Source organism: Bradyrhizobium murdochi (assembly GCF_000472965.1).
Classification (GTDB): Bacteria; Pseudomonadota; Alphaproteobacteria; order Rhizobiales; family Xanthobacteraceae; genus Bradyrhizobium; species Bradyrhizobium murdochi.
In genome coordinates this window covers 1-57671 of sequence record NZ_AXAU01000025.1, presented here as the reverse complement: position 1 = coordinate 57671, position 57671 = coordinate 1, and the positions used below count along the sequence as shown (strand labels likewise).

Here is a 57671-nt window from a genome sequence, read left to right as displayed (position 1 = left end):
GAACCAGGAGCGCGGCGCAGGAGCGCCCCACAGCGTTTGCCGGCGCGGGTCCTTTAGCGACCAGCGCAGCGGCTCGTGGTCGTGGTCTCCCGTGAAGTAGTCGCTGGTGTAGAGTTCGAGCCGGTGGCCATCCGGGTCCCGGACATAGAGGAAGAATGCATTCGAGATGCCGTGGCGGCCCGGGCCGCGCTCGATGTTCTTCAGATATCCGCTTGAAGCCATCACGTCGCAGAGATGCAGGACGTTCATCGCCGTCGGCACCCAATAGGCAAAATGGTGCAGGCGAGGGCCGCGGCCGTTGGTGATGGCGAGGTCGTGGACATTGCCCTTGCGGTGCATCCAGGCCGCTGCGATCCGCCCGTTCTGGCCGTCTTCCTCGCCGTATTCGGTCAGCCGGAAGCCGAGCCGCGCATAGAAATCGATGGTGCCCTGAACCTCGGGCGCGAAGACGTTGAAATGATCGAGCCGCTGCGGATGGCAGCCTTTGTAGAGATCGTAGCGCCGCAGCAGATGCGGGCGCTTGTCCATCGACGCATAGAGCTCGAGTTGGAAGCCGGCGGGATCGGTGAACTGCAACGTGCGGCCCTGGAACGGCTGATCGGCGAAGGCGTAAGGGATGCCGTTCTCGGAAAAGAAGGTCGCGGCCTTGTCGAGGTCGCCGTCATTGCCGACCTTGAAGCCGAGCCGGTTGCAGGCCGCGGTAGGGGCCTTCCGCAGTACCAGCGAGTGATGCTGATGCTCCTCGCTGCCGCGCAAATAGACCGCCTTGTCGTCGCTATCCTCGACATGCAGGCCGACGGTGTTTTCGTAGAACGCGCGGCTCTTGCCGAGGTCGGTGACGTCGAGCACGGCGTGGCTGCTGCGGATGATGTTGAACGGTGGGGTGAATGTGTGTGTCGGAACAGGCATGTGGTTTCCAGTCCTCAATTGTTAATCCTCATGGTGAGGAGGCGCGAAGCGCCGTCTCGAACCATGTGGCCCGTGGCCCATCCTTCGAGACGCGGGCTGCGCCCGCTCCTCAGGATGAGGGCAGGCCGAGTCTCTGAATCTTGTGCGTCCCGCGGGCGAGCGAGACGTGCTTGGTTTCCATGTAGAACTCGAACGAGTAGTCACCGCCGTCGCGGCCGATCCCTGAAGCTTTCATGCCGCCGAACGGCGTCGGCAGATGGCGGACGTTTTCGGAATTGAGCCAGATCATGCCGGCCTCCAGCGCATCCGCCACGCGCAATGCGCGGCCCATGTCGCCGGTCCAGACATAGCCGGTGAGGCCGTATTGCACGCCATTGGCGATCTCGATGGCGTCGTTCTCATCCTTGAACGGGATCACGGTCAGGAACGGGCCGAACACTTCCTCCTGCGCCACCCGCATCTTTGAGTGTGCGCCGGTGACCAGCGTCGGCTGGACGTAATGCCCGCCGCCGGGGCCGTCGTGCGGCTTGCCGCCGACTGCGATGGTTGCGCCGTCCTTCCGCGCGACCTCGAAATAGCTGCAGACTTTTGCCAGATGCCGCTCATGGATCAGGGGGCCGATCTCGGTCGCCGGGTCGAGCGGGTGCCCGACCTTCAGGGCCTTCACCCTTGCGGTCAGCTTTTCGATGAATTGATCGGCGATACCTTGCTGGACCAGCAGCCGGCTCGACGAGGTGCAGCGCTCGCCGTTGAGCGAGTAGATCATGAAGACCACCGCATCCAGCGCCCGCTCGAGATCGGCGTCGTCGAACACGATCACCGGGTTCTTGCCGCCAAGCTCGAAGTGCACGCGCTTCAGGGTAGGGGCGCCCTGCGCCATGATCGCGGAACCGGTCGAACTCTCGCCGACAAAGCCGATCGCCTTGATGGCGGGATGCTCGGTCAGCGCCTTGCCCGCTTCCTCACCCATGCCATGGACCGTGTTGAGCACGCCGTCGGGAAGGCCAGCCTGCTTTGCGAGTTTTGCCAAGAGGTCCGCCGTAACCGGCGACCATTCGGCCGGCTTGTGCACGACGGTGCAGCCGGCAGCCAGCGCTGGCGCGATCTTCCAGGTCGACAGCATGAACGGCGTGTTCCACGGCGTGATCACGCCGACCGGGCCGATCGGCACCCGGGTCGAGATGTTCCAGTGCTCCTCGGAGGGCATGTTGAGGCCGTCCCGGGCCTCGCCGCACTTGTCGGCAAAGAAGCGGAAATTCTCCGCCGCCCGGATCGCGGCTTTGGCCATGAAGCGGTGGGCCTGCCCGGTGTCGACGCATTCCAGCACCGCGATATCGTCGGCGTGGTCCTCGATCGCGTCGGCCACGCGATGCAGCAATTTCTTCCGCGCGGCGGCGGACATGTCGCGCCATGATTTGAAGGCCGTTGCGGCGGCGGTTGCTGCGCGGTCGATGTCTTCGGCATTGCCGCGCGCGACCGATGCCAGTACTGCGCCATCAACCGGGGACTTCGTCTCAAATGTCTGGCCGGAGACCGACGGCACGGTCTTGCCGTCGATCATGTGGGCGATGCCTTCGCTCTTCAGCCTAGCGAGCAGGGGAGCCACACGGTCGCGGTTGGCCTGAAACCCGTCCTTGGGTGTCACCTTATCCATTGATAGCCTCCACCTTCAGAGCGTCGTGGATGTTGTTGCGCTTCCAGCTTGTTTCCTTGTCGTTGATCTGCATGTCGAACGACAGCGCGAACTTTTCGCGCGCAAACACCGGATCAAGGTGGGCCGACAACGCCTTGAATATATGTTCGCCGGCCTTCTTGCGCGTGGCGAGGTCGCGGCCCTCGCCAAGCCGCAACACCATGTCGAGAAAGCCGTAAGCCTGGCGGCCGTCCGCGATCGCATAGTTCTCGCATCTGATCGCGCGGACGCGGATACCCCCGAGCGGGAAGATGCCGGTTTCCACCGCCGCCTTCCGGACCAGTTCCACCACCGCGCCCATGTCGACGCGCCCATCGAGATTGGCTGAATATTCAATCGTGAAGTGCGGCATGTTCCGATGGCTCCTGTCGTCCTAAAGCGTCAGGCGAAGTAGCAACTCACCGAACCGTAAGGTCCATAATCCGCCTGGATCGTGTCGCCTTTGCGGGTTTCGATCGGGCGGATGAACGAGCCCGCCAGCACCACTTGGCCGGCTTCGAGCGCTAACCCATTCGGTGCGATCTTGTTGGCAAGCCACGCCACCGACGTGGCCGGATGATTGAGGACTCCGGCCGCAAGCCCGGTCTCTTCAAGCTGACCGTTGCGGAAACAGAGCGCGCCGATCCAGCGCAGGTCGGCGTCCATTGGCCGGATCGGGCGGCCGCCAAGCACGATGCCGGCATTCGCGGCGTTGTCGGCAACGGTGTCGAATATCTTCCGGGTCGCCTTGGTCTGCGGATCGATCCGCTCGACCCGTGTATCCAGAATCTCCAGCGCTGGCACCACGAAATCGGTGGCGTTGAGCACGTCGAACATCGTGCTATCAGGTCCGGACAGCCGCGACTTCATCACGAAGGCGAGTTCGGCCTCGACGCGGGTGGCGATGAAACGATCTGAAGGCACAAGCCCGCCGTCGGCAAAGAACATGTCATCGAGCAGGATGCCGGAGTCAGGCTCGTCAATATTGAGCGCGCTCTGCATTGCCTTCGAGGTCAGGCCGATCTTGTGGCCCTTCACGGTGCGCCCCTGCGCGACCTTCATCTCGACCCAAGCTTTTTGAATAGCGTAGGCATCCTCGATCGTTATGCCGGGATGTTCAAGCGAAAGCTGCCGGATCTGTTTGCGGGTCTTTTCCGCGGCATCGAGCCGCTCGGCGGCGCTTCGGATATCGTCTCTGGAAAGGGCCATGGGCGTCCGGCTCGATCAGCAAAAAAGCGGGTGCTGAAATTTGTTTAACATGTTAAGTTATCCGGCGCAAACTGATTTGATGCTTGTTGCGCCGCAAAACTCTATCCTTGGCTCGATCGAGGATTCTCGATGGGCGGGCCACTGAAGATGTCAGGCAAGAAATCGCCGAACGGATCGCGTTCGGACCAGGAGGGAACGGCGGAGGCACGCCGCGGGCCGATGCGCGAATTCTCGCGCTCGCTGCCGATGTCGCTCTTGCGCGCGCGCGAAGCCGTGATGCGCCAGTTCCGTCCGTCCCTGCGCAATCATGGACTGACCGAGCAGCAATGGCGAATCCTGCGTGCGCTGACGGCGGTGGATACCATCGAGGTGACGGAGCTGGCGCGCGTCGCGTTCCTGCTGGGGCCGAGCCTGTCGCGAATCCTGCGCGATCTCGAAGCGCGCGACCTGATCGAACGCCGCGCGGCCAAGGCTGATCTTCGCCGTGGCGAGGTGTCGATCTCCTCCAAGGGGCTGAAGCTGATCGAGGCCGTCGCGCCCACCTCGGAAGCGATCTACGCGGAGATCACGCACCGTTTTGGCGCGCGCAAGCTCGCCGAATTGCAGGACATGCTGGGCGAACTCGAGCGCAGCCTTGCCGCGATGGAGGTAGCGGGTGAGGGCGAGGCCGAAGCAGACGAGTAAGCGCAAATTTGCATGATGCTACTGGCCCGATGCATAGCGGCCGGACAAATGATTGCAATCATTTGCCAAATGCGACTGAGGCGGTAGACACGCACGCGATTTTTCGTTCAAAGTGCCGGCCAAGCCGGTCATCAAAACCGGTGCGGGAGTCGCGGGGCTAGCTGCTCAAACGCAGGATCTCCCGTGCAAGGACAGGGCTGAAATCCGGACATGGTCACAATAAAAGTCAACAATCTGATCGATTTCGTCACAGAGGTTTTTTCGCATTCGGAATCCTCGCCCGAGGAAGCAAGGCGCATCGCCACTTATCTCACGACAGCCAATCTCACCGGCCATGACAGCCACGGCGTGATCCGGGTTCCGGTCTACGTCCGCTGGAAGAAGACAGGCAACGTCGTTCCCAACCAGACCCCTGAGATCGTCGTCGACAGCCCGTCGCTCGCTGTGGTCGATGGCAAGTTTGGCTATGGCCAGACCGTAACGCCATTCGCGGTGCGGACCGGCATTGAGAAGTGCAAGAAGGCGGGACTGTCAGCCATCGCGCTGCGCAACGCCGGCCACATCGGCCGCGTCGGCGACTGGGCTGAGATGGCCGCGGCCGAAGGGCTGGTGTCGGTGCACTTCGTCAACGCAGCCGGCTCGCTGCTGGTTGCACCCTACGGCGGCGTCCAGAAACGGCTCTCGACCGCGCCTTACTGCGTCGGCATTCCGCGCCAGGGGCAAGATCCGATCGTGCTCGATTTTGCAACGTCCATCGTCGCCGAGGGCAAGGTGCTGGTCGCCAGCCGCGGTGGCAAGAAACTGCCGACCGGCGCACTGGTCGATGCCGACGGCACGCTGAGCGAAGAGCCGTCCGTGCTCTATGGTCCCTACACGCCGGACGGACCGCGCGACCACACCAAGGGCACTGGCGCGATCCGTGCGTTCGGCGAGCACAAGGGCTCGGGGCTTGCCTTCATCTGCGAACTGCTCGGCGGTGCGTTGACCGGCACCGGCGCTACCTCGGGCGGCCGGCAGTTCGCCAACGGCATGCTTGCCTTCTATGTCGATCCCAAGGTGATCGACACGACCAACTATTTCGACGCTGAAATCTCGCGCTATACCGACTTCATCCGCCAGACCAAGCCGATCGCCGGCGTCGAGTCCGTGCTGGTCCCGGGCGATCCGGAACGGAAGACTCGCGCCGAGCGCACCAGGAACGGTGTGCCGCTGCCTGATGATACCTGGGCTGCGATCGTCAACACCGCCCGCGAGGTCGGCGTCAGCGAAGCGAGCATTCAGCGCGCGACCAGCTAATCAAATCTGCGAACTCCAACAAATTGTAACGATCACAAAGGGAAAGCGATCAATGGCAACCAACAACGTCAAGAAAGTATGGGCCTCGGGCAAGGCCGTGGTGAACGCGTGGCTCGCGATCCCCTCCGGCTTTTCGGCCGAAGTGATCGCGCAATGCGGCTTCGACAGCGTCACCGTCGATATGCAGCACGGCGTGCAGGATTACCTCTCGATGGTCCAATGCTTTCAGGCGATGAACGGCCATCCAGTGACGCCGATGGTCCGCGTGCCCTGGAACGAGCCCGGCATCATCGGCAAGGTGCTCGACGGCGGCGCCTATGGCGTGATCTGCCCGATGATCAACACCAAGGAGGAGGCGAAGAACCTCGTCCAGTACTCCAAGTATCCGCCGAAGGGCACGCGCTCGAACGGCCCGATCCGCTCCGGCATGTATGGCTCGGCCGGCACCTACCAGCAGACGGCGAACGATGAGATTGTGCTGCTGCCGATGATGGAGACCAGGACGGCGGTCGAAAACATGGAGTCGATCCTCGACGTCGAAGGCATCGACGGCGTCTATATCGGCCCGTCCGATCTCGGTTTCTCCTATGGCCTGGTGCCGAAGCTCGACCGCGACGAACCTGAAATTCTCAAGATCTATGAGAAGATCGTCAAGGAATGCGGCAAGCGCGGGCTCAATCCCGGCATCCACTGCTCCGGCGCCGAGGGCGCGGTGCGCGCCATCAACATGGGCTTCAAGCTCGTGACGCTGTCGAACGAGAGCGGCCTGATGATGACCTACGCCAAGATGCAAGTGAATCAGACGAGGAAGGATTCGGGCGGAAAAGCCTGAGAGGCGAATAGCGAGTAGCGAATGGCGAATAGAGTGTGGAGAGTAGCGTAACAGTGTTTACTATTCGCTACTCGCCATTCGCTATTCGCCGACTTTAGGAGACGACCCCAATGACCACCCCGGCACCCGTGATCCGCCTGCATCCTGACGATGGCGTGCTGATCGCGCGCGCGAGTCTGCCGCCGGGGATAGTGGTGGCCGAGGGCGTCACCACCACCGAACGGATTGCTGCCGGCCATAAGGTTGCGATCAGGCCGATCGCCGCAGGCGAGCCGGTCCGCCGCTACGGCCAGATCATCGGCTTTGCCACTGCGCCGATCGCGCCGGGCCAGCATGTGCATACGCAAAACTGCGGTATGGGCGATTTTGCGAAGGACTATGCCTATGGCGTCGACGTCAAGCCGGTGCCGAATTTCGATCTGCCGGCCACCTTCGACGGCATTCGCCGGGCCGACGGCCGCGTGGCGACGCGCAACTATATCGGCATCCTCACCTCGGTGAATTGCAGCGCTCATGTCGCCGGCATCGTCGCCGACATGTTCAAGAAGAACCCGTTCACCGGCGATAACCCGCTGGCCGACTATCCGAACGTCGACGGCGTGGTGGCGCTGACCCACAAGACCGGCTGCGGCATGACGCAGAACGAACCACTGGCGCTGTTGCGGCGGACACTCGGCGGCTACGCGCGGCATGCGAATTTCTCCCATGTGGTCGTGCTGGGCCTTGGCTGCGAGGTCAACCAGATCGGCGGGCTGATGGAGGAGCAGAAGCTCGCGGGACGTTTGCGCGCGATGGACATCCAGGAAGTCGGCGGCACCCGCAAGACGGTGGAGGCCGGCATCGCCTTCGTGAAGGAGGCGCTGACCGACGCCAATAAAGTAAAGCGCGAGAAGGTCGCGGCCAGCGAATTGACGGTGGCGCTGCAATGCGGTGGCTCCGATGGTTACTCGGGCGTTTCGGCCAATCCGGCGCTGGGTGCTGCGAGCGATCTGCTGGTGCGCCACGGCGGCACTGTGATCCTCTCGGAGACGCCGGAGACCTATGGCGCCGAACATCTGCTGACGCGGCGGGCTGTCAGCCGCGAGGTTGGCGAGAAACTCGTCGGCCTGATGCGCTGGTGGGAAGAATACACCAGGCGCGAAGGCGCCGAGATGAACGCCAATCCGAGCCCCGGCAACAAAGCCGGCGGCCTCACCACGATTCTTGAGAAATCACTGGGCGCGATGGCCAAGGCCGGCAGCACCAATCTGGTCGACGTGCTCAACTATGCTGAGCCCATCACCAAGAAGGGTTTTGTCTTCATGGACACGCCCGGCTACGACCCGGTTGCGGCGACAGGCCAGGTCGCGGGCGGCGCCAACCTCGTCTGCTTCACCACGGGCCGCGGCAGCGTGTTCGGCTGCAAGCCTGCGCCCTCGATCAAGCTCGCCACCAACACGCCGATGTACAAGCGCATGGAAGATGACATGGACGTCAATTGCGGCACCATCCTCGACGGCGAGGAAACCGTGCAGCAATGCGGCCAGCGCATTTTCGAATTGATGCTGAAGACGGCGTCGGGTCAGCCGACGAAGAGCGAGAGTTTCGATTTCGGCAGCGCCGAGTTCGCGCCGTGGGTCCTTGGGGCGACGATGTAAGGGAAGGCGAATAGCGAGTAGCGAATGGCGAATAGGGTAGTTCGGCTTTCCATTCGCTACTCGCTATTCGCCTGCGTGCTAGGCACGCGCTGCCCGTTGTTAATGCTTGATCCCGCCCGGAACCGGTGTTCTGCTTAAAAAAGCCGCTGGAGTCTCCGGTCCGTGTCGATCTACGTCGCACTACACCACGTCACGCACTACAAGTACGACCGACCGATCGATCTCGGCCCTCAGACCGTTCGCCTGCGTCCGGCGCCGCATACGCGGACGCCGATCCTGAGCTATTCGCTCAAGGTGACGCCAGCCAATCATTTCGTGAACTGGCAGCAGGATCCGCAGGGCAATTGGCTGGCGCGCTTCGTCTTTCCGGAGAAGGCGTCGGAGCTCAGAATAGAAGTCGACTTCACCGCGCAGATGACGGTCGTCAATCCCTTCGATTTCTTCGTCGAGCCCTATGCCAATTCCTTTCCGTTTCAGTACAGCAACGATCTCAAGACTGAGCTCGCGCCCTATCTCGCGACCTCTGAGCAGGGGCCGTTGTTCGCGGCTTACTTGAAGGAGATTCCGCGAGAGGCCGACAGCACGGTCAATTTCCTGGTCGAGCTCAACGCTCAGCTTCAGAAGAAGATCAAGTATGTCATCCGGATGGAGCCGGGCATTCAGACGCCGGAGGAGACGCTGGCGCGCGGTTCCGGCTCGTGCCGCGATTCCGCGTGGCTATTGATCCAGGCATTGCGGCATCTCGGCCTCGCCGCGCGCTTCGTCTCGGGCTACCTCATGCAGTTGCGTCCCGATATCGATCCTATCGAAGGCCCGCGCGAGGTCGAAAGCGATTTCACTGATCTGCACGCATGGGCGGAGGTCTACCTTCCCGGCGCAGGCTGGATCGGGTTCGACGTCACCTCGGGCATGCTGACGGGCGAGGGGCATATCCCCGTCGCTGCCACGCCGCATTATCGCTCCGCGGCGCCGGTCTCGGGCAGCGCCGGCTTCGCCAACGTCGAATTCGGTTTCGAGATGAGCGTCAGGCGCATCCGCGAGGCGCCGCGGATCACGCGGCCGTTCTCCGATGAATCCTGGGCACGGCTCGATCGGCTCGGCGAGCAGGTCGATGCCGATCTCAGGCGCGGCGACGTACGGCTGACCATGGGCGGCGAGCCGACCTTCGTCTCGATCGACGACCTGGAATCGCCGGAATGGAACATCGCTGCCATCGGCCCGACCAAGCAGGCGCTGGCGGATGAGCTGATCCGAAAGCTGGGTGCGCGTTTCGCGCCGGGCGGGTTACTGCATTACGGGCAAGGTAAATGGTATCCGGGCGAAAGCCTGCCGCGCTGGGCGTTCGGTCTCTATTGGCGCAAGGACGGCGTTCCGATCTGGAAGAATGCCGACCTGATCGCAAAGATCGAGAACCCGCACAAAGCCAATGTCGCCGACGCCCGGCGACTGATGGAAGGCATCGCGAAGCGGCTCGGCCTCGACGCCAGCTACGTGATGCCGGCATACGAAGACCCCGTGCATTGGCTGCAAAAGGAAGCCGCACTTCCGGTCAATGTCGATCCCGGCGACTCCAAGCTGTCCGATCCCGAAGAACGATCACGCATGGCGCGTGTGTTCGATGAAAGGCTCGACAAGCCGAAAGGGTTCGTGCTGCCGATCCAGCATGCGGACGCCGATGGTCCTCGCTGGATCAGCGAGCGCTGGCAATTCCGGCGCAGGCATTTGCTCCTGATCCCGGGCGATTCCCCGCTCGGGCTCCGGCTGCCGATGGCGTCGCTGCCGCATGTTCCGCCTGAAGAATATCCCTATGTCGTCGAGCAGGATCCGATGGAAGCGCGGCTGGAACTGGCGGCCGAGGACAAGGAACCTGAAGCAGGGGACACGCAACGGCGAGCGCACGATCCGAAAGCAAAACGCAAAACCAAGCCGGTGCGCACTGCAACCGCAGTCGAAACCCGCAACGGCGTCTTGTGCGTCTTCATGCCGCCGGTCGAGAAGCTCGAACACTATCTTCATCTGATCGCGGCGGTCGAAGCGACTGCCGAAGAGTTGCAGATCCCGGTTCATGTCGAGGGCTACGGACCGCCTTACGATCCGCGCGTGGAGGTCATCAAGGTAACGCCCGATCCCGGCGTGATCGAAATCAATGTCCAGCCGGCGCAAAGCTGGCGCGAGGCGGTCGACATCACCTTCGGCCTCTACGAAGACGCCGCGAAAGTCCGGCTCGGCGCCAACCGCTTTCTCGTCGACGGCCGCCACACCGGCACCGGCGGCGGCAACCATGTCGTGGTCGGCGGCTCTACGCCGCAGGATTCGCCGTTCCTGCGCCGCCCGGATTTGCTGAAGAGCCTGGTGCTGTACTGGCAGCGTCATCCGTCGCTGTCCTATTTGTTCTCCGGCATGTTCATCGGCCCGACGAGCCAGGCGCCGCGGATCGACGAGGCCCGGCACGACGGACTCTATGAACTCGAGATTGCGCTCTCGCATGTGCCGCCGCCCGATGTCGAAGCCCCGCTATGGCTGGTCGATCGCCTGTTCCGGCACATCCTGGTCGACATAACAGGCAATACCCATCGCGCCGAAATCTGCATCGACAAGCTCTATTCGCCGGATGGCCCGACCGGCCGACTGGGGCTGGTCGAATTCCGCGCGCTCGAAATGCCGCCCGACCCGCGAATGTCGCTGGCGCAGCAATTGTTGATCCGCGCGCTGATCGCAAAGCTCTGGCGCGAGCCGCAGCAGGGCAGGTTCGTGCGCTGGGGAACTGCGCTGCACGATCGCTTCATGCTGCCGCATTTCCTCTGGGAGGATTTTTTGGGCGTGCTCGATGAGCTCAAGCTATCCGGTTACGATTTCTCGCCGGAATGGTATCAGGCGCAGCTCGAATTCCGCTTTCCGGTGTTCGGCCGTGTCCACCACGGCGGCGTCGCGCTGGAATTGCGTCAGGCGCTGGAGCCCTGGCATGTGCTGGGCGAGGAGGGCTCGGCCGGCGGCACCGTGCGCTATGTCGATTCCTCCGTGGAGCGCCTGCAGGTCAAGACGACCGGCTTTGTCGAGGGACGCCACGTTGTGACCTGTAACGGCAGGCGGATGCCGATGACACCTACCGGCCGCTCGGGCGAGGCCGTGGCCGCCGTCCGCTTCAAGGCCTGGCAGCCGGCCTCGGGGCTGCATCCGACCATCCCGGTCCATGCGCCCCTGACATTTGACTTGATCGATAGCTGGAACGGCCGTTCGCTCGGCGGCTGCGTCTACCACGTCGCCCATCCCGGCGGCCGCAGCTACGATACCAAGCCGGTCAATTCCTATGAGGCGGAGGCGCGGCGGCTGGCCCGGTTTCAGGATCACGGCCACACCCCGGGGCGGATCGAGCCGCCCCCCGAGGAACGCACAATTGAATTCCCTTTGACGCTCGACTTGAGGACGCCGCTCCTGATCTAATCGGAAGCGACGGTCTCGGGGAATCGGAATGTCAGGCCAAGGCAACAGTCAGGAGAGCAAGGCCCGCCCGGGTCAGCGCCGGATGGCGCAATGGACGCGCGACTATGCGCGGCTGCCCGGCACTCCCGACGAATATATCGGGCCTGACGGCGCACCGCGCGCGGCCTGGACCCGCTTTTTCGATGCCTTTGCGGCGCTTTCGCCGCCAGATATCGAACGCCGCTTTGCCTCCGCCGACCGGCATCTGCGCGAGGCCGGCGTCACCTACCGCGCGCCCGGCGAGACAGCCGACCGGCTGTGGCCGCTCAGCCATCTGCCGCTGATCATCGACGAGGCCGATTGGCAGCAACTGACCACCGGTATCGCGCAGCGAGCACAGTTGTTCGAAATGATCCTGCGCGATCTCTATGGCGATGCCCGGCTGGTCAGCGAAGGCGCGGTGCCCGCGGCCGCGATTGCCGGCAGCAATGAATATCTGCGCGCCATCTGCGGCGTCAAACCACCCGGCGGGCGTCATCTTCATTTCTATGCCGCCGATGTCGGCCGCGGCCCTGACGGGCGCTGGTGGGTGCTGAACGACCGCACGCAGGCGCCGTCAGGCGCCGGCTATGCGCTGGAAAATCGCCTGGTGCTGTCGCGCGCCTTTTCCAATCTCTACAAGTCGATGAACGTCGAGCGCGTGGCGCCCTTCTTCGAAGCGTTCCGCGACGCGCTTCGCGCCAGCGCCGACCGTGACGAGCCGCGCATCGGCTTGTTGACGCCGGGCGCCTTCAGCGAAACCTATTTCGAACACGCCACGCTGGCGCGCTATCTCGGCTTTCTCCTGGTCGAAGGCGACGATCTCGCCGTCAGCGGCGACCGCGTCCATATCCGCACCGTCGCGGGCCTGAAGCGGCTCGACGTGCTGTTGCGCCGTGTCGATTCCAATTTTCTCGATCCGCTGGAGCTCGATGCCTCGTCGCATCTCGGCGTGCCGGGCCTGATCGATGTGCTGCGCAAGGACGGCGTCGTCGTCGCCAATATGCCGGGTTCGGGCGTATTGGAAGCGAGGGCGCTGCTTGGATTCCTGCCGAGCCTGTGCCGCCGCTTGCTCGGCGAGACCTTGATCATGCCGCACATCGCGACCTGGTGGTGCGGCCAGAAATCCGCGCGTGAGGAAGTGCTGTCGCGGCTGGAGGATTTCGTCATCGAGGGTGCCTACGGCCGGGCCGTTCCCGGCTTTTCCAGCCATGCGCCCGTGCTCGCCGGCGAGTTGCCGCCAGCCGAGCGCGACCGGCTCTGGCAGGCGATCACCGACCGTGGCATCGATTATGTCGGCCAGGAACTGGTGCGCTTGTCGACGACGCCGGTGTGGGAAGAGGGGCGGATCACGCCGCGCCCGTTCGTGCTCCGGGTATTTGCCGCGGCTACTCCACAAGGCTGGAGCATCATGCCCGGCGGGTTCTGCCGGATTGCCGAAAAGGCGGATGCGCGTGCGGTGTCGATGGGCGACGGCGTGCGGTCGGCGGATGTCTGGGTGGTGTCCGACAAGGCCGTAGCGTCGGCGACGCTGTTGCCCGGCGCCGACACGGTGCGGATCAGGCGGATCGCCGGCGTGGTACCGAGCCGTGCCGCGGACAATCTGTTCTGGCTTGGCCGCTATCTCGAACGCGCCGAGGCGACGCTGCGGCTGATCCGTGCGCTCGGCACTTCGACGCGTGATCCTGCCAAGGGAGCGTCAACCGCGTTGCATTCGGTCGAGCGTATCCAGCGGATTCTCGTGACCTGGGGCGCTACCTCGCAGGCGACGCGGACCAATCCGGCGCGGGTCATTGCGGAAGCGCTGCAGAGCGAGGAGAAGTTCGGTTCGGCGCTTTCGCTGGTGCGATCGGTGCAGCGGACTGCGAGTTCGCTGCGCGAGCGGCTTTCGCCCGATGCCTGGCAGATCATCACCGAGATGGTGGAGCGCCTCGCGCTGCAGGTCGACGACGACGACAGCATTGTCAGCGCCGCTGAATTGACGCTGCAGGAGCTGGCGAGCCTTGCCGGCCTTGCGCAGGAAAACATGAACCGCGCCGCCGGCTGGCGCTTCCTCGACATGGGCCGCCGCGCCGAGCGCGCTATCAACACCGTGCGGTTCGCCCGGCAGTTCGCCTATGACGAGGCCAGCGACGAAGACCTCGACGTACTGCTCACATTGGTGGATTGCCAGATCACCTATAGGTCGCGCTACCTGGTAGGCCCGGCGCTGGCGCCGGTTCGCGACCTCGCCGTGCTCGATCCTTATAATCCGCGCTCGGTCGCCTTTCAGGTCGCAGCGCTCAACGACCACATTGCGGCGCTGCCAAGCCTGAAGGAACATGGTTTGATCGAGCGGCCACAGCGGCTGGCAGTGGCGTTGCAGGCGACGCTGACGACGGCGGAGGCCGAGACGCAGGATGTGAAAGCGCTGTTTGCACTCGAACAGGATCTGCTCAATCTGGCCGACGCCATCGGCCTGCATTACTTCCCGCACGGGCCCAATGCGAGCCGGCCGGAGAAGCTCACGGGCCTCGCGTGATCTACGACATCCGTCACGTCACGACCTACGCTTACGAGAGCCCGGTGAGTTTTGCGCGCTGCTCGCTGCGGCTGGAGCCGCGAACCGGCGACGGGCAGCAATTGATCTCGCACGCGGTCGAGATCCGGCCGCGGCCGGCCGAACGCACGGTGCGGCGGGACTTTTTCGGAGCGCACACCGAGAGCGTGCTGATCGAGACCGCGCATCGCAATTTGCGGATCGATTCCCGCTCACGGGTGTCGGTCGCGCGTCAAGCGCCTGGTCGCACGGCGCCCAGCCCGCCCTGGGAGAGAATCCGCGACGCGGCGTTTGAGGCTACCAGCCTCGGTCCCGCTTCGCCGGTCGGATACGTCTTTGCAAGCTCGCTGGTGCCGGTGCTGGCGCCGCTCACTGCCTATGCCGCGCCAAGCTTCGCGCCGGGCGGCGGCATCCTCACGGGCGCCGTCGACCTGATGCGCCGCATCCGCAGCGATTTTAGGTACGACTCCAAGGCCACCGTGATTTCGACGCCGCTTAAGGAAGTGTTCGAGAAGCGCCACGGCGTCTGCCAGGATTTTGCCCATGTGATGATTGCGGGCCTGCGCGGGCTCGGCCTGCCGGCGGCCTATGTCAGCGGCTATCTGCGCACCGTTCCGCCCGCCGGCCAGCCGCGCCTGCAGGGCGCCGACGCCAGCCACGCCTGGGTCTCGGTCTGGTGCGGCGCCGAGCTTGGCTGGGTCGGCTTCGATCCGACCAACGACCTCCTGGTCGAGAACGATCATATCGTCCTGTCGATCGGCAGGGACTTCTCCGACGTCTCGCCGGTCGACGGCATCATCGTCGGATCGCCCAAGCAGAAGCTCAACGTCGCCGTCGACGTGCTGCTGGTGGAATGAGGCTGGAATGCCTCAGTGCCGGACTTCTTAAGAATTGGTTGTCCTGCCGCAGCGGCTAAGCCGCGCTAATCTCCGCTGCACTACGGATAGGCACTTTAACGGATGGTTTGCACTTTTGTTGCCAGCATGACGTGCGCGGATCCGCGCCTGCAAGTTGCGTCCACCTAGCCAGGAGATAATCGTGAACAATTGGTCAACAAAGCCTTTCGTTTCCGCCGTGGCAGCCATGCTTGTTTTCGGCGGTAGCGCCGGCGCGGGCGGCGGCGCAAGCAAGGATGAAGCCGTTGCCATGGTCAAGCAGGCCGTTACCTTCATCAAGGAGCAGGGACCCGAAAAGGCGTATCCCGAGATCACCAACAAGGCCAGCAAGTTCCGCGACCGCGATCTCTATGTCGTGGTCTACCAGCTCGACGGCAAAGTGCTGGCTCACGGCTCGAACGAGAAGTTCGTCGGCAAGGATCTGATCGACGCCCAGGATGTCGACGGCAAACTCTACGTCAAGGAACGCGTCGAACTCGCCGCCAAGCAGCCTTCGTTCTGGCAGGATTACAAGTTCGTCAATCCGGTGAGCAAGAAGGTCGAGCCGAAGGAAATGTACTGCGAGAAGCTGGATAACACGGCCGTCTGTGCGGGCGTCTACAAGCTCTGACCCCGATCAAGCGTTTTCGTGGTTGTGCGGTGATCGCCGCACTGAAGGGGTGACATGCTCGGCTGGATCAAGAACATTGGCCTATCATGGAAAGTCCAGCTCGCTCCGGCGTTCCTGATCGCCGTCCTGATCGGGCTCGGCGCCTACGCGTTGCAAACGCTGCGGTCGAATCAGGCCGCCGTTGACGCGTTGGTGTCCGGTCCGGTCCGGCAATCGGAGCTGGCCAACGATCTCACCACAACGGTGTGGACGGCGCACGCCAAGCTCTATCGTCTTGCGGCCACGGCGGCCAATGAAAAGGACGAGAAGAAAGTAGCGGCGGTCGCCAAGGAGGCTTCGGCTGCGGCCGGCAAGATTTCCGAGGCGCTGAAGGCCGTCGAAGGCATCAAGGGCGGGCTCGGCCCGGAGACTTTCGACAAACTGAAAGCTGCGGTCGCGGGCTATCTCAAGCAATCGAAAAACGCGATCGAGATGGCCGACGGCGACGCCGGTTCGGCGCTGATATTCATCAAGGGTGCAGAGCGCAATTTTGCCGTCATTGAAAAGCTGGTCGATGACCTGATCGCCCATAGCAGCGATAGCAAGGATCGCGAGATTGCCCGTGCCGGGATCAAGCTCGAGCAACAGCAGATGACGCTGACGGTGGCCCTGCTGGTGGTTGCACTCGCCGGCATCCTGGTTTCGTTTTTGATCGGCCGAAGTACGTCCCGTCCCGTCGTGGCGATGTCGAGGGCGATGCGCGAACTTGCCGCCGGGCATTTCGAGGTCCAACTGCCCGGCCTCGAGCGCCGCGATGAAGTCGGCCAGATGGCGCACGCGATTCAGGAATTCAAGGTGCAGGCGATCGCCAAGGCGGAACGCGAGACGGCGGAGCGTGAGGAAAAGAACCGCGAACTGGCATCGGCACGCCGTGCCGAGCTCCATAACCTGGCCGAGAGTTTCGAGATCGCGGTCGGCAATATCGTCGAGAACGTTGGCTCGGCCTCGGCCGAATTGGAAAATTCCGCCGCGATCCTGACCAACAGCAGCGTGGCCACCCAGGAACTCTCCACCGTGGTCGCCGCGGCTTCCGAGGAGACCTCCAGCAACGTGCAGTCGGTGGCGTCCGCCACCGAGGAAATGGCCAGCTCCGTCAATGAAATCGGCAGGCAGGTTGCGAATTCCAACCGGATCGCCAACGAGGCCGTCGTTCAGGCGCAAAAGACCGACGCCCGGATCATCGAATTGTCGGAGGCGGCAAACCGCATCGGCGACGTAACCAAGTTGATCACCACGATCGCCGAGCAGACCAATCTACTGGCACTCAACGCGACCATTGAGGCCGCCCGCGCCGGTGACGCCGGCCGCGGCTTTGCGGTGGTTGCCCAGGAGGTCAAGGCGCTCGCCACCCAGACCGCCAAGGCAACCAGCGAAATCTCGACCCAGATCGCCGAGATGCAGTCGGCGACGCAGGAATCGGTGCACGCCATCAAGGAGATCAGCGGCACCATCGGCCGGGTTTCCGAAATCGCCGCGGCGATCGCTGCCGCCATCGAGGAGCAGGGCGCTGCCACCCAGGAGATCGCGCGCAACGTGCAGCAGGCGGCCGTGGGTTCGACCCAGGTCGCGACCAGCATCGCCGACGTCAACCGTGGTGCCGGTGAAATCGGCACGGCGTCGTCACAGGTGCTGGCGAATGCGCAACTGCTCTCCAACGAAAACAAGCGCCTCAAGGCCGAGGTCGGCAAGTTTCTCGCAACCGTGCGGTCGGCTTAGGCTGTTGGTGAACGTGGCTTGATCCACGTCCGCTTTGCAGCATTTTGCGGACTTAAGTCGGACATCGCCCAAGTGCCAAGAGCCGACACGCGCGTCAGCAGGGCCGCACTCTAAACTCCTGAGTCTGCTCGGGGCTGCGAGCGAGAAAATTTGCAATTTCAGTCAGTGTAGATGCGGCTCCTGCGCTCGTAAAGGCCGCCCAAAGCTCACCGGTTATGCTTGGCTCCAGCTTGACGGGACACGACGCTCACAAGAGCTTTGCGTGTGCAGAAGTGATCAGCAGCGATCGGATTCGGAAAGAGACTGGAGATGACCAAGCCTTGGAACGTGGACGTGTTGCAATGCAGAGGAAGCTCCTATGACGTAGGCATACTGTTGGCCGAAGGCTTTCTGAAAACCACACGCGGATTCACTTTTCATAGGCGCAAAGGGTATCGTCCATTCGGCTTCATTCTGAAAGACGCGCAGGCCGCTCTTTGCACCTACGCGCCGAATATTTGGGAAGAACTACACGGACTTGCAGACGGCCTGAAAATTCCACTAGAGCGGGCCGTCGCCGAATACTCGAACGCCCGTCTGCTCTTTCCGAAGCGTGGATGCTCCTCAGTAATGACGAAAGCGCTCTACGGTCGCAACTACGACTACAGTCCGCGTCGATATGATCGTATCCTGCTCGCCATCCAACCAAATGGTGTGCATGCCAGCCTGGGATTTTCGGATAGACTTACCGGTCGGGTGGATGGAATGAATGAACACGGCGTTTGCGTCGGGTTGCACTTCGTCAATTTCAAGCCGGTCCGGCCCGGGTTGGTCTGCATCCTTATTGTCCGCATGGTATTGGACCAATGTGCGACGACGCGGGAGGCCGTCAGATTACTCACGCGAATTCCCCATGGCCAACCGTTTAACTATTCGATTCTCGATGCAACCGGGGCCGCAGCGGTAGTTGAGGCTTCGCCTCTGGCAACATCCGTGCGCGATGGTCGGCAGCTCGCTTGCACCAATCATTTTCAGATCGCAGCGCTTGGACGTTACAACCGACGTAACGCGGGGTCACATCGGCGCCTTCCCCCTCTCGAAACTTGGTCCCGTGCCGAACTGTCCCCTGAAAAGCTATTCATCGCTCTCAACCACGCGGGATCGCCGGTATTCGATCATGCTTATCGGTCTGGATCGGGCACACTGCACACATTCGTGTGTGAACCGGCCGAAAGAACAATGCTTATCGGGGTAGGCGGCGACGCATCGCCTCAATCTATTTGCCTCGCGAATTGGACGCGGGGAACATCTCTTGGTTTGTCGAAACTAGAAGGGCAACTGGGGACGCTTGACAGACCCTTCGATCCCACGATCCGGATTCCGTCGAAGAAGACCCTCGCAAGAATTTCAAACAGCGCAGCTGGCAAATGAGCAGTCCGTGGGGCATTCAGTTCCGGGCAAGCCGGTAGCAGCGGAGAACCGAGGTGAAATTCTAGGGAGGGCGCGGGCGCGGCTTCCGGTTTGGGTCATTCGCGTCGATTTTGCCATATCAGCGATATGTCCGATATCCAGCTCATCTCGCACCTGGCGATTCGACGTTGCGAAAGTCGTGGGCTCCTCACACTTGGCGCGAACCGGAGATGCTGCCGGCTACGTGCCGGTCCGCCGCGGCTGTTCGGACGAATCGGCGCGCAGGTTGCGGAAGAATTTTTCGACCTCGCGCGACAGCGTTTCGGCCGTGGCCGTCAGTTCGCTGGATGCCGTAAGGACCGAAGTCGCCGCAGTGCTCGTCGTGCCGATCGCGTCGCTGAGCGACCCGATATTGACGACCAGCGTTCCGTTGCCCTGCGCCGCCAATTGCGCGTTCGCCGAGATTTCACGGGTTGCCGCATCCTGCTGCTCGATCGCGCTGGCAATGATGGACGTCACCTCGTTGATGTCGCGCACGGCGGCGCCGATCTCGCGGACCGCTTCGACGGAGGTTTTGGTCGACGTCTGGATCAGGCCGACGTTCTGGCCGATTTCGGCGGTCGCCTTGGCGGTCTGCTCGGCCAGCGCCTTGACCTCGTGGGCGACCACGGCGAAGCCGCGGCCGGCGTCGCCCGCGCGCGCGGCTTCGATCGTTGCGTTGAGCGCCAGGAGGTTGGTTTGCTCGGCGATCGCCTGGATCAGGTTCAGCACACCGTCGATGCGCTGGGTCGCAGCCGCAAGCCCCTCGATCTCGGAGACCGATTTCTCGGTGCGCTGGCCCGCCTGCTCGACGGCGCTGGCCGACTGACGCACCTGGCGGCCGATTTCCTCGACGGAAGCGGAAAGCTCTTCGGCAGCGCTCGCGACGGCGGAGACGTTGCTGGAGGCCTGTTCGGTCGCACCGTTGGCGGCCACCGCGCGTCCGCTTGCTTCCGATGAGACGCTGGCGATGGTCTGGGCGGTACCGCGCATCGCGGTGGCATTGTCAGTGACCGCGCGCAGTACGCCGCCGATCGCTTCCCGGAACGCATCGACCGAAGCTTCGATGTGGCGGGTGCGCTCGTCACGCGCCCTGGAATCTTCCAGCACCTGCGAATTGAGGTTGCGGTTGCGATCCATCGCTTCCTGGAAGATCTTGATGGCACGGGCGAGCGCTCCGATTTCATCGGCGCGTTCGGCATGCGGAACCTCGACGCCTTCGGCGCCGTCGGCCACCTGCTTGATGGTGGCGGTGATGACCGAGAGCGGGCGCGCGATCGAACGGGAAATGATCAGTACGCCGAGGACGACCACCACCAGCGCCAACACGCCGAGGCAAGTCAGGATAAATGCCATCGTATGGTTGGTGTCGGTCTGTTGGGCCAGCCTCCCGCTGCGTTCGGCATAGACCTTGGAGAGCGCCTCGAGATCCTTGTTGAGCGCGGTGCGCACTTGGCGGTTGGCGTCGTTGTCGCCCCATTCACGCCCCGCAGCCCCGTTGATCTCGACGCCGCGGCGAACCAGCTCCTTGCGGAAGTCGACGAACTGTTCGATGCGCTTCTTGAAGGTGGCGAACTGCTGGGCGTCGTCGGCCTGGACCAGCGTTTCCCAGTTCTTCACGACATCAAGGATGCGCTCGTTGAACTTGAGCAGTCCGTCGCCGTATTTCTTCACCACCGGCGGCTCGCTCGACATGTAGATGCCGCGCGATTCCATCACGACCGCATAGACCAGCGAATTGATGCGCTCGACATTGAGCGCGGCGCGGCTCGCGATCGAGACCGCTTCGGTGAGGGCCGCGTTCTGGCGGGTGTTGTAATCGGACAAGGCCGTGATGGCTGCGACGAGCAACGCGAACAGCGCGAAGATCGAATACAATTTAGCTGCAAGCGAAAGTCGGGATGCCATGGCGCCACCAAAATAAGTACGGGAGATTCAGCCGTATCGGCACGCCGGATGGGATCCAGTGAATGCCGTCAGCGTAGGCAATGTGCTGAATTTTGGTGGAGAATGTCTTAACGCGCGAAGTTCGTGGAGCTGCAACTAAAGGCAAATCATCGAGTAACTTCAAACGATTACTTGGATATCGTGCAATACCTCGCCGGGAAAATTCGGCAAGTTGGTGCGACTGCAACGGGCCTTGGTATATCAGCGCAATTGGAGGTGGCTGGTACGGCCGATGCGGGCAATACCACCACACGGAAGCATCCGCGTCTCCCGAAGGACGCTTCGCATTGGCAAGCATCCGCGGCCCTCACGGAAGTCCTCGATGTGATCGATAGCTGCATAGCCTTGGCCGGTCGCCCGGCATAGACTGGCCAGGCAACGGAGTGGGCACGGCGCAGGAAGGTCAGCATGGTTTATCGGCAGATCATCGGTGCCACCACCTATGCGTTCGACGGTTTGCGCGAGCTGCTCGCCAAGGCGACGCCGCCGCGATCCGGCGACCGTCTTGCCGGCGTCGCGGCCGATAGCGCGGAACAGATGATCGCAGCGCGAATGGCGCTCGCCGACGTACCGCTGAAGCAGTTCCTCAACGAGGCTGTCATTCCCTATGAGGATGACGAGGTCACCCGGCTGATCATCGACAGCCATGATGCCCCGGGCTTTGCCGCCATATCTTCGCTGACCGTCGGCGGCTTCCGCGACTGGCTGCTCTCCGATGCCGCAACAAGCGCGTCTTTGGCGAAGGTCTCGCGCGGGATCACGCCGGAAATGGCCGCCGGCGTCTCAAAACTGATGCGCAACCAGGACCTGATCCTGATCGCCAAGAAATGCGCGGTAACCTCGGCCTTTCGCAATACCATCGGCCTGAAGGGGCGGATGAGCGTGCGGCTGCAGCCTAACCATCCCTTCGATGACGCCAAGGGCATTACCGCTTCGATCCTCGACGGCATTCTCCTGGGGTCGGGCGATGCCTGCATCGGCATCAATCCGGCCAGCGACGATCCGGCCGTGATCGGCGAGTTGCTGCGGCTGCTCGACGGCATTATCACGCGGCTGCAAGTCCCGACGCAGGGCTGCGTGCTCACGCATGTCACCACGACGCTTGGCTTGATCGGGCAGGGTGCGCCCGTCGATCTGGTGTTTCAGTCGATCGCGGGAACGGAGGCTGCCAACCGCAGTTTTGGCGTCGATCTCGCGCTGCTGCGCGAGGCGCGTGAGGCGGGGCTGTCGCTTCGTCGCGGCACGGTCGGCGACAATTTGATGTATTTCGAAACGGGGCAGGGCTCGGCGCTGTCGGCCAACGCTCATCACAATGTCGACCAGCAGACATGCGAGGCGCGGGCTTACGCGGTAGCGCGCGCGTTCGATCCGTTGCTGGTCAACAGCGTGGTCGGTTTCATCGGTCCGGAGTATCTTTACGACGGCAAGGAAATCATACGCGCCGGCCTAGAGGACCATTTCTGCGGCAAGCTGCTCGGCCTGCCGCTCGGGGTCGACGTCTGCTACACCAACCATGCCGAAGCCGACCAGGACGACATGGACAATCTGCTGACGCTATTGGCCGCCGCCGGCGTCACCTTTATCATGGGCGTGCCGGGCGCCGACGACGTCATGCTGAACTATCAGTCGACCTCGTTTCATGACGCGCTCTACGTCCGGGACCTCTTCGGCTTGAAGCGGGCGCCCGAGTTCGACGATTGGCTGGTCCGCTCAGGCCTCGCGGACGGCAATTTCCGGCTTGTCGGCAACGCCGGCCTGCTGCCCGAATTTGCCTCGCGGCTGATCGCCTGAACTCCGGCCTGCAGATTTTCGTGCAACCAATTGAACCCAAAGCGAGTTAGAAGTCACAGCCACAATATTGAAGAATTTCTGGCCCAACTTTCAATGTCGTGCTTAAATTCATGTCAGCCTTGAGGAAATTTGATGAGAGCTGAAGGCATTGGAACGGTACGGCGTATCCTGTGCGTCTTCCCGCGCTATACGTCTTCTTTCGGCACGTTCGAATACGCCTATCCCCTGACCGCTGGCGTGAAGGCTTTCATGCCGCCACAGGGCCTCCTCCTGATCGCGGCCTATCTCCCGGCAAACTGGCAGGTGCGTTTCATCGACGAGAACATTCGCCCCGCCAGCAAGGAAGACTTCGAATGGGCGGAAGCGGTCTTCGTCAGCGGCATGCACATCCAGCGCCAGCAGATGAACGACATCTGCCGCCGCGCCCATGCGTTCGATCTTGCGGTCGCGATCGGCGGCCCGTCGGTGAGCGCGTGCCCGGATTACTATCCCTCGTTCGACTATCTCCATGTCGGCGAACTCGGCGACGCCACCAATGAACTGATCGCGCGGTTGGCGCGCGACCCTTCGCGTCCCGAGCAGCAGGTGGTGCTGACGACCAGCGAACGCCTGTCGATGACGGAGTTTCCGATTCCGGCCTACGAGCTGGCGGAAGTGAAGAAATACCTGCTCGGCAGCATCCAGTATTCGAGCGGCTGCCCCTATCAGTGCGAGTTCTGCGACATCCCCGGGCTCTATGGCCGCAATCCGCGCCTGAAGACGCCGCAGCAGATCGTTGCCGAACTCGACAGGATGCGCGAATGCGGCATCACCGATACGATCTATTTCGTCGACGACAATTTCATCGGCAATCGCAAGGCTACCCTCGACCTGCTGCCGCATCTCATCGAATGGCAGAAGCGGACGGGCTATGTCGTGCGGCTGGCCTGCGAGGCGACGCTGAACATCGCCAAGCGGCCCGAGATCCTGGAGAAGATGCGCGAGGCGAGGTTCGTCACTGTGTTCTGCGGCATCGAGACGCCCGATCCCGACGCGCTGCATGCAATGCACAAGGACCACAACATGATGGTCCCGATCCACGAAGGCATCCACACCATCAATTCCTATGGCATGGAGGTCGTCTCCGGCATCATCATGGGTCTCGACACCGACAAGCCGGGCACGGCGGACGCACTGCTCAACTTCGTCGATGAATCGCGGATTCCGCTGCTGACGATCAATCTGCTGCAGGCGCTGCCGAAGACGCCGCTGTGGGACCGGCTGGAGCGCGAGGGGCGCCTCAATGACGACGAGAGCCGCGATTCCAACGTCGAATTTCTGATGCCTTACGACCAGGTCATCAATTCCTGGAAGCGATGCATGGAGGTCGCCTTCCAGCCTGAAAAGCTCTATGCGCGCTACCAGTATCAATGCGACTACACCTACGCCAACCGGATCAAGGTGCCGGTCGCGCCCGAGATGAAGACCTGGCCCAACATCAGGCGCGCGCTGATCATGCTGCGCAACATCTTCTGGCAGGTCGGGGTGCTCAGCGATTACAGGCGCGTGTTTTGGAAGTTCGCGATCGGACGCCTCAGGTGCGGCGATATCGAAGGGCTGATCGGTTCGGCCACGATCGCGCATCATCTGATCAAGTTCGCGCGTGCGGCGTCCGGCGGCCAGCAGAACGCGTCGAACTATTCGATGCGGCTGCGCGAGGCTTCCGTCCCTGCCGAGTAAAGGCCCATGAAAACGCCGGCGCCGCCGACCCGCTCGCTCGAAGCTCTGCGGGAGCTGACGCCGGCGCGCGTCGGGCTCGGCCGCTCCGGCGCGAGCATGCCGACCGACGCGCTGCTTGCCTTCACCCTCGACCACGCACGCGCCCGCGATGCCGTGCATGCCACGTTCGATGTGGAGCATCTGGTTGCCGGATTGGCCGGCCTCGGCCTGGAGGTCAGTGAGGTTTCCAGTCAGGCGGGCAACCGGCGCGACTATCTGCGCCGCCCCGATCTCGGACGCATGCTCGACCCGGATTCACGACGCGCGCTGGAAAAGCAAGGCGGCGGTGCAAACGGAGTTGTGATCGTGATCGGCGACGGGCTGTCGCCGGCGGCCGTCAATGTCCACGCGGTCGAGCTGGTTCGCCATCTTGCTCCGCGCCTGACGGAGGCCGGGATCCGGTGCGACCATGTCGTGGTCGCTTCCGGCGCGCGCGTGGCGCTAGGCGACGAGATCGGCGCCGTGCTCGGCGCGCAGATGGTGGTGATGCTGATCGGCGAGCGGCCCGGCCTGTCGGCCCCCGACAGTCTCGGCGCCTATCTGACCTTTGCGCCGCGCAGCGGCCTCACCGACGAGAAGCGCAATTGCGTATCCAATATCCACGGCGCAGGTCTCAGCTACGATGAGGCCGCCTTCAAGATCGCGTGGTTGGTGCGTGAAGGCATCGCGCGCCAGGTCACCGGCGTGGCGCTGAAGGACGAAAGCGGAACCGCGCTGATCGCCGCCAGTGGTGCCGGCAGGTGTGGCAAATCAGAGACTTAACGCGCATTTTCGACATTTGCGTGCCGATTTGCCCTGCCGCGCGCGCTTGCCGGATCAGGTTCGGGCCTGTAAAACGGCGCCGAATTAATTTACCGCGTGATTTCAAGGGCTAGTGCCGATCGGATAGGGGTTGGCAAAGCCGTATTCGCGCCACCAAGCTGCACAAAAAACCAAGCGACGCAAACAGGCCGACGTGAGAACTGGACAGGGTATGCTCGACAAGAACTCGGAAAGTCGCGTCCACGTCGCAGCCATAGAGGAGCCGCCGCAGGGCAAGAGCATCGCCTTCGGGCTCGAGCGCATGGGGCTGATCGCGGTCAAGGCGCCGATCCTGTCCATGGTCATTCTCGCGGTGCTGATCGTGGCAGCGATCTTCGGCATCCAGCGCATCAAGATCGACGACTCGCTGAGCCAGTTGTTCCGCTCCGATTCCAAGGACTTCAAGCAATATGAGGCCGTGACCAAGCGCTTTCCGGCGACCGAATTCGACGTGCTGGTCGTGGTCGAGGGTAAGACGCTGCTGGCCCGCGAGAACCTCGAAAAGATCCGCGACATGGTCACCGACCTGCAACTGGTCGAGGGCGTGCGCGGCCTGGTCTCGCTGTTTTCGGCGCGTCAGGCGCCGGAGCCCGGCAAGTTGCCGGCCGCGCTGTTCCCGCCCGAACTGCCGCAGGGCGCCGCCTACGACAAGTTCGTCGAGACCGTCAAAACCAACGAGATCATTCGCGGCAAGCTGTTGTCCGAGGATGGCACGCTGGCGCTGATCGTGCTGTCGCTGGAGCCGAAGGTCGTTTCCTCGAACGATCTCGGCACGGTGGTCGGCGAAATGCGGAAGATCATGGCCGAGGATCTTTCCGGCAGCGGGCTCAACGCCCAGCTTTCCGGCGTTCCCGTCATGCAGCTCGAAATCCGCAACGCGGTCAAGCGCGACGGGCTGACCTACAATATTCTCGGTATCCTGGCCGGCTGCATCATCGCGATCATTTTCTTCCGCAAGATATCGTTCATGGTCGTTGCGGCCTTCCCGCCGATCATCGCGATCCTGCTCGCGCTCGGTGGCCTCGGGTGGGCCGGTTTCAATCTCAACATGTTCCTGAACGTGATGACGCCGCTCATCATGGTAATCAGCTTCTCGGACTCCATGCAGTTGACGTTCGCGGCGCGCGACCGCCTGATTGCCGGCCAGGACAAGCTGAAGGCCTTCACCAATGCCGTGCTGATAGTCGGCCCGGCCTGCGTGCTGACCCATGGCACCGCCGGCATATCCTTCATCGCGCTGCAATTCTCCGATTCCGAACTGATCCGCAAATTCGGCGAGGCCGGTCTTGCCGCCACCATCATCGCGCTGGTGGCCGTGCTGTCGCTGGTGCCGGTATTCGGCGTGCTGTTCGTCCGCAACGAGAAGATTTTTGCGGTGAAATTCCAGAGCGCCGACGCTGGCGTGCAGGCGCTGCGCAATTTCTGTTACTGGATTGCGGTGCGCATGGTCGGCCGCCCCGGCATGTTCAGCCTGATCGCGCTGATCTTCGTCGGTGCGCTGGGCTACATCTACGCCACGCTGGAGCCGCGCTACCGGCTCGCCGACCAGGTGCCGGACAAGCGGCAGGCGGTGGCGGCATCGGGCCGGCTCGACGCCAAGCTCACCGGTGCCAATCCGATCGACGTGCTGATCGAATTCCCCAAGGGCGCCTCGCTCTACGCGCCGGAAACCTTGAAGACGATCGCCGACGTCCACTCGATGGTCGAGAAGTCGGCCGGCGTCGGCAACGTCTGGTCGCTGGAAACGCTGCGCCGCTGGCTCGCCGAGAAGGCCGGCAGCACCGACGTCGCGACGCTGAAGGAATATGTCAGCGTCATTCCAGAACATCTGGTCCGTCGCTTCATCTCGGCCGAACAAGATGCGGTGGTGGTCTCAGGACGTGTGCCCGATCTCGATTCGAGCGAAATCCTTCCCGTGGTCGACAAGCTCGACAAGGCGCTGGACAAGGTGCGCGCCGAGCATCCAGGTTACGAGATTGCGGTCACCGGCCTGTCGGCGATTGCCGCCCGCAACAGCGCCAACATGATTTCGAAGCTGAATGCCGGCCTCACGGTCGAGTTCCTGCTGGTCGCGATCTTCATTGGCCTCGCATTCCGCTCGGTCGTGGTGATGTTCTCCTGCATCCTGCCCGGCATTTTTCCGGTCGTAGCATCGGGCACGGTGCTCTGGATAATGGGTGAGGGGCTGCAATTCGCCAGCGTCGTCGCGCTGACGGTATCGTTCGGCCTCGGCTTGAGCGCCACCATCCACTTCCTCAACCGCTTGCGGCTGGAGAGCAAGCCGGGCGTGACCGCGGGACTGGCGGTTGAGCGCGCCACCGTGCTGGTCGGTCCGGCGCTGATTCTGACCACGGTGGTGCTGGCCTGCGGCCTCGGCGTCACCGTGTTCTCCGACCTGCCGTCGCTACGCTTGTTCGGCTGGCTCAGCGCGTTCTCGATGATCGCAGCGCTGGTCGCGGACCTCTTTATCCTGCGGCCGACCTCGATGTTCCTGATCAGCCTGTCGGAAAAGATTCGCGGCGTCAGTCACGCCAAGCCGGCGGAGAACAAGGCTGCCGAATAACGAACGCTGCTGAACAACAGGGGTTGCCGGCCAACGGCAACCGCAGAGGGGCTGAGGAATGACGTCTGCAGGATTAGCCGCTCGCCCTGCGGCCGACGCTGCCGCCAACCGCGCGGTCGAACACATCTATCATTCCTATCTCACCGGGCTGATCCTGATGCTGGCGTCGCGGGCCGGCACGCCGCGCGCGGCCGAGGTGGTATTTCGCACCTTCCGGCGCCAACAACTGGCGCGCTTCCTTCCCGGATTGAAGAAGCTCGGCCTCGACCAGCTTCCGCATGCGGTCGCGTGCGCCCAATATCACTATCTGTCGAACCAGGTCGGCGGCGTGAAGGTCGAATATGTCTACGAGAGCGACAGCAAGGCCTGGGTGCGCTATCCGCCGCCGCGCTGGATCTGGTCCGGCACGGCCATTTGCGGAATCCCCTCGGACGTCTCGCGGGCGATGCTACGCGGATGGCACGCCAACAACGGCGTCGTGCTCGGCAATCCCAGGCTCGGCTTTGTCTGCACGGGGCAGACCGTCGACGGTCAGCCGGGGCTCGAAGGTTACTACAAGGAATGGGATCACGATCTCGCGCCCGAGGAGCGACTGCAGTTTTCGCCGGGCGAACGCTGTCCGCCGTTCCGCGCCGAGCTCGCGCCGCGCCTGCCGGAGAACACATGGCCGGAGGAACGGCTGCAGAAAGTGCTTCGCAATTATGCGATGGAGTACATCACCTCGATCGTTCCGGAGACGATTGCCGTGCTCGGACCGGACGAAGGCGGCCATCTCGCCGGCGCCGCGGCGCGACTCGTCGGGATGCACACCTTCGACGACGTCGCTGCGCTATTGGGTGGCGTGGAGGCGGGGGCAGTGGGTTTCGCCAAGGCCTTCGCCCGGCTTGCGCGGGGGCAGGACGACGATGCGGAACTAGAAGTCGAAGGCTGGGGCGCAACCGTGCGCCAGACTTCGTGGCGCCTGATGGCGGAACGTGAAGCGCTGTCGTCTCAAGTGTTCGATGCCTGGAACGAATTGTGGGTGGGGGCCGCGCTCGCGCATGATCGCTTCATGCGTGTCGAGGTGACGGAGCGCCGCGACCGCGGCGAGGCGTATTGGGCGTGGCAATTCTGCTAAGCTGCCGAAAATAAAAATGGCGGCACCTTGGGGGAGCCGCCATTGGCACGACTGCTTTGAAGAATCGAATCAGGTCCTGGTCATCGTGATCTTGACGCCGCGGATCTCGCCCTTGGAGTCGATCTGCACGCTCTGCTTGTTGCCGGTGGTGCGCAGATTCAGGTTGGCTGCAAATCCCGATGCTTCGACAAACACGTCGATCTGGCCGCCACCGGCGGTGCCCTGCAGATTGCCGAAGATGTTTCGGCTCTTTTCGCTCCAGTTGCCCGAAATGCGTTCACCCTGGCTGGTGACATCGCTCGAGAGATCGAACTTGTAGCTGTCGCTGGCGCAGTGCAGGTTTTGCTTCAGGCCAAGACCGTTGGCGTTGACCTTGTAGTCGGCCTTGCAGCGGATGTTCTCGGTGGTGCCGTTGGAGAGCGCGACCGTGCCTGTGCCGCTCCAGTTTCCGTCGAAGCCTGCAAACGGGCCGCCCGCCTGCGCATGGCTTTGGGCGACCGACAACATCAGTGCGGCGCCGACGCCGGCCGCTGCGAGAGCCTGACGGAGCAAGCTGGAACCAAGCAGTTTCATCGTGAGTTTTCCCCTTAAATAGACGTTCTTCGCAAAGATAGGTCTCGCCACATCGAAGATTTAGTGTTCCCGCAGTATGTTAGGTTCAAAATGACCGGATGCTGTTTCCGGCGGTCGCGGCAGAAAGAAGCGCCGCAAGCGACCGAGGGAATCAAAGCGTTGCCGGCGCAGCATCTAGCTTCGCTCAAGACCGTCTGCAAGAACCAATTTCCGAGAAAGTGTGGCAGAAATACACGTTAGATATCAGCCGGTTATTTACCGCGCTGAAATCGCCGTAAATTTAGCCGTATTTGCCATGCTTGTCCTGTACACGTTGCTGCGTTACGCGGCACCTATCATCCAAACAAATCCGCCCGGCGAAGCCGAAACGCAAATCGGGAACGGGATTTCATGCTGCCGAAATGAAGGAATACGATGCGTAAATCTCTCCTGGCCCTCACTTTGTTGTCGATCTCGGTTTCTACGAGCGTCTTCGCCCAGCAGCCGCAGCAGCGCAGCGGAACGGCGGAGGAGCAGAAGGCCTGCACCCGTGACGTGCAGAAGCACTGCCGTCCGGTCATCGACCAGGGCGACCTCACGATCCTGGCCTGTCTCAAGGAGAATCGCTCCAAGATCAGCGCGGCCTGCAACACGGTTCTCAAGAACAACGGCCAATAAGGCGCGCTGCGCCCGTTAATCCTCGCGGAAAAAGGCCATTTTCGGCTCTATGACGCGCGTCACGGGCGGGGTTAATAAGCCCATATAGCATTGGTTTTGGTAGCGTATTCCCCTATATGGGGCTCGCGATCTCGCATGCGCCGAGCGTCGGCGCATGCCGCCAATCCCGATTGATGTAGCCAGTTTTTGATGACCACCGCGAGCGACCTGCGATCTGGAAAGACCGACCGCGACGAGAATTTTCCTGTCGCGTCGTGGATCATTCATCCGCGTCACCGGGCGCTGATCCTCGCGTTCTACAATTTCGTCAGGACTGCCGACGACATCGCCGACCACGCGACCCTTAGCGCGGAGGAAAAGCTGCGCTATCTCGACCTGCTCGAGGCCGAGCTGCTCGGCAATGGCGACACGCAAGCGGAGGCCGTCAATCTGCGCCGTGCCTTGGCCGAGCGCGCGATGGCGCCACGCCATGCGCTCGACGTGCTGGTCGCGTTCCGGATGGACGTCACCAAGCTGCGCTACGAAAACTGGGACGACGTCATTCATTATTGCCGCTATTCGGCCATGCCGGTCGGCCGTTTCATGCTCGACGTTCATGGCGAGAGCGCCTCGACCTGGGCTGCTTCCGACGCACTGTGCGCGGGTCTGCAGATCAACAACCATTTGCAGGACTGCGGCAAGGACTACAAAAACCTCAACCGCGTCTACCTGCCGCGCGATGCGTTGGCGGCAAGCGGGGCCACCGTCGAGATGCTGGGTGAGGCGAAATCGCAGCCGGCGCTGTTGCAATGTCTCCATGCGCTCGCGGTGCGGACTGAAACTCTTCTCAATGAAAGCAAGCCGTTGAGTGCCGCGGTAAAGGATTTCCGGCTCGGGCTTGATATTGCCGTGATCCAGGCATTTGCCGACAAGATCGTCGGCATGCTGAAAGTGCGCGATCCGCTTAGCGAGCGCGTGCATTTGAGCAAGCTGGAGTTGCTCGGCCATACCATCGGCGGCATCGCCGGCGAGATCTCCCGCCGCGCGATCGGACGCCGTCCCCAGGCAAATTCGGCGGCCGGCGCATGACGTTGCATCCGGCGGCGGCCAACGCAGATTACGGTGCTACCGCGTCCGGCAGCTCGTTCTACGCCGCGATGCGCATCCTGCCGCGCGATCAGCGCGAGGCGATGTTCCAGATCTACAGCTTTTGCCGTCAGGTCGACGACATCGCCGATTCCGACGGCCCGCGGCCCGAGCGGCTGGCCGCGCTTCAGCAATGGCGCGACGATATCGATGCCCTGTATCAGGGGCACCCACCGCCGCGTCTGCAGGACTATGCCGCGTCGGTCAAAACCTTCGGTCTCAAGCGCGAGGATTTTCTCGCCGTCGTCGACGGCATGGAGATGGACGTGCCGCAAGACATCCGGGCGCCGGATCTTGCCACCCTCGATCTCTATTGCGACCGCGTCGCCAGCGCCGTCGGGCGACTGTCGGTGCGCGTGTTCGGCCTGCCTGAGGAAGACGGCATCCTGCTCGCCCACCACCTCGGGCGCGCGCTGCAATTGACCAATATCCTGCGCGACATCGATGAAGACGCCGGCCTCGGTCGCCTCTATCTGCCACGCGAGGGGCTGCTGCTTGCCGGTATCACGACCGACAATCCGCAGCGGGTGATCGTCGATCGCGCATTGCCGAAAGTATGCCTGCCGCTGGCCGAGCGCGCGAAAAAGCATTTCGAGAAAGCCGACGAAATCATGAAGCGCAATTCGCGGCGCGTAGTGCGCGCGCCGCGGATCATGTCGAAATATTACCGCGCGATCCTGGACTTGCTGCTGGCCCGGGGCTTTGCCGCTCCGCGCGAGCCGGTCCGCGTCCACAAATGGGCGAAGATCGCCATCCTTCTCCGATACGCGATCATCTGATGCAGAAAAATGTTCATATCATCGGCGCCGGCATTTCCGGCCTTTCGGCGGCCGTGCGGCTCGCCAACGCCAATTACCGGGTGCATGTCCACGAGGCCACGCAGCAGGCCGGCGGCCGTTGCCGGTCCTATTTCGATGCGGCCACCAACCTCACCATCGACAACGGCAATCATTTGCTGTTGTCCGGCAACCGTCATGCGCTGGCCTACGCCAAATCGATCGGCACCGAGACGGGGCTGGTCGGGCCAAAGCTTGCGCAGTTTCCTTTTGTCGACATCTCAACCGGCCAGCGCTGGCAACTCGACCTTGGCGAGGGCAAGTTGCCGTTGTGGGTGTTCGACCAGGCGCGCCGCGTCCCCGATACCAAGCTGTTCGATTACCTTGCATTGATGCCGCTGATCTGGGCAGGGACCGACAAACTGGTCGGCAATGCGATCCCCTGCAAGGGCACACTCTACCAGCGGCTGGTGCAGCCGCTGCTGTTGGCCGCGCTCAATGTCGATCCGCCGGAGGGTTCGGCGGGCCTGGCCGGCGCGATCGTGCGGGAAACGTTGCTGGCGGGCGGGCAGGCCTGCCGGCCGCTGATCGCACGCGATGGCCTCAGCGCTGTGCTGGTCGAGCCGGCGATCAAGCTTTTGCAGGACAAGGGCGCCTCGATCCAACTCGGCAATGAGTTGCGCGAACTCGTGATGAAGGGCAGCGATGTCGGCGAGCTGAAATTCGTTGGCGACACCATTGCGCTCGGCCCCGACGACGTCGTGGTACTCGCAGTGCCGCCGCGCCCTGCGGCGGCGCTGCTGCCGGGATTGAAGACGCCGTCGAAATTCCGCGCCATCGTCAACGCGCATTTCCGCTTCGATCCGCCCAAGGATGCGCCGCCGATTCTCGGCGTCGTTGGCGGTCTCGTGGAATGGCTGTTCGCATTCCCGCAGCGTCTGTCGGTCACCATCAGCAATGGCGACCGGCTCGTCGACATGCCGCGCGAAGAACTCGCGCTGGCGATTTGGCGGGATGTCTGCAAAGCCGCCGGCCTGTCGGGCGAAACTCCATTGCCGCCCTGGCAGATCGTGCGCGAGCGCCGCGCGACATTTGAGGCGACGCCGGAGCAGAATGCACTACGGCCGGGCGCGGTCACATCATTCAAAAATCTGTTTCTCGCCGGCGACTGGACTGATACCGGATTGCCGGCAACCATCGAGGGATCGGTGCGGTCAGGCGATCGCGCCGCCGATCTGGTCTTGGCGAGGCCTTAGGCCTGAGGACGAGTTGCGTGACCGGCTTCACAGAGCCCGTCGCGAATATAGGGATGTATAGCGAAATGCTTGCCATCGACAAAACAAACGCCGTCGACCCCGTCGCGCTGGAGAAGAGCATCGCTTCCGCGACCGAAGCGCTGCTCGGCTATCGCCAATCCGACGGACACTGGGTATTCGAGCTGGAAGCCGACAGCACCATCCCTGCCGAATACATCCTGCTGCGCCACTATCTCGCCGAGCCCATCGACAGTCAGCTCGAAGCCAAGATCGCGAACTATCTTCGTCGCGCCCAAGGCAGTCACGGCGGCTGGCCGCTGGTGCAGGATGGCCCGTTCGACATGAGCGCCAGCGTCAAATCCTATTTCGCGCTGAAGATGATCGGCGATTCCGTCGATGCGCCGCATATGGTGCGCGCGCGAGAGGCGATCCGCTCCCGCGGCGGTGCCGCCCGCGTCAACGTTTTCACACGGTTTCTGCTGGCGTTCTACGGTGTATTGACTTGGCGCGCCGTGCCGGTGCTGCCGGTCGAGATCATGCTGTTGCCTATGTGGTCGCCGTTCCATCTCAACAAGATTTCCTATTGGGCGCGCACCACGATCGTGCCGCTGATGGTGATGGCGGCGTTGAAGCCGCTGGCGAAGAATCCCAAGGGCGTCGGCATTGATGAGTTGTTCCTGCAGGATCCCAAATCGGTCGGCATGAGCGCGAAGGCGCCGCATCAAAGCTGGGGTTGGTTCACGCTGTTCAGCACGCTGGACAAGATCCTGCGCGTGGTCGAACCGTTGTTTCCGAAAGAGCTGCGCCAGCGCGCGATCGATGCCGCGCTCGCGTTCATCGAGGAGCGGCTTAACGGCGAAGACGGCATGGGTGCAATCTATCCGCCGATGGCCAACATCGTGATGATGTACGACGCGCTCGGCAAGGGGCCGGATTATCCGCCGCGTGCGGTCACCCGCAAGGGCATCGACAATCTGCTCGTGATCGGCGAGCACGAAGCCTATTGCCAGCCCTGCGTCTCCCCGGTGTGGGACACCGCGCTGACCTGCCACGCGCTGGCGGAGGCCGGCGGCGAGGACACGCTCAAGAAGATGAAGCAGGGCCTCGACTGGCTGAAGCCGCGGCAGGTGCTCGAGCTCAAGGGCGACTGGGCGGCGAAGGCGCCCGACGTTCGTCCGGGCGGCTGGGCGTTCCAGTACAACAACGACCATTATCCCGATCTCGACGACACCGCCGTGGTCGTGATGGCGATGGACCGGGCGCGCCGGCAGACCGGCAGCAAGGAATACGATCAGGCGATTGCGCGCGGCCGCGAGTGGATCGAGGGGCTGCAGAGCCGTGATGGCGGCTGGGCCGCTTTCGACGTCAACAACCTTGAATATTACCTCAACAACATCCCGTTCTCCGATCACGGCGCGCTGCTCGATCCGCCGACCGAGGACGTCACCGCGCGCTGCATTTCGATGCTGGCCCAGCTCGGCGAGACCGCGCAAACCAGCAAGGCGGTCGCGGACGGCATTGCCTATTTGCGCCGGACCCAGCTCGCGGAGGGCTCCTGGTACGGTCGCTGGGGGCTGAACTACATCTACGGAACCTGGTCGGTGCTGTGTGCGCTCAATGCCGCTGGCGTGGACCACCAGGACCCCATGATTCGGAAGGCGGCGGACTGGCTGGTTTCGATCCAGAACCGGGATGGCGGCTGGGGCGAGGATGCGGTCAGTTACCGACTCGATTACAAGGGGTATGAGCAGGCGCCATCAACCTCCTCGCAAACGGCATGGGCCTTGCTTGGTCTGATGGCGGCCGGCGAGGTGGAGCATCCGGTTGTCGTGCGGGGCGTGGAGTACCTAAAAGCCACACAGACCGAGAAAGGACTGTGGGATGAGGCACGTTACACGGCTACAGGCTTTCCGCGGGTGTTTTACTTGCGGTATCATGGCTACTCGAAGTTCTTTCCGCTCTGGGCGCTGGCGCGGTATCGGAATTTGAGAAGCACCAACAGCAGGGTGGTAGGGGTCGGGATGTGACTTTGGAGGCGGGGGCCGCCGCGATCGTGGGCAGTTCGGTTGATCGCAATTCGAATGATCCGCGACCGGTTTTGATCGTTACAGGATTGGTGCAGGAAGCCCGCATTGCGGCCGGGCCCGGCATGATCGTCATCTGCAGTTCCAGCGATCCGCAGCAATTGCGCGCACTGCTGGCAACGCTGGATTCTACCACTTTCAGGGGTGTGATCTCGTTCGGCGTCGCCGGCGGGCTCGATCCGTCGCTGAAGTCGGGCGATGTGGTGGTGGCGACCGAGGTTCTCGCCGGCGATACCCGGTTTCTGGCGGGTCTGGCGCTGAACGAGGAAATGATTGCCCGCGCCGCGCTACGCCGCCGGCGCGTGGTCCGTGGCATTCTTTCGGGTGTGGAACAGGTGATCGCGGCGACCGCTTGCAAGGCCGCGCTGCATTCGGAGACCGGGGCGGCGGCGGTCGATATGGAAAGCCATATCGCGGCGGCCTATGCGGCCGAAGCGGGACTTCCGTTCGCGGCGCTGCGGGTCATCTCCGATCCGGCCACCAGGGCGCTTCCGGCGCTCGCCAAGAGCGCCATCAAGCCGAATGGCGACATCGACCTCGGCAAGGTGCTGCGCGGAGTGGCGCGCAATCCCGCCACGCTGCGCGCGCTGGTCTCCACGGGGCTCGATTTTAACCGCGCGCTGCGCTCGCTGCGCGGCTGCCGCGGCTTCCTGCATGGCGAGAGCTTTGCCATGGCGGAGGCCTGAGGGCGGAGCGGCAGGCAGCTTCAGAATTTTCGAAAGCGTCAGACAAATAGAAAAGGGCTCCGATTCGCTGAGAATCGGAGCCCTTTAAACTTGTTCCCGTGCTCGCTCAGGCGGCGGTGGAGGCCTTCGCCTGCTGCTTGGCGGCGGCGGCAGCCGCCTCATCGCGGCGGATTTCCGACAGCTTCTTCTGAACCTGTTCGGAGAAGATGTACTGCGCCGGGCGCTGGTTGGAGAGGTCGATCTCGGGCGCCATCGGGCCCGAGGTGCGGACGCCCCGCAGCGCGACCCACATCGCCTTGAGGGGATTGGTCAGCGCGGCGTTGGCAGCGGTCGGCTCATAGCCGCAATGCGCCATGCAGTCGGCGCACTTCTCGTAACGGCCGGTGCCGTAGGAATCCCACTCCGTGGTCTCCATCAGCTCCTTGAAGGTCTTGGTATAGCCTTCGCCGAGCAGGTAGCAGGGCTTCTGCCAGCCGAAGATGTTGCGCGCCGGCATGCCCCAGGGCGTGCATTCGTAGGACTGGTTGCCGGCCAGGAAGTCGAGGAAGAGACCGGAATGCATAAAATTCCACTTCTTGCCCTTGCCGAGCGCAAAGACGTCGCGGAACAGTTTTTTGGTCTTGGTGCGGTTGAGGAAGTGCTCCTGGTCCGGGGCGCGCTCATAGGCGTAGCCCGGCGACATCGAGACGCCGACACCGAGTTCGGTGGTGAAGTCCAGGAACTTCGCGATGTCCTCGGCGGCATGGCCGTCGAAGATGGTCGCGTTGACGTTGACGGTGAAGCCGCGGGCCTTCGCGGCCTTGATGGCGGAAACCGCGCGATCGAACACGCCCTTCTGCGATACCGCCTTGTCGTGGTGATCCTTGAGGCCGTCGAGATGCACCGAGAAGAACAAATACGGCGAGGGCTCGAACAGATCGAGCTTCTTTTCCAGAAGCAGCGCGTTGGTGCAGAGCGAGACGAACTTCTTGCGCGCCACGAGGCCGCGCACGATCTCGCCGATCTCCTTGTGGATCAGCGGCTCGCCGCCGGGGATTGCCACCATCGGCGCGCCGCATTCGTCGGCCGCATCCCAGCATTCCTGCGCGGTCATGCGGCGATTGAGGATCGCATCGGGATAGTCGATCTTGCCGCAGCCGACGCAGGCGAGGTTGCAGCGGAACAACGGCTCCAGCATCAGCACGAGCGGATAGCGCTTTCGGCCAAGCAGCTTCTGCTTCATCAGATAGGCGCCGATACGCATTTCCTTGAAGAACGGTATTGCCATTTTGGAGATTTTCTTTCTGGACCTGTAAATCTTGAAGTGGATCAACCCGCAGTCAGTTCGGCCGGAAGCCGGAACTCGATGTTTTCCTCCCGGCCGGGCAGCACCGAAACCGTGACGGGTCCGATACGCCTCAAAGCCTCGATCACGTCGTCAACCAAAACTTCGGGCGCCGATGCGCCCGCCGTAATGCCGACAGCCTTTGCATCCTTCAACCAAGCAGGGTTCAGCTCGCTCCCGTCGGCAATGAGATAACTCGCGACGCCGACCTCGGTGCCGATTTCGCGAAGCCTGTTTGAGTTGGAACTATTGGCGGCCCCCACCACCAAGATGACGTCCACCAGCTTACTCAGGTCCCTTACCGCAGATTGGCGGTTCTGTGTCGCATAGCAGATATCCCGGATGTCGGGGCCTTGAATATCTGTAAATTTGGCCTGAAGGGCGGCGATTATGTCTTTTGTGTCGTCCACGCTGAGGGTGGTCTGGGTGATATAGGCCACCGGAGCATCGGTCGGCAGCGGCAGGGCCGCCACGTCGTCCACGTTCTGGACCAGGAGAACCGGGCCGGGAACCTGGCCCATAGTGCCCTCGACCTCGGGATGGCCGGCATGGCCGATCAGGACCAGGGTGCGGCCCTTGGACATATACCGTTTACCCTGATTATGGACCTTGGTGACCAGCGGGCAGGTGGCATTGAGGACCGGCAGGCCACGGGCGGCGGCCTCTTCCTCGACGCTGCGGGCGACGCCATGGGCGCTGAACACGGTTACCGCGAGTGGCGGAACCTCCGACAGGTCCTCGACGAAGATCGCGCCCTTGGCCTTCAGGCTTTCGACCACGTATTTGTTGTGCACGATCTCGTGCCGGACATAGACCGGCGGGCCGTATTTCTCGAGCGCACGCTCAACGATTTCGATGGCACGCACGACGCCCGCACAAAATCCGCGGGGCTGCGCTAGATACACTTCCATGGGATGTCCATTACGCAAGTTGCACCAAGTACCGAATTCGCAAATTTACCCGAAGGCCTCCGTGCAGCCGATCACACTTCGGATATTTGCAATATCCGCACCATGGCCGGTTCCCGTAGCTAATCCCCATACTAGGCACATGGAAGCGCAGGACTATGTGTCAAAAATTGTGCGGATAGGAAAGGTAGGATCGCGCAATGGTTACCCGTTTGGGGTATTTAGATACCGAAAAATGCATTTTTTGCGACCGGTTGTTCCTCACCGGTTCGTCACTTTATCGCCCACTCCAACCGGCTATACCGGCGGCCGAACGCCCGTTCCGGTCTGTTGTGCGACTTCGCTGAACCCTCGGGGAAGTAACCAAAACAACATTAGATCGGCCGCGGGAACTCCGCTAGACAGCGGGGCGTTTTCGCCCAGCTCTCCTTTTAGATTTAGAAAGAAACGAAGTGCTGACCAGTGTTGTTGTCGCCGTTGTCCGAACCTGTACGCGGTTTGCCACTCTCGTTGTCATCATCTCCCTGCTTCTGGCGGTCGGGGGCGCCTACTATGCCGCCCGGCATTTCGCCATCAACACCGACATCAACACGCTGATTTCGCCCGACCTCGACTGGCGCAAGCGCGATAATCAGTTCGAGCAGGCCTTCGACCGTGAAAAGTTGATTCTGGCTGTCGTCGAGGCGCCGACCCCGGAACTCGCCAGTGCGGCTTCCAAGGCGTTGGCCACGAAGCTGTCCGCCGACACCAAACATTTCGAATCGGTGCAGCCGCTGGGTTCCGGCGAGTTCTTCGAGAAGAACGGGCTGTTGTTCCTGCCGGTGGAAGAAGTCGGCAAGGTCGCCGGCCAGCTTGAAGCCGCAGCGCCCCTGATCGAGATCATGGCCGGCGATCCCTCGATCCGCGGCCTGACCGGGGCGCTGGAAACCGGGCTTGCCGGCGTCAAGCGCGGGCAGGTCAAGCTCGACAATACCGAGCGCCCCTTCAACCTGATCAGCCAGACGGTCGAGGACATCCTGAGCAAGGGGACGGCGACATTCTCCTGGCGAGAGCTCGTCAGCGACAAGCCTTTGACCGACGCCGACCGCCGCGCCTTCATCGAATTCAAGCCGAAGCTCGATTACAATGCGCTCGAACCCGGCAGGGACGCGACCGACGCGATCCGACAGGCCGCGACCGACCTCAATTTCGCGGGCCAGTACAGCGCCCGCGTCCGGCTGACCGGCCCGGTTCCGATCGCCAACGAAGAATATTCGACCGTGCAGGACGGCGCGATCGTCAACGGCGTCGCAACGGTGCTTATTGTTCTCGTCATTCTTTGGATGGCACTGCACTCTGCGAAGATCATTTTCGCGGTGTTCGTGAACCTGTTCATCGGCCTGGCGGTAACGACCGCGGTCGGCCTGATGATGGTGGGATCGCTGAACCTGCTGTCGATCGCCTTTGCCGTGCTGTTCGTCGGCCTCGGCGTCGATTTCGGCATTCAATTCAGCGTCCGCTATCGTTCCGAGCGTTTCAAGAACGAAGATCTGGCTCTGGCGCTAGAGAGCGCGGCCCGACGTTCGGCGGTGCCGCTGTCGCTTGCCGCGATGGCGACCGCTGCCGGCTTTCTTTGTTTCCTGCCGACCGACTACAAGGGCATTTCCGAACTCGGCAAGATTGCCGGCGCCGGTATGCTGATCGCGTTCATCTCGAGCATCACGGTGCTGCCAGCCCTGCTGAAGCTGCTTCACCCGCCTGGAGAAAGCGAGCCTGTCGGTTACGCGTTTCTGGCGCCGGTCGACGCGTTCCTCGAACGGCACCGCGTCATCATCGTCGCCGGAACGTTGCTGCTCGTGGTGGCGGGCCTGCCGCTACTCTACTTCATGAAGTTCGACTTCAACCCGATCAACCTGCGCAATCCGAAGGCCGAATCGATCGCGACCTTCCTCGACCTGCGCAAGGATCCCAACACCGGCGCCAACGCCATCAACGTGCTGACCAATTCCGAAGCCGAAGCGAAGAAGATCGAGGCGCGGCTGGAAAAGTTGCCGGAAGTTCTTCGCGTGATGTCGATCGACAGCTTCGTGCCCGAAGACCAGCCAGCCAAGCTCCAGTTGATCGCGAAGGCAGCGAAGGTCGTCGGCCCCGCGCTCAATCCCGATTCGGTCGACGCGGCGCCCACCGATGAGGAGAACGTGGACGCGCTGAAGAGTTCGGTCGACAGCTTGCGCAGGGCCGCGGGCGAAGGCAAGGGGCCGGGCGCGGTTGCCTCGCGAAGGCTGGCGGATGCATTGTCGAAGCTTGCCGGAAGCGATCAGGCGACGCGCGACAAGGCCCAGGACATCTTCGTCGCCCCGCTCAAGATCGTGTTCGACCAGCTCAGGAACACGATGCAAGCCGGGCCGGTGACGCTGAAGACGCTGCCGCCGGAACTGTTGAATAGCTGGAAGTCCAAGGACGGGCTGATCCGCGTCGAGGCGCTACCGAAAGGCGATCCCAACGACAACGACAATTTGCGCCGCTTTGCCGATGCGGTGCTGGCTGCCGAGCCGAACGCGATCGGCGGACCGGTGTCGATCCTTAAATCCGGCGACACCATCGTGAAGGCGTTCATTCACGCCGGCATCTGGGCGCTGGTGGTGATCAGCCTGTTGCTCTGGCTGACGCTACGGCGCGTCACCGACGTGCTGATGACGATGGTGCCGCTATTGGTGGCCGGCGCGGTGACGCTGGAGCTCTGCGTGCTGATCGAACTGCCGCTCAACTTCGCCAACATCGTAGCATTGCCGCTGCTGCTCGGCGTCGGCGTCGCCTTCAAGATCTATTACGTCGTGGCCTGGCGCGAGGGCAGAAATAACCTGCTGCAATCGAGCCTGACACGCGCGATCTTTTTCTCGGCGCTGACGACCGCGACCGCGTTCGGAAGCCTCTGGCTATCCAGTCATCCCGGCACCGCCAGCATGGGTAAATTGCTGGCGCTGTCGTTCGTGATCACGCTTGCTGCGGTGTTGCTGTTCCAGCCGGCGCTAATGGGCAAACCGCGCGATGTCGGGCAATAGGCAGATGTCACCGATATCGCCGGACTGCGCGGCGGCCTGCTTCTGACCGGAAGCGCCCTTCGCGGGGGCAGGATTTGCCGCACCCGTGGTCTTCGGCGGCGCTGGCGGGGCGGTTGGCGCCGCGGTCTTGGGCGGTGCGCCGGGTGCACCCTTCGGTGCGCCCTTGGCCACGCTGTTGGTGGGGCTTGATGGGATCGGCGGACCAACACGGGTCCAGGTCTCGCCGCCGCAGAGGAAGCCGAGCACACAGCCTTGAATCTCGAGCTGGTCGTTCCCGATCGGCTTGATGGTCGCGCTGTAGTTCTGTCCGTCCTTGGCGTTATAGACCTCACCCTCCCATGCATCGACGCCGGACTTCTTCTTCATGTCGATCAGGATCGGCATGCCCAAAGTCGGCCGGCTCTGCTTTGAGGCATCCGGATTGTTCTTGTCCTTGCCGCCCGGCATCTTTTCCCAGGCCACGACGCCCCACATGTTGCCGTTGCATTGGGCGACGCGAATGTTGGCAACACCATCGGCCACTTTCCAGTCACCGGTGGGATCGGCGGCCAGCGCCGCATTAAGACCTGTGGCTAAAATGATTCCCGAATAAACTATTGTGCGCGCGACAGTTCTTAGGCAGTGCAACATGGTTCGAACCTGTGTTTAAGTAGATGATCCAAGCGAGAGGTCAAAACGCCGCATTGAGCGTTTTCAGTTGACGAAACAGCCATCAACCGACGTATGTAGCCGATGCCAGATTCATATCTAGACGTTTCCGGGCTGTTTGTAGAGCGGCAGGCGCAGCGCAGTTCCATGCATGCGCGCCATCTGAACGAGCAGCTCGTCCGGGTGCTGAAGACCATCGGCTACGATGTGGGCTTTCAGAAGGGTCAAGGACAATACCTGTTCGATCGTGACGGGGCCCGTTATCTCGATCTACTCAGCGGATTTGGCGTTTTTGCGATTGGCCGCAATCATCCGGCGCTGCGTCTGGCGCTGAAAAGCGTGCTTGACAGCGACTTTCCCAATCTGGTGCAACTCGACGTCTCGACGCTTGCGGGCGTGCTGGCGGAGCGCCTGCTCGAACATGTTCCATATCTGGACAAGGTGTTCTTTGCCAATTCCGGCGCCGAGACCGTCGAGGCCGCAATCAAGTTCGCGCGCGGTGCGACGGGCCGCCCTGGCATCGTCTCCTGCTCGCATTCCTTCCACGGCCTGTCCTACGGCGCGCTGTCGCTGATGGATGATGCGAACTTCAGAGGCGGCTTCGAGCCGCTCCTGCCGGGATGCACGCAGATACCTTTCAACGATCTCGCCGCGCTCGAGCAGGCATTGTCCTCGCGCCAGGTCGCAGCCTTCATTGTCGAGCCGATCCAGGGCAAGGGTGTCAACATGCCCTCGGATGAATTTTTGCCGGGCGCTGCCGCGCTGTGCAAAAAATACGGCACGATCTTCATTGCCGACGAAATCCAGACCGGTATCGGCCGCACCGGAAAATTCCTCGCGGTCGAGCACTGGAATGTCGAGCCCGACATGGTGCTCTTGGCAAAGGCGCTGTCAGGCGGTCACGTTCCAGTCGGCGCGCTGCTGACCCGCAAGTCCATCTTCGACAAGATCTTCAACCAGATGGATCGCGCGGTCGTGCACGGCTCGACTTTTTCGAAGAACGATATGGCGATGGCCGCCGGCATCGCCACTCTCGATGTGATCAAGCAGGAGAAACTTGTCGAGCAGGCCGCCAAGCGCGGCGCCGAGCTTCGCCTTGCGCTGACCCGCATGGTGCCCGGCTATGAACTGCTGAAGGAAGTGCGCGGCAAGGGATTGATGATCGGCATCGAGTTCGGTCCGCCGAAATCGCTGAAGCTGAAGGCTTCCTGGAATCTGCTGGAGACCGCAAATAAAGGCCTGTTCTGCCAGCTCATCACCGTACCGCTATTCAAGGATCACAAGATTCTGACGCAGGTCTCCGGCCACGGCAGCCACACCATCAAGCTGCTGCCGCCGCTGGTGATCACGGAAGAAGATTGCACCTGGATCGAAAAATCGTTCGACGACGTGATCGCGGCGAGCCACAAGGTCCCCGGCGCGATCTGGTCGCTCGGCAAGACGCTGGTCGACAACGCCGTCAGGAAGTCGGCGTAGTCGCGCAAGCTCTCGTAGCTGCGTAACCCCGTTGGCTTCATCCGGGCCACGATCTTATCGGAGGTGATCATGGTCAACGTCACCGGCGGCTGTCATTGCGGCGCGATTCGCTACGAGGTCGCGGGCGACCCCATCGTTCATGCATTGTGTCACTGCACCGATTGCCGTCGCCACGCCGGCGCGCCGATGGTCGGGTGGACGATGTACGCGAAGGACGCGCTCAAGGTGACGAAGGGAACGCCCAAGGTTTACGAATCATCGGAGCATGGCAGGCGACAGTTTTGCGCGAACTGTGGCACCGGTCTCTTCTACACCAATGCCAATGTGCTGCCCGGGATCGTCGATATCCAGAGCGCGACCTACGATGATCCCGACGCCGTGCCGGCCATGGTGCATATCCAGGTCGCAGAGCGCCTTCGCTGGATGGAGCGCGCGCACGAACTGCCCACCTTCGACCGCTATCCGCCGCCATAGCGGCCGCGGCAAGCCGGGATGGTCTTACTGTGTTAGAGCGCAGCGGTGAGCGTCTAGCTCGCCGGACAAAAGCCCTGTCAGTCGTGCTAACGCGAAAGCATTTCGCCTCTCCCTGACGAAAATCGGTATCCAATTTTTCCGATCATGCTCTAGGATGCGCGCGCCGAGCGGTCGCAAAGAGCCGCTGGCGTGTGTTGTCGGAGGAAGCATGAAGGAATATCAGCGTCGCCAGTTCTTGCAGCTCGTCGCCGGTGCGGCTGCGCTCCCCGTTACGTCAAGCATCGCAAGTGCGCAGGCCTATCCATCGCGGCCGGTTCGCGTCGTGATCGGCTATACGCCCGGCGGCTCGGCGGACCTCACCTCGCGCCTGATGGGGCAATGGCTGTCGGAAAAGCTCGGGCAATCCTTCGTGATCGAGAACCGGCCGGGCGGCGCCACCAATATTGCGACCGAGCAGGTGCTGCGTGCCACGCCCGACGGCTACACGCTGCTTCTGGTGGCGCCCGCGAATGCGATCAACGCCACGCTCTACGACAAGCTGCCCTTCGATTTCATGAAGGAGATGGAGCCGATCGCCGGCATCATCCGCTTTCCCAACGTCGTGGTGGTGCACCCGTCACTGCCGATCAAATCGATCCCCGAGCTGATCGCCTATGCCAAGGCCAACCCGGGCAAGCTCAACATGGCATCGTCAGGCAACGGCTCCACGATCCACATGTCGGGCGAACTGTTCAAGATGCTGACCGGCATCAATATGCAGCATGTGCCGTACCGCGGCGGCGCGCCGGCGCTCACCGACATGCTGTCCGGCCAGATGCATGTCATGTTCGACAACCTTCCTACCTGCGCCGAGCACGTCAAATCCGGCAAGCTGCGCGGGCTTGCGGTCACCAGCACGACGCGCTCGGACGTGCTGCCGGATTTGCCGTTGGTCGCTGATTACCTGCCGGGCTACGAGGCGAGCGCCTGGTATGGCCTCGCAGCACCAAAGGGCACGCCACCGGAAATCGTCGAAAAGCTAAACAAGGCGGTCAACGAAATCCTCGCCGACCCCAAGGCAAAAGCCCGCTTCGCCGAGATCGGCGCCATCCTGCTGCCGGGCTCGCCCGCCGATTTCGGCAAGCTGGTGGCGGACGAAACCGATAAGTGGAGCAAGGTCGTCAAGTTCGCCGGCGCCAAGGTAGACTAGGCGGGGATTGATCAAACTGGCCTGGCGGCGCGGCAAGACTGCGGCCGCGATCGGCAATGTTCGCTTTCGGGGCAAAGCAGATGCTGATCATCCGCATCATGATGTCTGCAAGTGGCCCAAACCGGGCATTTGGCGACTGCATCAGATGGCACCCAGATCATTGACGCGCCAGCGATTAATGGCATCGGTCCTTCAGCTCCGTTCGCGTGCTGAGCACAAAGACCCGAAGTTCCGAATGTGCCCACCCCCCGGAGCTCATCCAAGGATAGTTCGTCAGGTTCGTGTTGGCTTCCGGGGATGGAATAGCTCTTCGACGGACTGTTTCGGGTCCTTGATCCGAGAGCGGTCCTTGCGATCGTTCTTCTGTGCTTCGAGCTTCTGCAGGAAACGGAAACGCGGCGATCGGGTCGCGTGCCCCGATCGGCCGTGCTTGGTCATGCCGAAACCCTTTTGGCCGCTATGCGTCATTTGATCGCCAACGAAAGCTGTGCGTCATGGGCACAGCGTTGGGTATCTTGCATCGCGGAGTTTGCCGGTCGCAACCGAGCTTGGAATTGCTGATCTTCTCAAGCACGGTCCCCGAGATTCTTCGCCGGTCGCGCCTCTCGAGGCGTGTTGGCTTCCGACCAACATAGCAGAATGCTAACCTTCATGCTCATCCGCGGTTATGTGGGGCAATGTCGTTGACGGATCACTTCCTGAACGGCAGAGGCTCATGTCAGATAGCGCGCGGGCCTCCGGTTTCCGAACTTTGCACGCCGGCGTTGCCGTTAGCCGGCAATTCGCGACTGCCGTTTATCCGACGATCTGGAACGCGTCAGCCGCACGCAACACCGTGCCGTCCTCCCAGTGGCGTCCGATCAGCATCATGCCAACAGGGAGCCCTGCCGACATGTCTGCTGGAACCGTGGCGGCCGGATGACCAGTGACGTCGAACGGGCAAGTGTTGGAAATCATTTCGAGTGCCCGCGCAACGTAGTCCTCGCGGCTTGCGTCCGGGGCTGGGAGTAGCGTGGCCTTCAAAGGTAACGTCGGCATGAGCAGGAGATCGACGCCGCTGAGCGCCTCATCATAGGCGGCGCGGAGCACGCGCGCGAGGTTTTGGGCCTTCGCGTAGTAGCGGCCCTGATAATTGTCCTGCATGTACTGGCCAAGCAGGACGACGAGTTTGACGGTCTCCGAAAGGTCGTTGGCGCGCACCCGCCGGCTCCGGCCGTAGAAGTCCAGCAGCGAAGTCGTGTAGTGCCCTTTCCAGTTGGTTCCCATGCTGTTGCCGGCGACCATCAGCATCGTGGCGCCCTCGACGGCAATGGCGTTCCAGATATGGATGCCATCGCGGTGGAGAGGGATCGATANCTCGNTNACGGNTNCCCCCGCTCGNGTCANGCGNTGNGCCGCCTCGCGTACCATGGNGTCGACATCGGGCTCGGAATTGGGCCAGCCAAACCCTTCCTTAACGATCCCAATCCGGAGACCGCGGGCGTGTCCGGTGAGTTGCTTGGTATACTCTTCCTTACGTAGTCCCGCCGGTTGGCGCGGGTCGAGGCCATCGGCCCCGGCGAGCACCTCGAGAAGCTGGGCGGCATCGCCGGCGGTGCGGGCAATGGGCCCGGTATGATCAAGTGTCAATTCAATCGGGAAGACGCCTGTGTATGGCACAAGCCCGTGGGTGGGCTTGTGGCCAACCGCTCCGCAGAAAGAGCTGGGAATTCGGATCGACCCTCCCTGGTCGCCCCCGATGGCCATGTCGCACTCGCCGGCGACGACGAGCGCCGCGCTGCCGCTGGAGGAGCCTCCGGCAGATCGCTTCGGATCGTGCGGATTGAGCACGGGCCCAGTGTCGGAGGTATGGCTACCGCCCGAGAAGCAAAGATGCTCGCACACGGCCTTGCCGACGATCTCCCCACCGGCATCAAGGATGCGGGTCACAATGGTCGCGTCCACGTCAGGGACGTAGCCCTCCAGCACGTTGGAACCGTTCATCATCGGGATGCCGGCAACGCACACATTGTCCTTGACGGCGATTTTCTTGCCCGCGAGAGGCCCCGAAGTTGCGCCTTTGATCGAGCACCTCCAGTACCAAGCGTTGAGCCGATTGTCCGAGGCACCTGGACGGAACCCCGCGTCCCGCGGGTACTTCACCGCCAATGTCGGCTCCGCGAACTGGTCCAATCGACGGTACGACGCGAGCACACCGTCCATGAGGTTGCGGAACGACGTCAGATCGTCGCGGCTGAGAGCCAAGTTATAAGATTTGGCGATGCGCTCCAATTCAGGCAGCGGTGGCTTGCGCAGAATCCGCGGCGCCGTCGCGGTCGGGGGTGGCGGTTGCATGCCGGCCTCGGCGGCCGCACGAACGGGCGTTGTCGCCGCGGCGACGGTTGCCGCTACCCCGGCCGTGCCAGCATGAAGAAAGCGACGACGCGAATAGTTTGGCGGTGCTCTCATAGCACATCCTCCCTCGACCAATGGGTTGACTCCCTAAAGTGTCGGGACCGTCTGGTGGTCGGTGGCCGCGACGGTCACCAAGCGGTAGGCCGCCGACGCTGCGGCCGGCGTGCCAAGCTGCAACATCACATGCATCCGGACAGGGCTGAGGCGGAGCAGCCATATGAGGTCGGCACATGAGGCGTGGTCGAGCGGATCGTTGCGGTCATTTAGGCTCTACCGGATGCCTCCGGCATCCTCGCGCGGGCTGGGGAGCGACGCGCCGTCCAGGAGACAGATTATCGTGCAGCCACGGACGATCTTCAAGAGCCTGCATCTTTCACGGTCTGCTTTCGTCAGCCACGTAGCGGAGCACATTGCCTTCGCGACACACGCACAGTCAAACCATGCGCGCGATGTCTCTTCTTGGCACGTTTGAGACATGCCGATGAACGCTGAGAATGTCAGTTTATCAGGGTAGACGGGAAGTGGTCGGCACACCCTCAGAATGACGCGAATGACCCTAGGCAGACATTCGCGTCCAATCTTACCCGAGGTAGCCGAAGCACCGTCACAAAAATTTCAACGCCGTCACGACCAGCAATCCGCAGCAGGCCTGATAGAGCCGGCGCTGGTCAGTCTGACCGTTGCTGTGGGTCTGAAGATGAACTGCGACCCTCTGCTCCCTTTGGGGCCGTTCGCAATATGAGAACGTACTGATCTCAACAAATCATTGTGCCGGTATCGAACTTTGGCGCGTTGGCCCAGTACATATTTGCAGTGTTCCGACCAGATGATTCAATCAGATAGGAAAGTGTTGCCATGTCTCCTGAAACCAAAGAACTTCTCAAGTCGACCTGGGCAAAGGTCATTCCGATCAGCGATGTCGCGGCTGGTTTGTTCTATGAGAGGCTGTTTACGCTCGATCCATCGCTGCAGCGATTGTTCAAGAATGCGGATATGAAAGTGCAGCGCCGGAAACTGGTCCAGGCATTGAGTGCCGTGATCAACAGTGTCGATGACTTGCCGTCGTTGATACCGACGCTAGAGATCCTTGGGCGAAACCATATTCGGTATGGCGTAGAGGATCGGCATTACGACACGGTTGGCGCAGCCTTGCTATGGACACTAGAGCAGGGGTTGAAAGAGGCTTGGACGCCGGCGGCGAAGTCCGCCTGGGTCGTGGCATATAGCACCGTGTCCGGCGTCATGCGTGATGCGGCAGCCGCATCGCGAGAGAACGCGACCGCACAGGCAGTTTGAATCTGGCATGTCGCCTCTTGGCCCGGCGCGGACATGTGGAGATCCCCGCCTGATGTCCGCTTCCACCGGCCAAGCGGACGTTTGGCCGGTCGCAATGCGGATTATGGACCGTCAGCCTCTTGCCATCGCGCGCGGTGGATTTTTCGAAAGCGCCGCTGCCATGGCCGAGATCAGCGGCCGCATGAAGAAGGCGTCCTCCGTCGGATAGATATCGGTGCGCAGGCCGTGAGATTTGAGTTCATCGGAGACCGCCGGTCCGACGGAAGCGATCGGGGTGCGATCGAGCCCCTCGCGTAACCGGTCCTCGCAACCTCGTGCACGCGCGACCTCGACCAGGCGGCGGATCTGACCGAGATTGGTCAGCGCGATCGCGTCGATGCGGCCGGCCGCCATCTCGTCGATCGCACTGATGATGTTGGCGTCGGCGGCTTGCGCGTCGTAGACGTAAGGCAGCACGGTATCGACCTCGGCGCCTTGCGCCTTGATCGCGCCGATAAGGACGCTGTGGTCCTTGTCAGGGTAAAGCTGCAGTCCGAGGCGATGGCCGTTGAGATCGAGGCGTGACAGCATCTCGGCGACGCCTTCGGAGGTCGGCTTCTCCGTCGTCATCTGCGGTTCCAGCCCGATTTCGCGCAGCGCCTTGCCCGGCTTGGGTCCGCGGGCGAATTTGCGCGCGTTGCCGAGGGCGGCAATGAATTCCTGTTCGACGCCGATGCGCCGGACCACCTTCATCAGCCGGCGCAGGCCTTCACCGGTCATCAGCACCAAATCGTCGAAGGGCTTGTCGATCGACCGCCTGATCCAGGCTTCGGCCGGCGCCGGGTCCGGCGCATCGTGGATGGTGAACATCGGGCATTGCAGCACGTCGGCGCCCTGCTCGGTGAGCAGGCGGGAGAACTGCGCTTCTTCGCGCGTTTCCAGGATCAGGATGCGGTAACCGTTCAATCTGTCAGCCATGATCTCGCTCCAACGCTTTTGCTTCGCGCGCTTTGTTCATCCTGCCCCCGGTTTCCGGATTGGCGCAAGCGCGTCTGCGGTGATAGAGCAGGGCCGCAAATCCGAGGTTTTCACCCTTCTGCCCTGAATTGTAGTCAAGTCGCGCCATGCCCGATCATCAATTCGTCCTGACCCTGTCCTGTCCGGATCGCCCCGGAATCGTTTCCGCGGTGTCGACCTTTCTGGCCCATAACGGTCAGAACATCCTGGACGCCCAGCAGTTCGACGACATCGAGACGGGGAATTTCTTCATGCGGGTGGTGTTCACCGCCGCCGATCTCGCCGTCGAACTGCAGGCGCTGCAGACCGGCTTTGCCGCGATCGCCGAGCGCTTCGCCATGGACTGGCAGATGCGCGACCGCGCCAATCGCCGCCGGGTGATGCTGCTGGTCTCCAAATCGGATCATTGCCTGGTCGACATCCTCTATCGCTGGCGCACCGGCGAACTCGAGATGATCCCGACCGCGATCGTTTCCAACCATCCGCGCGAAACCTATAGCTCGCTCGATTTCGGCGAGATCCCGTTCCACTATTTGCCGGTGACCAAGGAAACCAAGCGCGAGCAGGAAGAGGCAGTCTGGAAACTGGTTCAGGACACAAAGACCGATCTCGTCGTGCTGGCGCGCTACATGCAGATCCTGTCGGACGAAATGTCGGCAAAACTGTCCGGGCGCTGCATCAACATCCACCATTCGTTCCTGCCGGGCTTCAAGGGCGCGCGTCCCTATCACCAAGCCCATGAGCGCGGCGTCAAGCTGATCGGCGCCACCGCGCACTACGTCACCCGCGACCTCGACGAAGGCCCGATCATCGACCAGGACGTCGAGCGCATCAGCCATCGCGATACGCCGGAAGATCTCTCGCGCAAGGGCCGCGACATCGAACGCCGCGTACTGGCGCGTGCCATGCGCCATCATCTCGAGGACCGCGTCATCCTCAACGGCCGCAAGACGGTTGTGTTTATGGATTAGCGCGCCGCATCCTTGGACGCGGGAGCAGGGTTGGCCTCCTTGTCGCGTTCGGAAGCCGGCATCAGGCGCTTTCGCTCGCGTTCGCGCATGTACTCGTCATACTTCGCGGTTCCCGGGCGCGGCGGCGCGTCGGCGGGCAGGCCGCCGGCCCATGCCGGAATGGCATCGCTGACGCCAGCTGAGACCTTCTCGTTGATGGTCCCACAGCCGCTCACGCCGCAGCCCGCGAGGGCAACGGTGACGATCGTGACAATGTGGCGCGCGCTGGTCGTCATTGGCAGAAGACTACAACCTTAACCGTTTAAGGATGATGGATTTAGGGCGCTGCTCTGGGAACCGGAGAGGCGGTACTTGTTGACAGGACCATTTCATTTGTACAATCGTACAAATAGGGCGGCAATCGCGGGAGCTCGGGCAAGCGATATCGGATCGTATTGTACCATCCGTCATGTCTTTTGCGGCTATGCGGCTTCTTCGCTGCGACCCGCCAATGGTCCGATTGACAAAAGGGCGGCCAAGGACGCCATGTTGCCGCGCTGCCCGGCGGAAAATTCTGGGTTATGGTGAGATCAAAGGGCCGGGGACTCGGTTCGAGACACAAGGCCGATCAGGGGGAGAGATGCTCATGTCTATTCGCAGTCAAATATTGCTGGCCGCAGGCTCGGTCGCCGCGATGCTGGCGCTTGCGCCGGCCCACGCCCAAGACTCCATCAAGATTGGCCTGATCCTGCCGATGACCGGCGGCCAGGCCTCGACCGGCAAGCAGATCGACAACGCGGTCAAGCTCTACATGCAGCAGAACGGCGATACCGTCGCCGGCAAGAAGATCGAAGTCATCCTGAAGGACGACGGTGCGGTTCCCGACAACACCAAGCGCCTTGCGCAGGAACTGATCGTCAACGAAAAGGTCAATTTCATCGCAGGTTTTGGCGTGACGCCGGCAGCGCTTGCGGCAGCACCCTTGGCGACGCAGGCCAAGATTCCGGAAGTCGTGATGGCGGCGGGCACCTCGATCATCACCGAGCGCTCGCCCTACATCGTCCGAACCTCGTTCACGCTGGCGCAGTCGTGCACCATCATCGGTGATTGGGCCGCCAAGAACGGTATCAAGAAGGTCGCGACGCTGACCTCCGACTACGCGCCCGGCAACGACGCGCTGAACTTCTTCAAGCAGAACTTTACCGCCGGCGGCGGGGAGATCGTCGAAGAGGTGAAGGTGCCGCTGCAAAACCCTGATTTTGCTCCGTTCTTGCAGCGCATGAAGGATTCCAAGCCCGACGCCGTGTTCGTGTTCGTGCCGGCAGGCCAAGGCGGCAACTTCATGAAGCAATATGCCGAGCGCGGGCTCGACAAGGCGGGCATCAAGGTGATCGGCCCCGGCGACGTGATGGACGACGACCTGCTCAACGGCATGGGCGATGCCGCGCTCGGCACGGTCACCGCGCATCTCTACTCCGCGGCCCATCCCTCGGCCGCAAACAAGGAATTCGTCGCCGCCTACAAGAAGGCGTTCGGCCAGCGCCCGGGCTTCATGGCGGTCGGCGGCTATGACGGTATCCGGTTGATCTACGAGGCGCTGAAGAAGACCGGCGGTAAGACCGACGGCGACGCGCTGATCGCGGCGATGAAGGGCGCAAAGTGGGAAAGCCCCCGCGGCCCGATCATGATCGATCCGGAAACCCGCGACATCGTGCAGAACATCTACATCCGCAAGGTCGAGAAGGTCGACGGCGAACTCTATAACGTCGAGTTCGCGACCTTCGAGGCGGTGAAGGATTCCGGCAAAACGAAGAAGTGACGGCGAAGCCGTCATCCCGTGGCGCGCGTCAGCGCGAACCCCAGATGCGCAATTGCGCATCAAGGATCTCGAGATTCCGGGTCTGGTCCTTCGGACCATCCCGGAATGACGGGTTGCGTTGAGAGGTTCTGTCCCATCCCATGACCACGCTGTTCACCATCCTGTTCGACGGTGTCGCCTACGGCATGCTGCTGTTCGTGCTCGCCTGCGGGCTGGCGGTAACGCTTGGGCTGATGAATTTTGTCAATCTGGCGCATGGCGCCTTCGCCATGACCGGCGGCTATATCTGCGCGGTGCTGGTGAACAACCAGGGCTGGCCGTTCTTCGCGGCGCTGCCGCTCGCCTTTGTTACGGCCGCGCTGGTTGGCGTCGCGCTGGAGCGCACGCTCTATCGCCACCTCTACACCCGCAGCCATCTCGACCAGGTGCTGTTCACGATCGGCCTCACCTTCATGTCGGTGGCGGCGGTCGATTACGTCATGGGATCGTCGCGGATTTTCATCAAACTGCCGGCGGCGCTGGAGGGACAGTTCGACTTCTTCGGCGTCGGCATCGGCCGCTACCGGCTGATGATCATCGTGATCTGCGGCCTGCTCACGGTGGCGCTGCAATTGATCCTGGCAAAAACACGTTTCGGCAGCCGCCTGCGTGCCGCGGTGGACGATCCGCGCGCAGCAAGCGGCCTCGGCATCAACGTGCCTCAGGTGTTTGCGTTCACCTTCGCCTTCGGCTGCGGCCTTGCCGGCCTCGGTGGCGCGCTGAGCGCCGAGATCCTCGGGCTCGATCCGTACTTTCCACTAAAATTCATGATCTACTTTTTGATCGTGGTCACCGTCGGCGGCTCCTCCAGTATCACCGGGCCGTTCCTGGCGTCGCTGCTGCTCGGCATCGGCGACGTCGCCGGGAAATATTACGTGCCGAAGATGGGGCCGTTCGTCATCTACACCATCATGATCGTTATCCTGATCTGGCGTCCGAACGGTCTGTTCGGCCGCGCCGCCGCGCGATGAGTCCGCGATGACCGCAGCCTCCGACGTCTCATCCCATGCCATCGCCCGCGCCCGCTGGCGCCCGGCCGAGATCGCGTTTTGGATTCTAGCGCTGTCCTGCGCGTTCCTGTTTCCGTCCCGCTATCTGATCATGACCGATATCCTGCGGCTGGCGTTGTTCACGCTGTCGCTCGATCTGATCCTCGGCTACGCTGGGATTGTTTCGCTGGGGCACGCCGCGTTCTTTGGCGTCGGCGCCTATTCGGCCGGGCTGCTGGCGCTGCATGGCATCATCAACGAGCCGGTGATCGCGCTGGTCGCCGCCGGCCTCGTCGCCATGGTGCTCGGCTTCCTGACCAGCTTCCTCGTCATCCGCGGCGTCGACCTGACGCGGCTGATGGTGACGCTCGGCATTGCGCTGCTGCTCGAAGCGCTGGCGGAACGGTTCTCCAATATCACCGGCGGCACCGACGGGCTGCAGGGCATCGAGATGCAGCCGATCCTCGGCCTGTTCGCGTTCGATATGTTCGGCAAGACCGGATTCTTCTATTCGCTGATCGTGCTGTTCCTGCTGTTTCTGTTGGCGCGGCGGATCGTGAATTCGCCGTTCGGCCTGTCGCTGCGCGCGATCAAGAATAACCCGCTGCGAGCCTCTGCCATCGGCGTGCCCGTCAACCGCCGCCTGATCGCGATCTATACGATTGCAGCGTTCTACGCCGGCATTGCCGGGGCGCTGTTCACCCAGACCACGGCGCTGGCTTCGCTTGACGTGTTCGCGTTCGAACGCTCGGCCGATCTGATGCTGGTGCTCGTGATCGGCGGCACCGGCTATCTCTATGGCGGGCTGATCGGCGCCGTCGTGTTCAAGATGCTGCAGGAACTGTTTCAGACCATTACGCCGCAATACTGGCTGTTCTGGATCGGGCTCGTCCTGGTCGTGATGGTGCTGGTCGGCCGCGAACGCATCCATCGCTGGGTGCTTTGGGTGCCGAACCTCGTCATCCGCCAGCTCTTCGGACGGAAGGCCGTCGTGGCCGTTCCCGAAAGTGATGCGCCATGACGATCGCGCTCGAAACCAGGGGGCTGGAAAAATCCTTCGGCGGCTTGCGGGTCACGCGCGATCTGTCGCTGAAGGTGGAGCAGGGCGCCCGCCACGCCCTGATCGGGCCCAACGGCGCCGGCAAGACCACCGTCATCAATTTGCTGACCGGCGTGCTCAAGCCCAATGCCGGACGGATCCTGCTCGAGGGTAACGACATCACCGATTTGCCGGTTCACAAGCGGGTGCTGCGCGGGCTGTCGCGCACCTTCCAGATCAATCAGCTCTATGCCGACCTGACCCCGCTCGAAACGGTCGGGCTCGCCGTCTCCGAACGTCTCGGCGGTGGCGGAGACTGGTGGCGTCGGATGGGCACGCGAGACGACGTCAATCAGGAGGTCGCGGAGACGCTCGGACGTTTTCATTTGCTTGACGTGATGAACGAGCGCACCGCGACGCTGCCTTACGGCAAACAGCGCCTGCTCGAGATCGCTGTCGCCATTGCAACCCGGCCCCGCGTGCTGCTGCTCGACGAGCCCGCTGCCGGCGTTCCCGAGAGCGAGCGTCACGATATTCTGGCGGCGGTCGCTGCCCTGCCGCGCGACGTCACGGTGCTGCTGATCGAGCACGACATGGATCTGGTGTTCTCGTTCGCTGACCGTATCTCGGTGCTGGTCAACGGCGCGATGCTAGTAGAAGGTCCGCCGGACGAAGTGGCGCGCGATCCGCAAGTGAAGGCGGTCTATCTGGGCGAGGCGGCCCATGCCTGAGCTTCTCGCCATCGATGCCTTGCGCGCCGGCTACGGCGAAGCCGTGGTGTTGCCTTCGATGTCGCTGTCGCTCGGCGAAGGCCAGGTGCTGGCACTGTTGGGGCGCAACGGCACCGGCAAGACCACGCTGATCAACTCGATCGTCGGCATCACCCGGCATTTCGGCGGCACGATTGCGCTCGGCGGGCTCGACATCACCGCGATGCGCCCGGACCAGCGGGCGCGGGCCGGGATCGGCTGGGTGCCGCAGGAACGCAACATCTTTCGCTCGCTGACGGTCGAGGAGAACATGACTGCGGTGGCCCAGCCCGGCCCATGGACCGTGGAAAAGGTCTACCAGATGTTTCCGCGGCTGAAGGAGCGCCGCAACAATTTCGGCAACCAGCTTTCCGGCGGCGAGCAGCAGATGCTGGCGATCGGCCGCGCGCTGACCCTCAATCCCAAGGTGCTGCTGCTGGACGAGCCGACCGAGGGGCTGGCGCCGATCATCGTTGAAGAACTATTAAGGGCGCTCGGCACGATCACCCGGGCAGGGGGCATCTGCTCTGTTATCGTCGAGCAGAACGCGCAAAAGATTCTGGGGCTGGCCGATCGGGTTGTGATATTGGAACGCGGTGCAATCGTGCATGATGCCGCCAGCAGCGCGTTGAAGGCCGATCCCGCCGTGCTCGAACGCTATCTCGGCGTCGCCGGCGCGGCCGCCCACTAGATTGGCGCCCACTAGATTTATGGGAGTTGAGACCATGCAGAGAACAAAGCCCCCGTTCCGCGCCGACGAGGTCGGCAGTCTGTTGCGTCCGCCGCGCATCAAGGAAGCGCGCGCCAAGCTGGAGAAGGGTGAGATCACAGCGGAGGACCTGCGGAAGGCCGAGGACCTCGAGATCGAAAAGGTCGTGCACAAGCAGGCCTCGATCGGGCTGAAGCTTGCGACCGATGGCGAGTTCCGCCGCTCCTGGTGGCATTTCGACTTTCTTAGCCATCTCACCGGCTGTGAGCTGTTCCATCCCGACACGGGCATCCAGTTCGCCGGCGTGGAAACGAGGCATGACGCGGTCCGCGTGATCGGCAAGCTCGACTTCCCGGACAACCATCCGATGCTGGATCACTTCCGCTTCCTGAAGAAGCATGCTGATACGGCTCACGTCACGCCGAAGATGACGATCCCGTCGCCGGCCGTGCTGCATTTCCGGGGCGGCCGCAAGTCGATCTCGAAGGAGGTCTATCCCGATCTGGAGGAATTCTTCCTCGACCTCGGCAAGACCTATCGCAAGGCGGTGAAGGCGTTCTATGACGCCGGCTGCCGTTACCTGCAGTTCGACGACACCGTATGGGCCTATCTCTGCTCGCAGGACGAACTGCAGAAGGCGCGCGATCGCGGCGACAACCCCGACGGCCTGCAGGAAATCTACGCGCGCATCATCAACTACGCTTTGGCCGAACGGCCGGCCGACATGGTGATCACCACCCATGTCTGCCGCGGCAATTTCCGCTCGACCTGGATTTCCTCCGGCGGCTACGAGCCGGTGGCCGAGACCATGCTGGCCGGCACCAACTACGACGGCTATTTCCTCGAATATGATTCTGACCGCGCCGGCGGCTTCGAGCCGCTCCGCTACTTGCCGAAGGGCAACAAGGTCGTCGTGGTCGGCGTCATCACCTCGAAATTCGGCGAGCTCGAGAAGAAGGATGACGTCAAGCGCCGCCTCGATGAGGCCGCCAAGTTCGCCCCGCTCGACCAGCTCGCGGTCTCGCCGCAATGCGGCTTTGCCTCGACCGAGGAAGGCAACATCCTCTCCGAGGAGGAGCAGTGGGCGAAGTTGAGCCTCGTGGTCGAAGTGGCCAACGAGGTTTGGGGGAAATAGGTCTCTCAGCGTCATTGCGAGGAGCGAAGCGACGAAGCAATCCATCTATCCCAGTGCGGAAAGATGGATTGCTTCCGCCTGCGCGCAGAAGCGCTTCGGCGGACTTGAGCCCTGCGAAGCTTGCGTGGCAAGCGTAGAAGGCTCGCTTCGCTCGACAGCTGTGCAAGTTCACTAATTCGCTGATCGGATCGCTCCTCTGGAGGACGATCCGATGCGCGATAATAGCTATGACCGGACGATTGAACGCAATTACCTGCAGAAGTGGCGGTTTTTGATCCCGGAATATGAGGCGGTCAAGGCGGGTCGTTCGGCGGTGTTCAAGAGTGTTGGGGATTTCTACCGCCACCACGGAACCTGTTCGCAGACCTTCCGCAAGTATTACAACCGCTATCTGCAGAGCGGCGATGAAGCCGACCTGTTGCCGCGCCGTCGTGGG

At 62.5% G+C, this 57671-nt stretch carries 46 protein-coding genes (1 of these 46 running past the window's edge); 34 read left to right on the top strand and 12 right to left on the bottom strand.

Annotated features, from left to right (window positions below):
- The 4 genes from hpaD to hpaH all read right to left on the bottom strand — a co-directional run.
- On the bottom strand, window positions 1-909 hold the 5' portion of the coding sequence (gene hpaD, locus YUO_RS0132215) for a 3,4-dihydroxyphenylacetate 2,3-dioxygenase (RefSeq protein ID WP_028350931.1). The gene continues 75 nt to the left of window position 1, outside the view; 909 of the gene's 984 nt are visible here — the first part of the coding sequence; its start codon is at window positions 907-909; its stop codon lies off the left edge, out of view.
- Between the two features lie 109 nt (window positions 910-1018).
- Window positions 1019-2563 carry a 5-carboxymethyl-2-hydroxymuconate semialdehyde dehydrogenase gene (gene hpaE, locus YUO_RS0132210; protein ID WP_028350930.1) on the bottom strand — a complete coding sequence of 515 codons (1545 nt, stop codon included), beginning with the start codon at window positions 2561-2563 and terminating at the stop codon, window positions 1019-1021.
- Window positions 2556-2954: a 5-carboxymethyl-2-hydroxymuconate Delta-isomerase gene (locus tag YUO_RS0132205; RefSeq protein ID WP_028350929.1), complete on the bottom strand. Its 399-nt coding sequence runs from the start codon at window positions 2952-2954 to the stop codon at window positions 2556-2558. Before YUO_RS0132205 ends, hpaE begins: the two co-directional genes overlap by 8 nt.
- Window positions 2955-2983: 29 nt before the next feature.
- A complete protein-coding gene (gene hpaH / locus YUO_RS0132200) occupies window positions 2984-3790 on the bottom strand; it encodes a 2-oxo-hept-4-ene-1,7-dioate hydratase (protein ID WP_028350928.1) in 807 nt (268 codons plus the stop codon).
- A gap of 147 nt (window positions 3791-3937) precedes the next feature.
- Between hpaH and hpaR the strand changes: the two genes are divergently transcribed.
- The 10 genes from hpaR to YUO_RS45350 all read left to right on the top strand — a co-directional run bounded on the left by hpaR (window position 3938) and on the right by YUO_RS45350 (window position 18908).
- On the top strand, window positions 3938-4474 hold the full coding sequence (gene hpaR, locus YUO_RS0132195) for a homoprotocatechuate degradation operon regulator HpaR (protein WP_028350927.1): 537 nt from the start codon (window positions 3938-3940) through the stop codon (window positions 4472-4474).
- 210 nt (window positions 4475-4684) lie between these two features.
- Entirely contained in the window at window positions 4685-5770 is a 1086-nt protein-coding gene (locus tag YUO_RS0132190) for a malate/lactate/ureidoglycolate dehydrogenase (protein ID WP_028350926.1), read from the top strand.
- Between the two features lie 52 nt (window positions 5771-5822).
- Entirely contained in the window at window positions 5823-6602 is a 780-nt protein-coding gene (locus YUO_RS0132185) for an HpcH/HpaI aldolase family protein (RefSeq protein WP_028350925.1), read from the top strand.
- 110 nt (window positions 6603-6712) lie between these two features.
- Entirely contained in the window at window positions 6713-8239 is a 1527-nt protein-coding gene (locus YUO_RS0132180; protein WP_028350924.1) for a UxaA family hydrolase, read from the top strand.
- 162 nt (window positions 8240-8401) lie between these two features.
- The gene (locus YUO_RS0132175) at window positions 8402-11680 is read left to right on the top strand and encodes a transglutaminase family protein (RefSeq protein ID WP_028350923.1); all 3279 of its coding nucleotides are present in this window, start codon (window positions 8402-8404) and stop codon (window positions 11678-11680) included.
- A 28-nt stretch (window positions 11681-11708) separates the two neighbouring features.
- Window positions 11709-14219, top strand: coding sequence for a circularly permuted type 2 ATP-grasp protein (locus tag YUO_RS0132170; RefSeq protein WP_028350922.1), 2511 nt, complete (start codon window positions 11709-11711; stop codon window positions 14217-14219).
- Window positions 14216-15094: a transglutaminase family protein gene (locus YUO_RS0132165; RefSeq protein WP_028350921.1), complete on the top strand. Its 879-nt coding sequence runs from the start codon at window positions 14216-14218 to the stop codon at window positions 15092-15094. Before YUO_RS0132170 ends, YUO_RS0132165 begins: the two co-directional genes overlap by 4 nt.
- A gap of 226 nt (window positions 15095-15320) precedes the next feature.
- Window positions 15321-15743: a cache domain-containing protein gene (locus tag YUO_RS0132160; protein ID WP_051379747.1), complete on the top strand. Its 423-nt coding sequence runs from the start codon at window positions 15321-15323 to the stop codon at window positions 15741-15743.
- A 54-nt stretch (window positions 15744-15797) separates the two neighbouring features.
- The gene (locus YUO_RS0132155) at window positions 15798-17498 is read left to right on the top strand and encodes a methyl-accepting chemotaxis protein (protein WP_028350919.1); all 1701 of its coding nucleotides are present in this window, start codon (window positions 15798-15800) and stop codon (window positions 17496-17498) included.
- Between the two features lie 309 nt (window positions 17499-17807).
- The gene (locus YUO_RS45350; RefSeq protein WP_083754798.1) at window positions 17808-18908 is read left to right on the top strand and encodes a C45 family autoproteolytic acyltransferase/hydrolase; all 1101 of its coding nucleotides are present in this window, start codon (window positions 17808-17810) and stop codon (window positions 18906-18908) included.
- A 219-nt stretch (window positions 18909-19127) separates the two neighbouring features.
- Here YUO_RS45350 and YUO_RS0132145 read toward each other — a convergent pair whose 3' ends face one another.
- On the bottom strand, window positions 19128-20834 hold the full coding sequence (locus YUO_RS0132145) for a methyl-accepting chemotaxis protein (RefSeq protein ID WP_028350917.1): 1707 nt from the start codon (window positions 20832-20834) through the stop codon (window positions 19128-19130).
- Between the two features lie 447 nt (window positions 20835-21281).
- Here YUO_RS0132145 and YUO_RS0132140 point away from each other — a divergent pair, with 447 nt between their 5' ends.
- The 5 genes from YUO_RS0132140 to YUO_RS0132120 all read left to right on the top strand — a co-directional run bounded on the left by YUO_RS0132140 (window position 21282) and on the right by YUO_RS0132120 (window position 28903).
- Window positions 21282-22664, top strand: a complete 1383-nt coding sequence (locus YUO_RS0132140; protein WP_028350916.1) for an ethanolamine ammonia-lyase subunit EutB — start codon at window positions 21282-21284, stop codon at window positions 22662-22664.
- Window positions 22665-22796: 132 nt separating this feature from the next.
- The gene (locus tag YUO_RS0132135) at window positions 22797-24383 is read left to right on the top strand and encodes a B12-binding domain-containing radical SAM protein (protein WP_028350915.1); all 1587 of its coding nucleotides are present in this window, start codon (window positions 22797-22799) and stop codon (window positions 24381-24383) included.
- A gap of 6 nt (window positions 24384-24389) precedes the next feature.
- The gene (gene eutC / locus YUO_RS0132130) at window positions 24390-25184 is read left to right on the top strand and encodes an ethanolamine ammonia-lyase subunit EutC (protein WP_028350914.1); all 795 of its coding nucleotides are present in this window, start codon (window positions 24390-24392) and stop codon (window positions 25182-25184) included.
- A 211-nt stretch (window positions 25185-25395) separates the two neighbouring features.
- Window positions 25396-27786, top strand: coding sequence for an efflux RND transporter permease subunit (locus tag YUO_RS0132125; RefSeq protein WP_028350913.1), 2391 nt, complete (start codon window positions 25396-25398; stop codon window positions 27784-27786).
- Window positions 27787-27844: 58 nt separating this feature from the next.
- A complete protein-coding gene (locus YUO_RS0132120) occupies window positions 27845-28903 on the top strand; it encodes a hypothetical protein (RefSeq protein WP_028350912.1) in 1059 nt (352 codons plus the stop codon).
- A 69-nt stretch (window positions 28904-28972) separates the two neighbouring features.
- On the opposite strand, the gene YUO_RS0132115 is transcribed toward YUO_RS0132120, so the two are convergent.
- Window positions 28973-29476, bottom strand: coding sequence for a hypothetical protein (locus YUO_RS0132115; RefSeq protein WP_028350911.1), 504 nt, complete (start codon window positions 29474-29476; stop codon window positions 28973-28975).
- A 414-nt stretch (window positions 29477-29890) separates the two neighbouring features.
- On the opposite strand from YUO_RS0132115, the gene YUO_RS0132110 reads away from it, so the two are divergent.
- The 6 genes from YUO_RS0132110 (at window position 29891) to YUO_RS0132085 (ending at window position 36060) form a co-directional block, all read left to right on the top strand.
- Window positions 29891-30133 (top strand): hypothetical protein, encoded by a 243-nt coding sequence (locus YUO_RS0132110; protein ID WP_028350910.1) that lies wholly within the window; start codon window positions 29891-29893, stop codon window positions 30131-30133.
- Between the two features lie 189 nt (window positions 30134-30322).
- On the top strand, window positions 30323-31201 hold the full coding sequence (gene hpnC / locus YUO_RS0132105) for a squalene synthase HpnC (protein WP_028350909.1): 879 nt from the start codon (window positions 30323-30325) through the stop codon (window positions 31199-31201).
- Entirely contained in the window at window positions 31198-32037 is an 840-nt protein-coding gene (hpnD, locus tag YUO_RS0132100; RefSeq protein WP_028350908.1) for a presqualene diphosphate synthase HpnD, read from the top strand. The genes hpnC and hpnD overlap by 4 nt, the downstream gene beginning before the upstream one ends.
- Window positions 32037-33290 (top strand): hydroxysqualene dehydroxylase HpnE, encoded by a 1254-nt coding sequence (hpnE, locus tag YUO_RS0132095; RefSeq protein WP_028350907.1) that lies wholly within the window; start codon window positions 32037-32039, stop codon window positions 33288-33290. The genes hpnD and hpnE overlap by 1 nt, the downstream gene beginning before the upstream one ends.
- A 65-nt stretch (window positions 33291-33355) precedes the next feature.
- Window positions 33356-35317, top strand: a complete 1962-nt coding sequence (gene shc / locus YUO_RS0132090; protein ID WP_051379749.1) for a squalene--hopene cyclase — start codon at window positions 33356-33358, stop codon at window positions 35315-35317.
- On the top strand, window positions 35314-36060 hold the full coding sequence (locus YUO_RS0132085; protein WP_051379746.1) for a phosphorylase: 747 nt from the start codon (window positions 35314-35316) through the stop codon (window positions 36058-36060). Before shc ends, YUO_RS0132085 begins: the two co-directional genes overlap by 4 nt.
- Window positions 36061-36166: 106 nt before the next feature.
- Here YUO_RS0132085 and hpnH read toward each other — a convergent pair whose 3' ends face one another.
- Window positions 36167-37327: an adenosyl-hopene transferase HpnH gene (gene hpnH / locus YUO_RS0132080; RefSeq protein ID WP_028350904.1), complete on the bottom strand. Its 1161-nt coding sequence runs from the start codon at window positions 37325-37327 to the stop codon at window positions 36167-36169.
- Between the two features lie 41 nt (window positions 37328-37368).
- Window positions 37369-38295, bottom strand: a complete 927-nt coding sequence (gene ispH, locus YUO_RS0132075) for a 4-hydroxy-3-methylbut-2-enyl diphosphate reductase (protein ID WP_028350903.1) — start codon at window positions 38293-38295, stop codon at window positions 37369-37371.
- A gap of 449 nt (window positions 38296-38744) precedes the next feature.
- Between ispH and hpnN the strand changes: the two genes are divergently transcribed.
- On the top strand, window positions 38745-41333 hold the full coding sequence (gene hpnN, locus YUO_RS0132070) for a hopanoid transporter HpnN (RefSeq protein ID WP_028350902.1): 2589 nt from the start codon (window positions 38745-38747) through the stop codon (window positions 41331-41333).
- On the opposite strand, the gene YUO_RS0132065 is transcribed toward hpnN, so the two are convergent.
- Window positions 41301-41963: a DUF2147 domain-containing protein gene (locus tag YUO_RS0132065; RefSeq protein ID WP_051379745.1), complete on the bottom strand. Its 663-nt coding sequence runs from the start codon at window positions 41961-41963 to the stop codon at window positions 41301-41303. The two genes, hpnN and YUO_RS0132065, sit on opposite strands and share 33 nt — an antisense overlap.
- A 102-nt stretch (window positions 41964-42065) precedes the next feature.
- Between YUO_RS0132065 and hpnO the strand changes: the two genes are divergently transcribed.
- The 3 genes from hpnO (at window position 42066) to YUO_RS0132050 (ending at window position 45120) form a co-directional block, all read left to right on the top strand.
- On the top strand, window positions 42066-43457 hold the full coding sequence (gene hpnO, locus YUO_RS0132060; RefSeq protein WP_028350900.1) for an aminobacteriohopanetriol synthase HpnO: 1392 nt from the start codon (window positions 42066-42068) through the stop codon (window positions 43455-43457).
- A 69-nt stretch (window positions 43458-43526) separates the two neighbouring features.
- Complete coding sequence (locus YUO_RS0132055) at window positions 43527-43931, top strand: GFA family protein (RefSeq protein WP_028350899.1); 405 nt, start codon at window positions 43527-43529, stop codon at window positions 43929-43931.
- Window positions 43932-44139: 208 nt separating this feature from the next.
- Window positions 44140-45120 carry a Bug family tripartite tricarboxylate transporter substrate binding protein gene (locus YUO_RS0132050; protein ID WP_028350898.1) on the top strand — a complete coding sequence of 327 codons (981 nt, stop codon included), beginning with the start codon at window positions 44140-44142 and terminating at the stop codon, window positions 45118-45120.
- A 795-nt stretch (window positions 45121-45915) separates the two neighbouring features.
- Here the strand turns inward: YUO_RS0132050 and YUO_RS0132040 are convergent.
- Window positions 45916-47454, bottom strand: coding sequence for an amidase (locus tag YUO_RS0132040; protein ID WP_051379748.1), 1539 nt, complete (start codon window positions 47452-47454; stop codon window positions 45916-45918).
- A gap of 915 nt (window positions 47455-48369) precedes the next feature.
- Between YUO_RS0132040 and YUO_RS0132030 the strand changes: the two genes are divergently transcribed.
- Window positions 48370-48810: a globin family protein gene (locus tag YUO_RS0132030; protein WP_028350895.1), complete on the top strand. Its 441-nt coding sequence runs from the start codon at window positions 48370-48372 to the stop codon at window positions 48808-48810.
- Window positions 48811-48921: 111 nt separating this feature from the next.
- Here the strand turns inward: YUO_RS0132030 and YUO_RS0132025 are convergent, their stop codons facing one another.
- Window positions 48922-49767: a uroporphyrinogen-III synthase gene (locus tag YUO_RS0132025; protein ID WP_028350894.1), complete on the bottom strand. Its 846-nt coding sequence runs from the start codon at window positions 49765-49767 to the stop codon at window positions 48922-48924.
- A gap of 146 nt (window positions 49768-49913) precedes the next feature.
- Between YUO_RS0132025 and purU the strand changes: the two genes are divergently transcribed.
- A complete protein-coding gene (purU, locus tag YUO_RS0132015; protein ID WP_028350893.1) occupies window positions 49914-50777 on the top strand; it encodes a formyltetrahydrofolate deformylase in 864 nt (287 codons plus the stop codon).
- On the opposite strand, the gene YUO_RS42410 is transcribed toward purU, so the two are convergent.
- Window positions 50774-51052, bottom strand: a complete 279-nt coding sequence (locus YUO_RS42410) for a hypothetical protein (protein WP_035728123.1) — start codon at window positions 51050-51052, stop codon at window positions 50774-50776. The two genes, purU and YUO_RS42410, sit on opposite strands and share 4 nt — an antisense overlap.
- Before the next feature lie 350 nt (window positions 51053-51402).
- On the opposite strand from YUO_RS42410, the gene YUO_RS0132005 reads away from it, so the two are divergent.
- From YUO_RS0132005 to YUO_RS42405, 7 genes are all read left to right on the top strand, one after another.
- The gene (locus YUO_RS0132005) at window positions 51403-52575 is read left to right on the top strand and encodes an ABC transporter substrate-binding protein (RefSeq protein WP_028350892.1); all 1173 of its coding nucleotides are present in this window, start codon (window positions 51403-51405) and stop codon (window positions 52573-52575) included.
- Window positions 52576-52715: 140 nt separating this feature from the next.
- A complete protein-coding gene (locus YUO_RS0132000; protein ID WP_028350891.1) occupies window positions 52716-53585 on the top strand; it encodes a branched-chain amino acid ABC transporter permease in 870 nt (289 codons plus the stop codon).
- Window positions 53586-53592: 7 nt separating this feature from the next.
- Window positions 53593-54624, top strand: coding sequence for a branched-chain amino acid ABC transporter permease (locus tag YUO_RS0131995; protein ID WP_028350890.1), 1032 nt, complete (start codon window positions 53593-53595; stop codon window positions 54622-54624).
- Window positions 54621-55373: an ABC transporter ATP-binding protein gene (locus YUO_RS0131990; protein WP_028350889.1), complete on the top strand. Its 753-nt coding sequence runs from the start codon at window positions 54621-54623 to the stop codon at window positions 55371-55373. Before YUO_RS0131995 ends, YUO_RS0131990 begins: the two co-directional genes overlap by 4 nt.
- On the top strand, window positions 55366-56082 hold the full coding sequence (locus tag YUO_RS0131985) for an ABC transporter ATP-binding protein (protein WP_028350888.1): 717 nt from the start codon (window positions 55366-55368) through the stop codon (window positions 56080-56082). Before YUO_RS0131990 ends, YUO_RS0131985 begins: the two co-directional genes overlap by 8 nt.
- A 34-nt stretch (window positions 56083-56116) precedes the next feature.
- Entirely contained in the window at window positions 56117-57235 is a 1119-nt protein-coding gene (locus YUO_RS0131980) for a cobalamin-independent methionine synthase II family protein (protein ID WP_028350887.1), read from the top strand.
- Between the two features lie 211 nt (window positions 57236-57446).
- Window positions 57447-57671, top strand: a 225-nt coding sequence (locus tag YUO_RS42405; RefSeq protein ID WP_035728117.1) for a hypothetical protein, incomplete at its 3' end; no start/stop codon positions are given.

What these genes read in the sequence shown, in the direction of transcription:
- eutC (WP_028350914.1), top strand. Translation starts at nt 24,390, where the DNA reads ATGAAAACGCCGGCGCCGCCGACCCGCTCGCTCGAAGCTCTGCGGGAG.
- YUO_RS0132000 (WP_028350891.1), top strand. Translation starts at nt 52,716, where the DNA reads ATGACCACGCTGTTCACCATCCTGTTCGACGGTGTCGCCTACGGCATG.
- hpnE (WP_028350907.1), top strand. Translation starts at nt 32,037, where the DNA reads ATGCAGAAAAATGTTCATATCATCGGCGCCGGCATTTCCGGCCTTTCG.
- shc (WP_051379749.1), top strand. Translation starts at nt 33,356, where the DNA reads ATGCTTGCCATCGACAAAACAAACGCCGTCGACCCCGTCGCGCTGGAG.
- YUO_RS0132140 (WP_028350916.1), top strand. Translation starts at nt 21,282, where the DNA reads ATGGTTTATCGGCAGATCATCGGTGCCACCACCTATGCGTTCGACGGT.
- YUO_RS0132185 (WP_028350925.1), top strand. Translation starts at nt 5,823, where the DNA reads ATGGCAACCAACAACGTCAAGAAAGTATGGGCCTCGGGCAAGGCCGTG.
- YUO_RS0131980 (WP_028350887.1), top strand. Translation starts at nt 56,117, where the DNA reads ATGCAGAGAACAAAGCCCCCGTTCCGCGCCGACGAGGTCGGCAGTCTG.
- hpaH (WP_028350928.1), bottom strand. Translation starts at nt 3,790, where the DNA reads ATGGCCCTTTCCAGAGACGATATCCGAAGCGCCGCCGAGCGGCTCGAT.
- YUO_RS0132190 (WP_028350926.1), top strand. Translation starts at nt 4,685, where the DNA reads ATGGTCACAATAAAAGTCAACAATCTGATCGATTTCGTCACAGAGGTT.
- YUO_RS0132030 (WP_028350895.1), top strand. Translation starts at nt 48,370, where the DNA reads ATGTCTCCTGAAACCAAAGAACTTCTCAAGTCGACCTGGGCAAAGGTC.
- YUO_RS0132050 (WP_028350898.1), top strand. Translation starts at nt 44,140, where the DNA reads ATGAAGGAATATCAGCGTCGCCAGTTCTTGCAGCTCGTCGCCGGTGCG.
- hpnO (WP_028350900.1), top strand. Translation starts at nt 42,066, where the DNA reads ATGCCAGATTCATATCTAGACGTTTCCGGGCTGTTTGTAGAGCGGCAG.
- hpnC (WP_028350909.1), top strand. Translation starts at nt 30,323, where the DNA reads ATGACCACCGCGAGCGACCTGCGATCTGGAAAGACCGACCGCGACGAG.
- YUO_RS0132135 (WP_028350915.1), top strand. Translation starts at nt 22,797, where the DNA reads ATGAGAGCTGAAGGCATTGGAACGGTACGGCGTATCCTGTGCGTCTTC.
- YUO_RS45350 (WP_083754798.1), top strand. Translation starts at nt 17,808, where the DNA reads ATGACCAAGCCTTGGAACGTGGACGTGTTGCAATGCAGAGGAAGCTCC.
- YUO_RS0131995 (WP_028350890.1), top strand. Translation starts at nt 53,593, where the DNA reads ATGACCGCAGCCTCCGACGTCTCATCCCATGCCATCGCCCGCGCCCGC.
- YUO_RS0131985 (WP_028350888.1), top strand. Translation starts at nt 55,366, where the DNA reads ATGCCTGAGCTTCTCGCCATCGATGCCTTGCGCGCCGGCTACGGCGAA.
- hpaR (WP_028350927.1), top strand. Translation starts at nt 3,938, where the DNA reads ATGTCAGGCAAGAAATCGCCGAACGGATCGCGTTCGGACCAGGAGGGA.
- YUO_RS0132205 (WP_028350929.1), bottom strand. Translation starts at nt 2,954, where the DNA reads ATGCCGCACTTCACGATTGAATATTCAGCCAATCTCGATGGGCGCGTC.
- YUO_RS0132055 (WP_028350899.1), top strand. Translation starts at nt 43,527, where the DNA reads ATGGTCAACGTCACCGGCGGCTGTCATTGCGGCGCGATTCGCTACGAG.
- purU (WP_028350893.1), top strand. Translation starts at nt 49,914, where the DNA reads ATGCCCGATCATCAATTCGTCCTGACCCTGTCCTGTCCGGATCGCCCC.
- YUO_RS0132145 (WP_028350917.1), bottom strand. Translation starts at nt 20,834, where the DNA reads ATGGCATCCCGACTTTCGCTTGCAGCTAAATTGTATTCGATCTTCGCG.
- ispH (WP_028350903.1), bottom strand. Translation starts at nt 38,295, where the DNA reads ATGGAAGTGTATCTAGCGCAGCCCCGCGGATTTTGTGCGGGCGTCGTG.
- YUO_RS0132125 (WP_028350913.1), top strand. Translation starts at nt 25,396, where the DNA reads ATGCTCGACAAGAACTCGGAAAGTCGCGTCCACGTCGCAGCCATAGAG.
- hpaE (WP_028350930.1), bottom strand. Translation starts at nt 2,563, where the DNA reads ATGGATAAGGTGACACCCAAGGACGGGTTTCAGGCCAACCGCGACCGT.
- YUO_RS0132160 (WP_051379747.1), top strand. Translation starts at nt 15,321, where the DNA reads ATGCTTGTTTTCGGCGGTAGCGCCGGCGCGGGCGGCGGCGCAAGCAAG.
- YUO_RS0132155 (WP_028350919.1), top strand. Translation starts at nt 15,798, where the DNA reads ATGCTCGGCTGGATCAAGAACATTGGCCTATCATGGAAAGTCCAGCTC.
- YUO_RS0132180 (WP_028350924.1), top strand. Translation starts at nt 6,713, where the DNA reads ATGACCACCCCGGCACCCGTGATCCGCCTGCATCCTGACGATGGCGTG.
- YUO_RS0131990 (WP_028350889.1), top strand. Translation starts at nt 54,621, where the DNA reads ATGACGATCGCGCTCGAAACCAGGGGGCTGGAAAAATCCTTCGGCGGC.
- YUO_RS0132025 (WP_028350894.1), bottom strand. Translation starts at nt 49,767, where the DNA reads ATGGCTGACAGATTGAACGGTTACCGCATCCTGATCCTGGAAACGCGC.
- YUO_RS0132110 (WP_028350910.1), top strand. Translation starts at nt 29,891, where the DNA reads ATGCGTAAATCTCTCCTGGCCCTCACTTTGTTGTCGATCTCGGTTTCT.
- YUO_RS0132065 (WP_051379745.1), bottom strand. Translation starts at nt 41,963, where the DNA reads ATGTTGCACTGCCTAAGAACTGTCGCGCGCACAATAGTTTATTCGGGA.
- YUO_RS0132115 (WP_028350911.1), bottom strand. Translation starts at nt 29,476, where the DNA reads ATGAAACTGCTTGGTTCCAGCTTGCTCCGTCAGGCTCTCGCAGCGGCC.
- YUO_RS0132170 (WP_028350922.1), top strand. Translation starts at nt 11,709, where the DNA reads ATGTCAGGCCAAGGCAACAGTCAGGAGAGCAAGGCCCGCCCGGGTCAG.
- hpnD (WP_028350908.1), top strand. Translation starts at nt 31,198, where the DNA reads ATGACGTTGCATCCGGCGGCGGCCAACGCAGATTACGGTGCTACCGCG.
- hpnH (WP_028350904.1), bottom strand. Translation starts at nt 37,327, where the DNA reads ATGGCAATACCGTTCTTCAAGGAAATGCGTATCGGCGCCTATCTGATG.
- YUO_RS0132120 (WP_028350912.1), top strand. Translation starts at nt 27,845, where the DNA reads ATGACGTCTGCAGGATTAGCCGCTCGCCCTGCGGCCGACGCTGCCGCC.
- YUO_RS0132005 (WP_028350892.1), top strand. Translation starts at nt 51,403, where the DNA reads ATGTCTATTCGCAGTCAAATATTGCTGGCCGCAGGCTCGGTCGCCGCG.
- YUO_RS42410 (WP_035728123.1), bottom strand. Translation starts at nt 51,052, where the DNA reads ATGACGACCAGCGCGCGCCACATTGTCACGATCGTCACCGTTGCCCTC.